This is a genomic window from Stutzerimonas stutzeri (assembly GCF_024448935.1).
GTDB classification, from domain to species: Bacteria; Pseudomonadota; Gammaproteobacteria; order Pseudomonadales; family Pseudomonadaceae; genus Stutzerimonas; species Stutzerimonas stutzeri_AO.
Map to the genome: position 1 here is coordinate 1 of NZ_JAMOIE010000038.1, position 42,249 is coordinate 42,249.

34 protein-coding genes and 4 pseudogenes are annotated in these 42,249 nt (G+C 64.1%); 16 read left to right on the plus strand and 22 right to left on the minus strand.

The annotated features are described in order from the left end of the window. Nucleotides 1-103 precede the first annotated feature (103 nt). Genes NA637_RS12395 through NA637_RS12415 form a run of 5 tightly spaced genes read right to left on the minus strand, consistent with a single transcriptional unit; the run spans nt 104 to nt 5,699 of the window. Nucleotides 104-319, minus strand: coding sequence for a KTSC domain-containing protein (locus NA637_RS12395; RefSeq protein ID WP_256072546.1), 216 nt, complete (start codon nt 317-319; stop codon nt 104-106). Beyond that, on the minus strand, nt 316-2,121 hold the full coding sequence (locus tag NA637_RS12400; protein WP_256072547.1) for an ABC transporter ATP-binding protein: 1,806 nt from the start codon (nt 2,119-2,121) through the stop codon (nt 316-318). The genes NA637_RS12395 and NA637_RS12400 overlap by 4 nt, the downstream gene beginning before the upstream one ends. Further along, nucleotides 2,118-3,272, minus strand: a complete 1,155-nt coding sequence (locus NA637_RS12405; protein ID WP_256072548.1) for a beta-glucosidase — start codon at nt 3,270-3,272, stop codon at nt 2,118-2,120. Before NA637_RS12405 ends, NA637_RS12400 begins: the two co-directional genes overlap by 4 nt. A gap of 13 nt (nt 3,273-3,285) precedes the next feature. Continuing rightward, a complete protein-coding gene (gene glf / locus NA637_RS12410) occupies nt 3,286-4,527 on the minus strand; it encodes a UDP-galactopyranose mutase (protein ID WP_256072549.1) in 1,242 nt (413 codons plus the stop codon). Then, entirely contained in the window at nt 4,515-5,699 is a 1,185-nt protein-coding gene (locus NA637_RS12415) for a glycosyltransferase family 1 protein (RefSeq protein WP_256072550.1), read from the minus strand. The genes glf and NA637_RS12415 overlap by 13 nt, the downstream gene beginning before the upstream one ends. A 415-nt stretch (nt 5,700-6,114) precedes the next feature. On the opposite strand from NA637_RS12415, the gene galE reads away from it, so the two are divergent. Next, nucleotides 6,115-7,182 carry a UDP-glucose 4-epimerase GalE gene (gene galE, locus NA637_RS12420; RefSeq protein ID WP_256072551.1) on the plus strand — a complete coding sequence of 356 codons (1,068 nt, stop codon included), beginning with the start codon at nt 6,115-6,117 and terminating at the stop codon, nt 7,180-7,182. Between the two features lie 72 nt (nt 7,183-7,254). On the opposite strand, the gene NA637_RS12425 is transcribed toward galE, so the two are convergent. From NA637_RS12425 to NA637_RS12485, 13 genes are all read right to left on the minus strand, one after another. Continuing rightward, nucleotides 7,255-8,838, minus strand: a complete 1,584-nt coding sequence (locus tag NA637_RS12425) for a gamma-glutamyltransferase family protein (protein WP_256072552.1) — start codon at nt 8,836-8,838, stop codon at nt 7,255-7,257. Nucleotides 8,839-8,847: 9 nt separating this feature from the next. Beyond that, nucleotides 8,848-9,684, minus strand: a complete 837-nt coding sequence (locus NA637_RS12430) for a sulfite exporter TauE/SafE family protein (protein ID WP_256072553.1) — start codon at nt 9,682-9,684, stop codon at nt 8,848-8,850. Nucleotides 9,685-9,700: 16 nt separating this feature from the next. Then, entirely contained in the window at nt 9,701-11,026 is a 1,326-nt protein-coding gene (locus NA637_RS12435; RefSeq protein WP_256072554.1) for a TRAP transporter large permease, read from the minus strand. Further along, entirely contained in the window at nt 11,023-11,544 is a 522-nt protein-coding gene (locus tag NA637_RS12440; RefSeq protein WP_256072555.1) for a TRAP transporter small permease subunit, read from the minus strand. Before NA637_RS12440 ends, NA637_RS12435 begins: the two co-directional genes overlap by 4 nt. Nucleotides 11,545-11,547: 3 nt before the next feature. After that, nucleotides 11,548-12,645 (minus strand): TRAP transporter substrate-binding protein, encoded by a 1,098-nt coding sequence (locus NA637_RS12445; protein ID WP_256072556.1) that lies wholly within the window; start codon nt 12,643-12,645, stop codon nt 11,548-11,550. 357 nt (nt 12,646-13,002) lie between these two features. Next, complete coding sequence (locus tag NA637_RS12450; RefSeq protein ID WP_256072557.1) at nt 13,003-13,239, minus strand: hypothetical protein; 237 nt, start codon at nt 13,237-13,239, stop codon at nt 13,003-13,005. Nucleotides 13,240-13,310: 71 nt separating this feature from the next. Continuing rightward, on the minus strand, nt 13,311-14,900 hold the full coding sequence (locus NA637_RS12455; RefSeq protein ID WP_256072558.1) for a gamma-glutamyltransferase family protein: 1,590 nt from the start codon (nt 14,898-14,900) through the stop codon (nt 13,311-13,313). A gap of 64 nt (nt 14,901-14,964) precedes the next feature. Beyond that, nucleotides 14,965-15,846: an ABC transporter permease gene (locus NA637_RS12460; protein WP_256072559.1), complete on the minus strand. Its 882-nt coding sequence runs from the start codon at nt 15,844-15,846 to the stop codon at nt 14,965-14,967. Continuing rightward, a complete protein-coding gene (locus NA637_RS12465; protein ID WP_256072560.1) occupies nt 15,843-16,790 on the minus strand; it encodes an ABC transporter permease in 948 nt (315 codons plus the stop codon). The genes NA637_RS12460 and NA637_RS12465 overlap by 4 nt, the downstream gene beginning before the upstream one ends. 67 nt (nt 16,791-16,857) lie before the next feature. Next, the gene (locus tag NA637_RS12470; protein ID WP_256072561.1) at nt 16,858-18,366 is read right to left on the minus strand and encodes an ABC transporter substrate-binding protein; all 1,509 of its coding nucleotides are present in this window, start codon (nt 18,364-18,366) and stop codon (nt 16,858-16,860) included. Then, nucleotides 18,363-19,454: an ABC transporter ATP-binding protein gene (locus NA637_RS12475; protein ID WP_256072562.1), complete on the minus strand. Its 1,092-nt coding sequence runs from the start codon at nt 19,452-19,454 to the stop codon at nt 18,363-18,365. Before NA637_RS12475 ends, NA637_RS12470 begins: the two co-directional genes overlap by 4 nt. Then, nucleotides 19,451-20,437 carry an ABC transporter ATP-binding protein gene (locus tag NA637_RS12480; protein ID WP_256072564.1) on the minus strand — a complete coding sequence of 329 codons (987 nt, stop codon included), beginning with the start codon at nt 20,435-20,437 and terminating at the stop codon, nt 19,451-19,453. The genes NA637_RS12475 and NA637_RS12480 overlap by 4 nt, the downstream gene beginning before the upstream one ends. After that, a complete protein-coding gene (locus NA637_RS12485) occupies nt 20,434-21,156 on the minus strand; it encodes a FadR/GntR family transcriptional regulator (RefSeq protein WP_256072565.1) in 723 nt (240 codons plus the stop codon). Before NA637_RS12485 ends, NA637_RS12480 begins: the two co-directional genes overlap by 4 nt. A 343-nt stretch (nt 21,157-21,499) precedes the next feature. Between NA637_RS12485 and NA637_RS12490 the strand changes: the two are divergent. Continuing rightward, nucleotides 21,500-21,691: pseudogene (locus NA637_RS12490) on the plus strand (transposase); the annotation flags it as partial. A gap of 249 nt (nt 21,692-21,940) precedes the next feature. Here the strand turns inward: NA637_RS12490 and NA637_RS12495 are convergent. Beyond that, complete coding sequence (locus NA637_RS12495) at nt 21,941-22,846, minus strand: LysR family transcriptional regulator (RefSeq protein WP_256072566.1); 906 nt, start codon at nt 22,844-22,846, stop codon at nt 21,941-21,943. Nucleotides 22,847-22,963: 117 nt separating this feature from the next. On the opposite strand from NA637_RS12495, the gene trpB reads away from it, so the two are divergent. From trpB to NA637_RS12550, 10 genes and pseudogenes are all read left to right on the plus strand, one after another. Beyond that, nucleotides 22,964-24,181 (plus strand): tryptophan synthase subunit beta, encoded by a 1,218-nt coding sequence (trpB, locus tag NA637_RS12500; protein ID WP_272889014.1) that lies wholly within the window; start codon nt 22,964-22,966, stop codon nt 24,179-24,181. Further along, entirely contained in the window at nt 24,178-24,987 is an 810-nt protein-coding gene (trpA, locus tag NA637_RS12505; RefSeq protein WP_256072568.1) for a tryptophan synthase subunit alpha, read from the plus strand. Before trpB ends, trpA begins: the two co-directional genes overlap by 4 nt. A 741-nt stretch (nt 24,988-25,728) precedes the next feature. Next, entirely contained in the window at nt 25,729-26,874 is a 1,146-nt protein-coding gene (locus tag NA637_RS12510; protein WP_256072569.1) for a sensor histidine kinase, read from the plus strand. A gap of 221 nt (nt 26,875-27,095) precedes the next feature. Beyond that, the gene (gene yghU / locus NA637_RS12515; protein WP_256072571.1) at nt 27,096-27,938 is read left to right on the plus strand and encodes a glutathione-dependent disulfide-bond oxidoreductase; all 843 of its coding nucleotides are present in this window, start codon (nt 27,096-27,098) and stop codon (nt 27,936-27,938) included. 391 nt (nt 27,939-28,329) lie between these two features. Then, the gene (locus tag NA637_RS12520; RefSeq protein ID WP_256072572.1) at nt 28,330-29,127 is read left to right on the plus strand and encodes a hypothetical protein; all 798 of its coding nucleotides are present in this window, start codon (nt 28,330-28,332) and stop codon (nt 29,125-29,127) included. Between the two features lie 275 nt (nt 29,128-29,402). Continuing rightward, nucleotides 29,403-29,965 (plus strand): annotated as a pseudogene (pnuC, locus tag NA637_RS12530) (nicotinamide riboside transporter PnuC). Between the two features lie 282 nt (nt 29,966-30,247). Continuing rightward, nucleotides 30,248-32,083, plus strand: coding sequence for an ABC transporter ATP-binding protein (locus NA637_RS12535; RefSeq protein WP_256072573.1), 1,836 nt, complete (start codon nt 30,248-30,250; stop codon nt 32,081-32,083). Between the two features lie 24 nt (nt 32,084-32,107). Continuing rightward, a pseudogene (locus NA637_RS12540) lies at nt 32,108-32,200 on the plus strand (AAA family ATPase); the annotation flags it as partial. A gap of 104 nt (nt 32,201-32,304) precedes the next feature. Next, nucleotides 32,305-32,601, plus strand: a complete 297-nt coding sequence (locus NA637_RS12545) for a hypothetical protein (RefSeq protein WP_256072574.1) — start codon at nt 32,305-32,307, stop codon at nt 32,599-32,601. A gap of 143 nt (nt 32,602-32,744) precedes the next feature. Next, on the plus strand, nt 32,745-33,371 hold the full coding sequence (locus tag NA637_RS12550; protein WP_256072575.1) for a Type 1 glutamine amidotransferase-like domain-containing protein: 627 nt from the start codon (nt 32,745-32,747) through the stop codon (nt 33,369-33,371). 190 nt (nt 33,372-33,561) lie between these two features. Here the strand turns inward: NA637_RS12550 and NA637_RS12555 are convergent. Next, a pseudogene (locus tag NA637_RS12555) lies at nt 33,562-34,086 on the minus strand (REP-associated tyrosine transposase). A gap of 486 nt (nt 34,087-34,572) precedes the next feature. On the opposite strand from NA637_RS12555, the gene NA637_RS12560 reads away from it, so the two are divergent. Continuing rightward, nucleotides 34,573-36,051 (plus strand): YdgA family protein, encoded by a 1,479-nt coding sequence (locus tag NA637_RS12560; protein ID WP_256072576.1) that lies wholly within the window; start codon nt 34,573-34,575, stop codon nt 36,049-36,051. Nucleotides 36,052-36,147: 96 nt separating this feature from the next. On the opposite strand, the gene NA637_RS12565 is transcribed toward NA637_RS12560, so the two are convergent. Together NA637_RS12565 and NA637_RS12570 are read right to left on the minus strand one after the other, a co-directional pair. After that, the gene (locus tag NA637_RS12565) at nt 36,148-37,299 is read right to left on the minus strand and encodes a sensor histidine kinase (RefSeq protein WP_256072577.1); all 1,152 of its coding nucleotides are present in this window, start codon (nt 37,297-37,299) and stop codon (nt 36,148-36,150) included. A gap of 253 nt (nt 37,300-37,552) precedes the next feature. Next, nucleotides 37,553-39,364, minus strand: coding sequence for a bifunctional metallophosphatase/5'-nucleotidase (locus NA637_RS12570; protein WP_256072578.1), 1,812 nt, complete (start codon nt 39,362-39,364; stop codon nt 37,553-37,555). Between the two features lie 305 nt (nt 39,365-39,669). Here NA637_RS12570 and NA637_RS12575 point away from each other — a divergent pair, with 305 nt between their 5' ends. The 3 genes from NA637_RS12575 to NA637_RS12585 all read left to right on the plus strand — a co-directional run bounded on the left by NA637_RS12575 (nt 39,670) and on the right by NA637_RS12585 (nt 42,042). Further along, nucleotides 39,670-41,010, plus strand: coding sequence for a TrkH family potassium uptake protein (locus NA637_RS12575; RefSeq protein ID WP_423836726.1), 1,341 nt, complete (start codon nt 39,670-39,672; stop codon nt 41,008-41,010). Then, nucleotides 41,000-41,683 carry a potassium channel family protein gene (locus NA637_RS12580; protein ID WP_256072580.1) on the plus strand — a complete coding sequence of 228 codons (684 nt, stop codon included), beginning with the start codon at nt 41,000-41,002 and terminating at the stop codon, nt 41,681-41,683. Before NA637_RS12575 ends, NA637_RS12580 begins: the two co-directional genes overlap by 11 nt. Nucleotides 41,684-41,778: 95 nt before the next feature. Next, entirely contained in the window at nt 41,779-42,042 is a 264-nt protein-coding gene (locus tag NA637_RS12585) for a hypothetical protein (RefSeq protein WP_256072581.1), read from the plus strand. Nucleotides 42,043-42,249: the final 207 nt, after the last annotated feature.

Consider the following 42,249-nt stretch of genomic DNA (forward strand, 5'->3'; position numbering starts at 1 on the left):
GGTGAGCAATGATCGCCCAGTTTGCTGCGCGACAGCGCCGGCGTCTGGACGACGGTGATCTCCTGCAAGAACTGCGTTGGATACTGGCGGCGGGCACAGATAGCTATTCGATGCGCCGGTAGCGGTAATGCTGCGGTTTGAATACCTGATTGAAATGCCGCCCCAGGGAATCGGCCTCCAGCAGCGCCTGCACCACTTCGGCCGGTACCTGCTCGTAGCGATACAGCGAACCGTTGTGAAACAGCACCTCCAGGACTTGCTCATCGGGGTCGTAACCCAGCTCCCGGAGGCTACGAGACTCCACCGCGACGCGCTTCATACCGCCGGGTTGGGTTGCTGTTTGAAGCCCTCGGCCTGCAGGCGCCACAGCGCCTCGAATTCACCGCCGCGGTTGCGCAGTTCCTTCGGCGATCCATCCTCGACGATGCGTCCATTACGCAGCACGATGATTCGATCGAAGCTGGCCAAAGTCGACAGGCGGTGCGCCACGGCTACCACGGTGCGGTGATGCACAAGATTGTTGAGTGCCGCCTGGATCTCGCCTTCGGACTGCGTATCCAGCGCCGAGGTGGCTTCGTCGAGGATCAGGATCGGTGCGTCCTTGAGAAAGGCGCGGGCGATGCCGAGCCGCTGGCGCTGGCCGCCGGACAGCATCACCCCGCGCTCGCCGACCAGGGTGTCGTAACCCTGCGGCAGCTCGCGAATGAAGCCGTCGCAGAAGGCACGGCGCGCCGCCTCGACCACCTCTTCATCGCTGGCGTCCGGGCGGCCGTAGCGGATGTTCTCGCGGATGCTGCGGTTGAACAGCGCGGTTTCCTGCGGTACCACGGCGATCTTCTCGCGCAGGCTGTCCTGGCTGACGCTGCGGATGTCCTGGCCGTCGATGAGAATGCGCCCGTCCTGTACGTCATCCAAACGTTGGATGAGGTTGATCAGCGTGGACTTGCCGGCGCCGGACGAGCCCACCACACCGACCTTCTGCCCGGCCGGAATGTGCAGGTCGAGGCCTGCGAACACGGCGCCGCGATCGGGGTAGCCAAAACTGACGTCCTTGAAGGTGATATCCCCCTCGGCCAGCAGCAGCTGCGCGCCGCTGTCCTCCAGGCCGTGGGGCTGGACGATGATGCGCAGGGTGTCGTCGATGGCGCCGATCTGCTGCGTGGCGTCCACCAGCGCCAGCGCCAGGTCCCGCGAGCCATGCAGGATGCGAAAGGTCAGCGCGCTGACCAGCACCACGTCGCCGGCCGTGACCTCGCCACCTACCCACAGCTGGATCGCCCAGATCAGCATGCCGCCGGCCATCACCGACAGGCAGATGTCGTGCATCACCCGGGCCTTTTCCAGGTACATCCAGCTGCGCCGCTGGGCGCGGGCCTCGAAGCCGATCTCGTGGGCCAGGCGCTCGGCCTCGCGGTCACGGGCGGAGAAGGCCTTGATGGTCCACACGTTGGACACCGCGTCCACCAGTTCGCCGCCGACCCGCGCCGACTGCGCGGCGAAGCGTTGATGCTTGGAGCGCCCGCGGATGCCGAAGCCGGTGATCAGCGCGGCGACGAGGGCGACGAATAGAATCAGCGCCAGGGCCATGCGCACGTCCACCGTGAGCAGCACCACCACCGCACCAATAAAATCGACGATGGGCGGTACGATCTTCCACGCCAGGCCACCGTAGATGGCGCCGGCCGCCTGCCCCACCGCGGAAATACGGTTGCCCAGCGAGCCGGCGAAATGCTCGTTGAAGTAGCGCATCGGGTGACCGGTCAGGTGTTTGAACAGGTCGACGCGCAGATCCACCACGCTGGCCACCACGGTGCGACAGCCGAGCCAGCCACCGAGGCGCCAGAACACGTTTTCGACAACGATCAGGCCGATGAACAGCCCCAGCGGCCACCAGACGTTGGCGGCACCGCGATCCGCAGCGCCCTGGGCCATGGCGTCCACCAGCAGCTTCATGCCGTACTGCACCGCTACCGCGCAGCTGGCCGCGCCGATGATCAGCGCCAGCAGGCCACCGAAATGCCAGGGCCGGGCGCAGATGTAGTGCCAGAGAAAGGCCACCGGCCGGCTCGGCAGCAGCAGCTCGTCCGGCTTGGCCTGAGGCACGGCGGCCGCCTGGTTCATGGCGTGGCTTCGGCGAATTGCGGGGCCGGGCTGGACTGGCTGAAACGCATCTGCTGCAGCCGCAGTTCATCGGCCAGGCCCTCGTGCACACAGCGCTTGCCGTTCTCGTCGGCAAAGCCGAGCAGCCCGACCGGGCAGTGCCGCTCATTGGTCCAGCCCGGATAGTCGAGCACCGGATACAGACAGATGCCCTCGACCGGAACCCCACGCTGCATGGCCAGCCCGGCCTGCTCGCTGACGTAACGCAGCCAGTCGCCGCGCAGGTCGCCCTCGGCGCCGGTTTCGGCAATCAGCAGCGGCCGTTTATAGCGCTGCCAGATTTCCGTGAGGATGCCCTTGAACGGCCGGTAGTCCGGGTTGTCGCGCTCGATGGTGCGGCCGTCGCCGTGGTACCACTGGTTGTTCGAGTAGTAGTTGACGCCGAGCACATCCAGGTATTCCGGCGCACCGCCGAGGCCGGGCCAGAATTCGCCGCAGAGCATGTCCCAGGCTTCGAACTGCGACTGGCGGAACCGCTCGGCGTCGCGCTGCGGACCGGGCCGGTCGTTTTCTGCCGTAACGTGGATGGCCGGGTCGACCTGGACGAAACGCGCCCGCGGTTCCACGTCACGGATCGCCTGCATCGCGGCGATGGTGGCACGCACCAGCTGATGCTTGAGCTCGAAACCGCGGCCGCGCGCCATCGGGTTGAAGTAAGCCTGATCGCCACCGGCCCAGGCCCAGAAGGAGATTTCGTTGAGCGGCGCATAGAAGGGCACCGCGCCGGTTTCGTCCCTGACTACCTGCGCAGCGGCAGCAGCGTAGCGGGCAAAGCGCTCGACGAATTGCGGTCGCCAGATGTCGATGTCGTCCGGCCAGCCGTAATGGCACAGATCCCAGATCACCTGGGTGCCCTGGTGCTGCGCCGCCTGCAGCATGGGCAGAAAGCTGGACCAGTCGTACTGCCCCGGCTGGCGCTCGATCAGGTGCCAGCGCAGACCGTCGCGCACGCTGTGCAGGCCGTAGCGGTGCAGCTCGGCGTAGTCGTGGGCCGCCCAGCGATCGTGTCCCGTGGCGGCGAGCAGATCGAGGCGGCGACCATCGCTGCGGCGATGGTTGGAACATTCGAACCCGCCCATGAAGAAACTTTTGAACAGCGTGGGCTGATGCATCTTGCGCCTCGTCTCAGGGTGCCTGTTCAGCCAGCGACTGGCTGTGTTTGGTGCTTTCGCCGGACTCAGGGCCGCGTTCGGCTTCCTCGATGCGTTTGTACAGCGCCAGCGCCTGCCCGACCACCTGATCCATGTTGTAATACTTGTAGCTGCCGAGCCGCCCGACGAAGGTGACGCCCGGCGTCTCGTCCGCCAGCTGCTGGTAGCGCTTGTACAGCTCGGCGTTCTCCGGCCGCGGGATGGGATAGTAGGGATCGCCCTCGGCCGAGGGATATTCGTAGGTGATGCTGGTCTTCGGATGGACCTGGCCGGTGAGGTGCTTGTACTCGCTGATGCGCGTATAGGGCACGTCTTCACTCGGGTAGTTGACCGTACCGACCGCCTGGAACTGCTCCTGCTCGAGCTGCTTGTGCTCGAACTTCAGCGAGCGGTAGGGCAGCGTGCCGAAGCGGTAGTCGAAATACTCATCGATCGGCCCGCAGAAGATCAGGTGGTCGTGCTGCACCTCGTCGCGGATCTCGCGGTAGTCGGTGTTGAGCATCACCTTGATGTTCGGGTGCGCGAGCATCTTCTCGAACATCCTGGTGTAGCCATGCTTGGGCATCTGCTGGAAGGTATCGGTGAAGTAGCGGTCGTCGGTGTTGGTGCGCGTCGGGATGCGCGAAGTGACCGACTTGTCCAGCTGCGACGGGTCCAGCCCCCACTGCTTGCGGGTGTAGCCGCGGAAGAACGTCTGGTACAGCTCGCGGCCGATGCCGTTGATCACCACGTCCTCGCTGGTCTGGATGTCTTCCACCGGCTCGGCGCGACTGGCGAGGAAATCCGCTGCCTCCTGCTCGGTGGTCATGTGCAGGCCGTAGAGCTTGTTCAGCGTGGTCATGTTGATCGGGATCGGCACTTCCTGCCCGTCCACCTGCGCCAGCACGCGGTGCTCGTAGGCCCGCCACTCGGTGAACCGCGAGAGGTAATCGACGATGCGCTGGGCGTTGGTGTGGAAAATGTGCGGGCCGTAGCGGTGGATCAATACGCCGGCTTCGTCGTAGTGATCATAGGCATTGCCGCCGATGTGCGGACGCCGGTCGACCACCAGTACGCGCTTGTTCAGCCCGGCCGCCAGGCGCTCGGCCAGGACGCTGCCGGCAAAACCGGCGCCGACGATCAGGTAGTCGAAACCTCGTCGACCGGTAGCTGAACGGACGCTGGCGCCGCCACCTGCGTGCTCGGGGTTACTGTCTTGCAAGCTCACATCGCGCATTGCATCTTCTCCTTCATCAGCGCCCAGGTGTGGTCCCAGGACATGTCGCCGAGAATCTCATCGGCGGTCTTCAGCAGACGGTCGCGGTCTTCGGCATCGGCCAGCGCTTTTTCCACCGCATCGATGAACGCATCGGGCGTGTCGGCGATATGGACGATGTCGGTGTCGCCGTAGGTGCGCACCACGTCCTTGATCGGCGTGGACACCACCGGGCAGCCGCCGGCCAGGTATTCGGGAGTCTTGGTGGGGCTGATGAAGCGGGTCGATTCGTTCATGGCGAAGGGCATGATCGCCACGTCCCAGCCGGACAGGTAACGCGGCAACGCGTCGTAGGCCTTGCCGCCGAGATAGTGAATGTTGTCGCGTTGCGGCAGGTCCGCCGGATCGACCTTGACCACCGGGCCGACCAGCACGAATTGCCAGTCCGGACGTTTTTCCGCGACCTCGGCCACCAGCCGGATATCGAAGCGCTCATCGATGACGCCGTAGAAGCCCAATCGCGGCTGCGCAATCTCGGCCTGGTCATCGGGATCGGCCTGAGGCCGGCGCGCCTTGGCGAAATGCGCCACGTCGACGCTGCTGGGAAAGGCAAAGGCGTTCTCGTGCAGCTCGCGCTTGGCTTCCCAGATGCTGTAGCCGCCGGTGAAGACCAGGTCGGCGCGGTCGAGCAGCTCGCGTTCGCGCTGCACCAGATCGGGCGGTGCGCCGCGGAATGCCGAGAGTTCGTCCATGCAATCGTAGACGGTGAGCTTGGGCTTCAGATGGCCGGCATAACCGAGCGCCATCGGCGTGTAGAACCAGAGCATCAGCTCATTGACGCCAAGCTTGTCCAGATAGCCGTCGAGCAAGTCACGCTGCACGCGCAGCGCCGTATCGCCCTCGCAGCCCTGAGGCAGACGCGGAATCAGTACCTGCACACCGTTTTCCTCGGGCCGCACCTCCAGCCAAGGCTTGGCATCTTCGGTCGGGATCGGCTCTTCGACAAACAGCACGTTGAAGTCCCGCGCAAAGCGCGACATCAGATGCTGTGGGCGCTGATAGACGAAGCTCCAGCGCAAATGGGAAAGACACAGCAGGGTCGGCACCCGCTCATCGAAAACGACTTCGGGCGGCATCTCCTGCTTGTCGGGGGATTTTCCAATCTCGTATTGGTAAGGGCCGGCCCAGCTCATGGCTACCTCGTGCAGATGGCGAAGTCCTCGAGCGTCCCTTCTGCCGCATCGCATAAACCCGCGCAGCCTGCGCGGTACAGGAAAAAAATCGAGGCGCGCTGCAGCCTGCCCAACCGTAGCGATCCAAGCGCAGCTCGCCGGCTATGGACGACGCAGCGTGAGGCAAGGTTCCCCTGAGGCCCTTTTGGCGGTCGGTCATCGGCTGACTGTCGCTTCGCTGGAACTTGCTCGCCCCTTCTCCCGTCCCTATCACAGGACGCCTGAATTACCTCGGCATCGGCGCTGAGTGCTCCAGCAGTGCGCACCGCCCGACGCGCCGACCCCAACCCTGGAGATGCATGCAGCGGCCGCGCTCATACGGCCAGCCGCGTATCCCCCGTGCGCGTCGAATAATTCCGCCATGCGAGGTAGACACATGATTCTGGTAACGGGAGGCGCTGGTTACATTGGGTCCCACGCGGTGCTGGAGCTGCTTCTGGCGGGCCACGAGGTGCTGGTACTGGATAACCTTTGCAACAGTTCGGAGACAGCGCTGGATCGGGTGGAAGCCCTGGCCGGCCGCAAGGTCCAGTTCGTCAAGGGCGACGTGCGCAACCGCTCGCTGCTCAAGGCGCTGTTTGCCTCTTACCCCATCACGGCGGTGCTGCACTTCGCCGGTCTCAAGGCCGTCGGTGAAAGCGTGCGCGAGCCACTGCGCTATTACGAAACCAATGTCAGCGGCAGCATCGCATTGTGTCAGGCCATGACCGAAGCGGGCGTCTTCAAGCTGGTGTTCAGCTCGTCAGCCACCGTCTACGGCGATTCGCCGACGATGCCGATCACCGAGAGCTGCCCCACCGGTATGCCGACCAACCCCTACGGCCAGTCCAAGTTGATGGCCGAGAACGTGCTCAAGGGGCTGGCTGAATCCGATCCGCGCTGGTCGATCGCCCTGCTGCGCTATTTCAACCCCATCGGCGCGCATGAGTCCGGGCTGATTGGCGAGGACCCCAACGGCATTCCCAACAACCTGCTGCCCTACATGCTACAGGTGGCGGTGGGCCGCCGTAAGCAACTGAACATCTTTGGCGCGGACTACCCGACACCGGACGGCACCGGCATTCGGGATTACATCCATGTGGTTGACCTGGCCAAGGGGCACCTGAAAGCATTGGAGCGATTAAGCCTGGTGCACGGTGTTTCCACGTGGAACCTCGGCACTGGCCGCGGTTATTCCGTGCGTCAGATGGTGACGGCGTTCGAGGAAGTCATAGGGCGGCAGCTGCCCCATGTGTTCAAGGCGCGCCGCCCCGGCGATATCGCCCAGTGCTGGTCGGATCCGAGCAAAGCTCGCGAAGAGCTTGGCTGGCAGGCAGAAAAAGACCTGCTGACCATGCTCACCGACGCCTGGCGCTGGCAAAGTCGCAACCCGCAGGGCTATGCGGTGGAGGTGAAGACCCCTGCGAAAGGCGAGGCCAAGGCCGAAACCGCGCTCGCCAGCTGACGGCTTGCGCGGTGGCGCCGACGCTGACCCGGTATCGTAGGTGGCCTAAGCCGGGTGCGGCAATCGGTGTGGCTAGAGGCCGCAGACGCTGCCGTCGCTACGCGGATCCGCAGCCCCTTCCAGCACGCCGTCGGGGTGCCGCAACAACGCACCGGCGTGCCCCATGGTGTCGCTGAAGGGCTCGTCGAGCGTCTCGACAACATGCCCGGCCGCTTGCAGCTGGGCCACCAGTTCCGGCGCAAAGCGGCTCTCCAATTTCAGACTGGTACTGACATCGCCCCAGGTGCGACCGAGCAGCCAGCGCGGTGCGCTGACCGCGGCCTGTAGATCACTGCCCAGCCGGTAACGGCTGAACACCGCCGCCTGGGTTTGCGGCTGCCCTTCGCCGCCCATGGTGCCGTAGCTCAGCACCCGCCCGTCATCGAATAGCGCCAGTGCCGGGTTCAGCGTGTGGAAGGGTTTGCGGCCAGGTTCCAAAGCCTGGAGCGCCTTGGCATCGAGGGAAAAGCTGATGCCGCGATTCTGCCAAGCTACACCGGTGGACGGCAGCACCACTCCGGAGCCGAACTCCCAGTACAGGCTCTGGATGAAGCTCACCGCTCGCCCTCCGCCGTCGATGCAACCCATCCAGATGGTATCGCCCGGCGCCGCGGGGCGCGGCCACGGCAGTGCGGTATTGGTATCGACGGCGCTGGCGAGCGCATCCAGCTGCTCGGCTGTCAGAAAGCTTTGCGGGTCGGCCGGCAACCGGCGCGGGTCGGTTACCACCCGGTCGCGAATCATGAACGCCTGCTTGGTCGACTCGACCAGGCCATGGATATGGGCGAAGCCTTCGGCCTCGCTTACCTTCAGCCGCTCGAATACGCCGAGAATCAGCAACGAGGCCAGTCCCTGGGTCGGCGGCGGCATGTTGTAAACGGTAGCATCGCCCAGGCGCACCTGCAGCGGGGTGACCTCCTGCGCGTGGTAGGCCTGTAGATCGCCCAGCCGCAGTGGGCTGCCCAGCCGCTCCAGCTCACTGGCCATGCTCGCGGCCAGTTCGCCGCGATAGAAGTCGTCCAGGCCAGCTTCGGCCAGGCGCTCCAGGGTATCGGCCAGGGCGCTCTGCTTCATCAGGCTGCCCTCGGTCGGCGCCTGGGCCCCGACCAGATAGACATCGGCGAAGCCGGGCACGTCTTTGAGTTCGTCGAACTTGGTCCGCGTCAACTGTGCCTGGCTGCGGCTGACGACGATGCCATTGCGGGCCTGGCCAATGGCTTCGCCGAGCAGGTCGCGCAATGGCATTGTTGCACCCCAGCCGGCAGCCATCTCCAATGCCTTGGCCCAGCCACCCACGGTGCCGGCAACGGTTAATGCGGCGCTTGGTCCGCGGCTGGGGATCTGCTCGAAGCCGGCGTAGAACTCGCGGCTGGCCAGCGCTGCGCTGCTGCCGCAGGCGTCGATGGCGACCGGAGCCTTGCCCGGCTCGTGGATCAGCCAGAAGCCATCACCGCCGATGGCGTTCATGTGTGGGTAGACAACGGCGATGCTGGCCGCTGCGGCGACCATGGCTTCGACGGCATTTCCCCCGGCCTTGAGTACGTCGCGTCCGGCCTGGGCAGCCAAGTGGTGGGGGGCGACGAAGATACCGCGGGTGGCGTGGGTGCTTTTCAGCATGGTCGATCCTCAGATGGCAAAGGCACCGAGCAGCATGCGAGCAGCTGTCAGGGCCAGAAAAAGCGCAAACAGACGCCGCAGCAGGCGTGCGTTGACGGCATGGGCGATGCGGGCGCCCCAGGGCGCGGTCAGCATCGTCACTGGAACGATCAAGGCCAGGCCGAGCAGGTTGACGTAGCCCAGCGTGGCCGGGGGCAGGCTGGCCGCGCCCAGGCCGTTGACCAGATAGGCCAGTGCGCCGGGCAGACTGATTACCACGCCCAGCGCCGCGCCCGTGCCCACGGCGATGTGCATGGGCGTGCGGCAGGCATTGAGGATCGGCACGCTCAAGGTGCCGCCGCCAATCCCCATCAACGTCGACAGGCTGCCGATGAACAGACCCAGGACTCCGGTCCCGAACGTTCCGGGCAATCCGTCGCGCAGGTTCAAGCTGTGATCGAACGCCATGTTCAGCGCCACCAGCAGTGCAATCAGCGCGAACAGCGCGGCCAGCATTTCACCGCTCAGGTAGCCGCTGAGCAGCGCGCCGATCAGCACGCCGATCAGCGTTCCCGGGATCAATGGCTTGAGCAGCTCCGGCTTGAGGCCGCCACGTCGGTAGTGGGCACGGGCCGAGATGATCGAGGTCGGCACGATGGCCGCCAGCGAGGTGCCGACCGCCACATGCATGCGCACCTCGGGATCGACGCCGAGCAGGGTGAACAGGTGATACAGCACCGGAACGATGACGATACCGCCACCGACGCCAAGCAGGCCGGCGAGGATGCCGGCCACCGCGCCGGTCAGCAGCAGGGCGCTGACCAGACCGGCCAGCCACAGGGGACTATAGGCAGCAAAGAACTCCATGATCACGCTCGTCGTGTTACCAGCCGATGGCCTTGGGCAGCCAGGTGGCGAGGGTTGGGAAGAAGAACACCAGGGCGACGGCGAGCATTTGCAGCCCGACGAAGGGCAAGGCGCCGACATAAATGTCCTTGGTGCTGATGCCCGGTGGCGCAACACCCTTCAGAAAGAACAGCGCCCAGCCAAAGGGGGGCGTCAGGAAAGACATCTGCAGGTTCATCGCGACCAGAATCGCCAGCCAGACCATGTCGGTGTCATAGCCCATGAACACCGGCAGGAACATCGGCAGGGCGATATAGGAGATCTCGATCCACTCCAGGAAGAAACCAAGCACGAACAGCAGGGCCATGAGAAACAGGACCGCGCCCAACTCCCCGCCTGGCAGCAGACTGAACAGGTCATGCACCAGCGCCTCGCCACCCAGGCCGCGAAAAGCCAGGGAAAAAGGCTGCGAGCAGAGCAGGATGAGGAAGATCATGGCGCTGATGCTCAGCGTCCCGTGCAGGGTCTGCTTGAGCGTGTCGCGGCTCAGGCGCCCGGCGCAACCGGCGATGATCAAAGCGCCCAGCGCACCAATGGAGGCCGCCTCGGTAGGCGCGGCCAGGCCGCCGATGATCGAACCCAGCACGCAGACCACCAGCAGCAGCGGCGGCAGCACCGACCGGGCAATGTTCTTCCACAACTGCCGACGGCTGAGCAGGGCACGCTCCTCGGCAGAAATCGCCGGCACCCAGTCTGGGCGCAGGCGACCAAGCAGCAGCATGTAGACGACGTACACGCCAGCCAGCATCAGGCTGGGCACGAAGGCGGCGGCGAAGATCGAGCCCACCGATTCGCCGAGAATATCGGCGAGCAGGATCAATACCAGGCTCGGCGGGATGATCTGGCCCAGGGTGCCGGACGCGCAGATGGTGCCGCAGGCCACGCTGGGCTTGTAGCCCCGGCGCAGCAGCACCGGCAGGGTCAGCAGGCCGATGGTCACCACGGTGGCGCCGACGATGCCGGTGGAAGCGCCCAGCAACACGCCAACCAGCACGATGGCCAGCCCCATGCCGCCGTTCAGGCCGCCCATGGCCTGCCCCACGGTTTCCAGCATGTCCTCTGCGACCCGCGATTTTTCCAGCATCACCCCCATGAAGGTGAACAGCGGAATCGCCAGCAGCGTGTAGTTGCTGACCACGCCGAACATTCGTGCCGGCAACAGGCTGAACAGCATCGGGCCAAAGCCGATCAGGCCGGCAGCGAAGCCCGATACCGCGAGGGAAATGGCCACCGGCACGCCGACCATCATCATCGAGAAGAAGGCGAAGACCATGATAATCGCCAGCCATTCGTTGAGACTCACGACTGCATCCCCGCAGCAGACGGCGGTGTGGCGAACAGACCGCTCAGCGCACGCAAGGTATCGGCAATGCCCTGCAGGCCGAAAAGCGCGAAACCCAGCGGCAGAAAAGCCTTGACCAGGTAACGATGCGGCAGCCCACCCGGGTCGGGCGAGCCTTCGTCGATCCGGTAGGCCTGCATCATGTAGTGCCAACAGGCCCAGGCCAGGAAGGCCCCGATAAGGCAGGTGGCCAACGCGCTGAACAGATCCACGGCGGCGCGGGTACGCGCCTGGAAGCGCTCGTAGATGAAATCCACGCGTACGTCGGCCCGGTGCTTGAGCACGTAGGATATGCCCAGCATGGCGATCGGCGAGATCAGAAACCATTCCAGCTCCTGCAGCGCCACCGGGCTGACATCGAAGCCGTAGCGGATCAGCACGTTGGCCGATACCAGCAGTACCAGCAGCAACAGGCATGCGCGCGCCACGCTGCCGAGGGTCTCGATCAGCTGCTCCAGGCGGTTGATCACGGCCCACATCGATCAGCTCTCCAGGTTCATGAAACCTTTCTCGCCAACCGCCGACCAGGATCGGTACTGCTCGCGGAAGGCCATGAAATGGTCATGCACCTTGCGTGTCGGCGCGTCGGTGGCGGCCATGCTCGACAGGGTGTCGGCGGTGACTTCGCGCAGCCGTGCAATGATGTCATCCGGCAACGGCTGTGCATTGACGCCTTCGTTCTTCACCAGGTCTTCCAGCGCCTCGGCATTGACCGCGTCCGACCAGGCCAGGCTCTCGGCGTTGCAGGCCTGGGCGCTGATCCGCACGATCGCCTGCAGGTCAGACGGCAGGCTGTCCCAGGCCTGCTTGTTGACGATCAGTTCGGTGACGTTGGTCGGCTCGTGCCAACCGGTGGTGTAGTAGTTCTTCGCCGCCTTGTGCAGGCCCATGCGCCGGTCCTGGTAGGGCCCGACGAATTCGGCGGCATCGATCACGCCGCGTTCCAGCGCCGGGAATATTTCGCCGCCGGGCAGCAGGCGTACGGCTACGCCCAGTTCGCTGTAGACCTTTCCCGCGAGGCCGGGGATACGCATCTTCAAGCCCTTGAGGCTGTCGATCCCCTCCAGCGGCTGGCGGAACCAGCCGGTCATCTGGGTGCCGGTGTTGCCCATCGGCATCGGCACCAGGCCATGAGGCTCGTAGAGTTCCTCCCACAGTTTCAGCGCGCCGCCGTTGTACAACCAGGCATTCATCCCTTGCGTGTTCATGCCGAAGGGCACGGTGGTGAAATATTGCGCGGCGGGGATCTTGCCGGCCCAGAAATAGGCATTCGCGGCATTCATCTCGACCAGCCCGCTGGACACGGCATCGAAGCCTTCCAGGGCGGGGATCAACTCGCCGGCGGCAAAATGCTGGATCTTCAGGCGGCCGCTGGACAAGGCCTCGACCCGCTTGCAGAAGTCCGTCGGGCTGCCCGGCCCCTGAACATAGAACGGCGAGCCCGGCGGATAAGCGTTGGTCATCTTCCAATTGAAAGTCTTGCCGCTGGCGGCGGTCGCGATGGCTGGGGCGCCCATCGCCAGGCCGGCACCTGCAGCAATGGCTCCAGCACCGAGGAATGTACGACGGTTAAGGCTCATGGCAGATCTCCTTTTGCACAGTCCGTGATCCTAATCGGCGGGTTGCCTATCGGATGTAAAGTCGTGCAAAAGCTCTGAGCAACAGCCGTGCCAGTGGATTGCAGAAACTAAGCTATTGATTTCTGGTTATTTATTCCGAAATTGGAGCAAGCAGGCAATCTGCTTGCTGCACAACAAACGGGCATACTGTGCGCCTGGGCGTCGACGAAACGGCAGCGCGAGGTACCAAATCGACACATTCGTAAGCTGCGCCGATCCATTTGGACTCGATCGGTAATCCCCGCGCCATCGGCGCTGACGAATGTCAGATGCGCCCCATGACGAAGCGGCGCGCGCCGTAACAAGGCGTTATCGAGCTCACAATCGTGCTCCACCCCGGCGATGCTTGACCCGCGTCAACAGTGCCTTGCAATCCACCGCGAGGATGTCCGGATGATTGAAGATGTGTTCGCGGACGAAGGCGTCGAAGGTCTCGTAGCTATCGGTCAAGGTATGGATATGCAGGCTCTTCAGATCGCTCATGATGTACAGGCTGACCACTTCCACGGTCGAAGCCAGGCGCTCGGCCACGGCCTCGATGGCCGCCGGCGCCACGGTCAGATCAATGAACCAGCGGCGAGCTGCGCTTCAGTACTTGCCTGCTCGCAGGACTGAGCAAAAGGGCTTTAGCAGGCCACCACCTGGCCATCCTTGCGCGACTCGGAGCCACCGACATAGCCGTGCTCGGTGCGCACGATGATCTGCGCGCCGCCAAAGGACGAGCGATTCTGCTCCACCTTCAGATCGTGTCCCAACCGGCGCAGTTCGGCGAGCGTCAGGGGGTCGAAGGCGTCTTCGACCGCGACCGTGCAGCCCTTCTCGATCCGCCAGCGTGGCGCATCGATCGCCGCCTGGGGATTCTGCCGGTAGCGCAGGATGCGCAGCATCAGCTGGGTATGCCCCTGCGCCTGCATCGGCCCCCCCATCAAGCCGAAGGACATCAGCGGCGTGCCGTCGGCGTTCATCACGAAGCCCGGAATGAGCGTGTGGAATGGTCGTTTCCCCGGCGCGACGCAGTTGACGTGCTCGGGGTCGAGGCTGAAACCGGCGCCACGATTCTGCAGGCTGATTCCGGTGCCCGGCACCACCACACCGGAGCCGAAGCCCATGTAGTTGGACTGGATGAACGAGACCATCATGCCGTTCTCGTCGGCGGCAGACAGGTACACGGTGCCGCCACGCTGAGGATCGCCGTGGCCGGGATCGGCTGCCTCGCTGGAGATCAGCGCCGCCCGCTGGCGCAGGTAGCCCGGCGCCAGCAACTGGTCGGGTGTCACGCGCATGTGGGTCAGGTCGGCCACGTGCGCGTGCACGTCGGCCAGCGCGAGCTTCATCGCCTCCAGCACCTGGTGCAGCGTCTCGGGGCTGTCCACCGGGTCGTTGCCGACACCTAGCTCCTCGAGCATACCCAGGGCGCTGAGGGTGGCGATGCCCTGGCCATTGGGCGGCAGTTCGTGCACCACCATACCGGCGTAATGCACGCTGATTGTGTCGATCCAGTCGACCGTATGCTCGGCCAGATCCTCCAGACTCATCAGCGCCCCGTTGGCCTTCGCATGGGTGACGATGGCGTCGGCCAGCGCGCCCCGGTAGAAGGCTTCGCCGCGCGTTTCGGCGATCGCCTCGAGGGTACGGGCATGATCGGCCATCACTACCCGCTCACCGGCCATGGGTGTCCGCCCGCCCGGCATGAAGCATTCGGCAAAACCGGGCTGATCCTTGAGCAGCTTGGCGCCCTGCTGCCAGAGCCGGGCGATCACCGGCGTCACCTGGAACCCGTCGCGTGCGTAGCCGATGGCCGGTTCGGCCAGGCGTGCGAAGGGCAGCTTGCCGTAGCGTTTGGACAGCGCGACCCAGGACGAGACGGCGCCCGGAACGGTGACCGCACCCCAGCCACGCTCCGGCATCTGCTGCTGGCCGGCGAAATACTCGGGACGCCAGCCGGCCGGCGAGCGCCCGGAAGCGTTCAGGCCCTGCAGACGTTGGCCGTCCCAGACCACGGCGAAGGCATCGCTGCCGATGCCGCACCCGGTGGGTTCGACCACCGTCAGCACCATCGCCGCAGCAATGGCGGCGTCCACGGCGTTGCCGCCCTGCTGCAGCATCGTCATGCCTGCCTGTGCGGCCAGCGGCTGGGAACAGGCGACCATGTTGCGGCCCATGACGCAGGAGCGCGCCGAACCATAGGCCTGGGTGTAATCGAGTTCGAGGGGCATAGCGGATTTCCTTGGAGTTGAAATACGGCGTCACGCCCGGCGACGCCGCCGAAGCGGGTGAGGCTCAGCCTTTGGGGTCTAGCGCATCGCGTAGCCCGTCACCGACGAGGTTGAAACTCAGCACCGTGAGGTAGATGGCAACGCCCGGCGCGATGGACATCCAAGGCGCCTGTTCCATGAAGTTCTTCGCGGTATTGAGCATCGATCCCCAGGACGGCGTCGGCGGTTGCTGGCCGAGCCCGAGGAACGACAGGCTGGCCTCGGCCAGAATCGCCGAGGCGATGGTCAAGGCCGCCTGCACCACGATCGGGGAAAGCACATTGGGCAGCACGTAGCGCAGGATGATCCAGCGATCCGGTAGCCCGATGGCCCGCGCGCCTTCGAGGTAATCCTCGTGACGGATGGCCATCACCTGACCGCGGGTCAGGCGCACGAAGATCGGCATCGCCGACAGCCCGATCGCGATCATCGCGTTCATCAGGCTCGGGCCGAGAAAGGCACCCAGCGCAATCGCCAGGACCAGGAACGGGCACGACAACAATGCCTCGACCACCCGCGAAATGAGCGCATCGAGCATGCCGCCGAAATAACCGGCGGCAAGCCCGAGCGGCACTCCGATGACCAGCGCGATGGCTACCGACACCGCCCCGGCGAGCAGCGAACTGCGTGCGCCCCAGAGCAGCCGCGAGAACAGGTCACGACCGAGTTCATCGGTACCCAGCCAGTACACCAGCGAGGGCGCCTGGCGTACAGCCATGAAGTTGGCCTTGAGCGGATCGTGGGGTGCGATCCAGGGCGCCAGCAACGCCGCGAGGATGAAGCAGAGCAGGATCAGCGCACCGACCACCGCGCCGCGGTTGGCCATGAACCGTCCCAGCGGCCGCACCGCCCGCCGGGGTAGGCGCAGGCCGAAAGCCGGTCGGGACATCACGCTAGCGGCAGTCATGCGGAGGTCCTCATGCGTGGGTTGATCAGCCGATAGAGCACATCGGCGAGCAGGTTGAGCAGGATGAAACCGATGCCGACGCAGAGCACCACGCCCTGCACCACCGCATAGTCGCGGTTGAACACCGCGTCGACGATCATCTTGCCGAAGCCCGGCAGGCTGAACACCTGCTCGGTCAGCACGGCGCCGCCGAGCAGCTCGCCGAACAGCAGCGTGCTCAGGGTCACGATGGGCATCAGCGCGTTGCGCAGCGCATGCTTGAGTATCACCACCCGCGGCATCAGCCCCTTGGCCCGGGCGGTACGCACGTAATCGGAGCGCAGCACCTCGAGCATGGCGCTGCGGGTGTGGCGCATGAGCGTCCCGGCAAGGCTCGCGCCGAGCACGAAGGCCGGCATCAGCATGGTCTGCAGATTACGCAGCGGATCCTCGCTGAAGGGAACGAAACCCGAAGCCGGCAACCATTGCAGCTTGACCGCGAAGAGCAGGATCAGCAGCAGCCCGAGCCAGAAGTTGGGAATCGAAATACCCGACAGAGCAAGCACGTTGACTCCGTAATCGACCCACGTGCCCTTGCGCACCGCCGCGATGATCCCAGCCGGAATGCCGATGAGCATGGCGAACATCACCGACCAGGCAGCCAGCTGCAACGTGACCGGAAGCTTGCTGAGCAGCAGTTGGGTGACCGGTTGCTCGGTGCGCATCGAGCGACCAAAGTCGCCCTTGAGCACGTCCCCGATCCACTGCAGGTATTGCATCGCAATCGGGTCGTTGAGCCGGTACTTGTCACGCAGGTATTCGAGCACCTGGGGGTCGCGCTCCTCGCCCGCCATCGCCAGTACCGGGTCTCCGGGTAGCAGCTTCTGCAGGGTGAAGACGAACAGCGATACCAGGATCAGGGTCGGTATCGCCGCGCGCAGGCGGCGGAAGATGAATCCGATCATGACGGACCTCTGAACAGCGAGGGAAGCGGGACCCCGGCCACCGCTCCGGTGGCGGCCGGGGTGTGGATCACGGGGCGAGCCTGACGTTTTCCAGGCGGATCAACCCATCGGGCTGCGGCTGGAAGTTCTGCAGATCGCCGCGAGCGACGAACAGGCGCGGATCGAAGAACAGATAGATGTAAGGCGCCTCGTCGATGAGGATCTCCTGGGCCTGGGCGTACAGCGCCTTGCGCTCCTCCAGGCCGTTACGCACCCGCGCCTCGTTGAGCAGCTCGTCCACCTTGGGGTTGCAGTAGCGCGCATCGTTGAGGGGCGCCTTGCAGGTGACGAACTGATGCAGGTTGCCGTCCGGATCGGGGCGTCCCGACCAGTTGTAGAGGGCCACCTGGTAATTGCCCGCCTGCTGCTCGGAGAGCTGGGTCGCGTATTCGCCGGCGATCAGGTTCACCTGGAAGCCGGACTCCTGTGCCATCGCCTGGATGATCTGGCCGATCTGCTGGGCGATGGGGTTGTTGGCTACCTTCAGATCAATAGGGAAAGGCATCTTGACGCCAGCCTCACCCAGTAGCGCACGGGCCTTTTCCGGGTCCCGGGCGGGGATGGTCTTGGTTTTATCGAAGAACGGACTGCTCGGCGACAGCGCCTGGTTGGCCGGGATATACAACCCTTCGAAAACCACCTGATTGATCGCATCGCGATCCAGGGACAGCTCCAGCGCCTGGCGTACGCGCTTGTCCTGACCCAGCGGATTCTGCGACTTCGGCCCGTTGTCGATGTTCACCACCATTTCCATGAAGCCCAGGCCTGGCGTGCTGTAGACCTTGAGCTTGGCGTCGGCCTTGGCCGACTTGACGTCGGTGGGCGCCACGCGCTCGATCATGTCCAGATCGCCGGAGCGCAGGTTGGCCAGACGCACCGAGGTGTCCGGAATCGGCATGAACACCACACGGTCGAAATGGAAGACGTCCTTGTTCCAGTAACCGTCGTATTTCCTCAACACGATACGGTCCTGCTGCACGCGCTCGACGAACTCGTACGGGCCCGAGCAGACCGGCTTGCTGGCATAGTCGGCACCCCCTGCCGCCTTGGGCGCGAGCATCATTCCGGAACGGTCGGACAGCTGCGCGATCAGCGTGGCATCGGGCTTTTTCAGGTGGATCGTGACGGTGGTCGGCGCGGTGGCTTCGACACTCTCCACCGATGACAACTCACTCTTGCGCTGCGAATCGGGAAGTGTGCGGGCACGGTCCAGGTTGAATTTCACCGCTTCGGCATCGAAGGGCTCGCCGTCATGGAACGTCACGCCTTCGCGCAGGTTCATGGTCAGCGTCTTGCCATCCTCGCTCCATTCCCAGGCCGTGGCCAGACGCGGAATGAACTGCAGGTCGGCATCGGTATCGACCAGCTTGTCGCACAGGGCGGTGTAGACCAATCGCCCTGCATAGGTGCGCGACCGGTGCGGATCGAGCATGTCGGGATCGTCCTGGATGCCGATGCGCAGGGTGGCCGGGGCGGCCAGGGCCTGGCTGCAGGCCAGCAACAGGGTGACGCCGGTAAACGCGAGCAAGTGCTTCATGGATGCGGCTCCGTAAGGGTTGACTGACGCGCCTTGAACAGCGCCAGGCGCTGGCTGAACGCGGTACTCGGGGTGACGACGATGGGGCTGCCACTGCCCGCCGAGGCGATCTCGCGCCAGAAGTGGCAGGCGACTTGACGGTCGTCCGGCAACATCTCAAGCGCCGGTCGGCTCTCTCTGCACAGGGTGCGTGCATGCGGGCAACGGGTGTGAAAACGGCAGCCGGAAGGCGGCGCGCTGGGGCTGGGCATGTCGCCACCGAGCACCTGACGCTCGCGCCGGTCCTTGGGATGGCTGACCGGCACCGAGTCGATCAGCGCCTGGCTATAGGGGTGCAGCGGCTGCTCGAACAGCGCATCGACCGGGGCCAGTTCTACGATTTCGCCCAGGTACATCACCGCCACCCGGTCGCTCATGTGGCGTATCACCGCCAGGCCATGGGCGACGATCACCAGGGTCAGCCCGAACTGCTGCTTGAGGTCCTCGAGCAGGTTGACCACCTGCGCCTGGACCGACACGTCCAAGGCCGAGACCGGTTCGTCGCCCAGCAGCAGTTTCGGGCGCGACGCCAGGGCGCGGGCGATACCAATGCGCTGGCGCTGCCCGCCGGAAAACTCGTGGGGATAACGCTCGGCGTGTTCCGGCGCGAGCCCGACCGTACGCAACAGCTCGGCGACCCGCTCCTCGCGCTCGCTACGAGCGGCGGCATCATGCAGCCAGATCGGCTCGCCGACGATGCTCTGCACATTCATGCGCGGGTTCAGCGAGGCGAAAGGATCCTGAAAGATGATCTGCAGCTCCTGACGCACCTTGCGCAGCTCCTGCGCCGACAGATTGCCGAGGTTGCGCCCCTCGTAGATGACATCGCCCGCGGTCGGCTCGAGCAGGTTCAGCAACAGGCGGCCCAGGGTCGACTTGCCCGAACCGGATTCGCCAACCAGCGCCAGCGTCTCGCCCCGGCGCACGCTGAGCGACACATCGTCGACCGCCCGCACCGGCGCGGCGGCGCGCTGCAGGAAGCCGCGGTTGGCAGTGAAATGCTTGGTCAGGCCGTGACCTTCGAGAATTGGTTTGTCGGGGGTTTTCATGCGCAGGCTCCGGCGTGAACTTCCAGCGGTACCCGCAGGCAGGCCGCGAAATGCCCGGGGCCGACTTCCACCAGAGGCGGGCGCTGCGCCCGGCAGGCGTCCACCGCGAACGGGCAGCGGCTGGCGAAGCGGCAGTATTCGGGCATTTCGGCAGGCGTCGGTACCCGACCCTCGATGGTCGCCAGACGTGCCTCGCGAGCCCCCATCGAGGGCATCGAGCCCATCAGGCCGACCGTGTAGGGATGCTGCGGGTCGTCGAAGATCGCCTGCACCGGGCCGCTCTCGACCACGCGCCCCGCATACATCACCACCACGTCGTCGGCCACTTCGGCGACCACGCCCAGGTCATGGGTGATGAGGATCATCGCCGTGCCGGTGTCCGCCTGCAGAGCGGCGATGAGCGAGAGAATCTGCGCCTGGATGGTCACGTCCAGCGCGGTGGTCGGCTCGTCGGCGATGATCAGACTCGGGTCGTTGGCCAAGGCGATGGCGATCATCACGCGCTGGCGCATTCCTCCCGACAGTTGGTGCGGGTAGGCATCCAGGCGTTTGGCGGCGTCCGGCACCCGGACTTTTTCCAGCATCGACAGCGCGCGCTCGCGGGCGAGCCTGGGCGACAGGCCCTGGTGGCGCATCACGCCTTCGGCGATCTGCTCACCGACGGTAAAGGCTGGGTTCAGCGAGGTCATCGGTTCCTGGAAGATCATCGCCAGGCGATTGCCCCTGAGATCGCGGCGCTCGGCTTCGTCCAGTTCCAGCAGCGGCCGGCCCTGGAAATCGGCGCGGGCCACGCTGACCTCGGTGCCGGCCGGCAGCAAACCCATCAGCGCCAGCGAGGTCACGCTCTTGCCGCAGCCCGACTCGCCGACGATGGCCAGGGTACGGCCGGCCGACACCTCGAAGGAGAGGCCGTCGACGACATTGGCGGGCGCACCGGGGAAGCGCACCCTCAGATCTTGCAGGCTCAACACGGGGGCAGTCATACGCAGGCATCCAGGGTCTGGTCGAGAACGACGTTCAGGGAATCACGCAGCGCCCGCAGGTGGCTGCGCATGCAGGCGGCCGCCTCGGTCGGCGCGCGGGCCGCGATCGCATCGACGATGGCCTCGTGGTCATGGTCGTAACCGCGCAATTTGTCGGCGTTGCGGGCACGGGCTCGCAGGTCGCGCCAGATCGGGTCGAGACGGATGGCATCGACCATCTCGAACAGGTCCAGCAGCAGGCGGTTGCCCGCAGCCTCGGCGATGCAGCGGTGCAGCGCGCTGTCCCATAGTTCGATCTGCTCGGCGTCCTGCTGGTGTTCGGTCATCTGAGCGACCAGTCGCCGCAGCATCGCGGTCTGCTCGCCGCTGGCGCGGATCGCGGCGAGCGACGCCAGCGCCGGCTCGAGGTAGAGGCGCGCTTCCATCACCTCGCTGAAATTGGTCCGGCTCGAAAGGCGCGCGAAGCTCAGCGCGCTGGGCGGCGTCGGCCCGATGAAGGTGCCCCGACCCTGTCGACGCCAAATCTGTCCTTCGGATTCCAACACCGCCAGCGCACGACGCACGGCCCGCCGACCCACTCCGAACTCCTCGGCCAGCTCGCGCTCGGTGGGCAACGCCTTTTCAGGCATCAGGGCGTGCATGGCAACAAGCTTGCGCAAGGCCTCCAGGGCCAGCCCAGCATTGCTGTCGGCCACCTGAGCGATTTCGGTTCGCGGCATACCCGGTCTCCGGTGGTTGCTGAGCAACAGGACGCGAAAGCGCACCTTCATTGCCAAGGAGCAAGAGCAAGATGGGTGCCAATGTAGATTGGTTCGCCTCGAGAGAGACGAACAACCGCAGCTCGAACGCGGCGAGTCAAAGTCTTCGAGCGATTAGAGGGTGAGCGACGGCGGGATAGCCCGTGGCGTTTGAAAAATTGGTTCGCAGCAATTCCCGAACCATGGATTGCTGGTTCACTTACCCATGGCGCAAAAAGGGCCGTGCGCACCATCGGAGCGCGAACCGCCTCATCATACGGTGCCACGTTCCGGGCGCCGGCCTGGTCGTGCAAGTACTGCATGGCGCAACAAACTACAAACCAAGGTGGGTCGAGAATGGCATGCACTGCGCAAGCCAACGGTGGAGCCGGTGTTCGGCATCCTCAAATCGGTGTTGGGATTTCGGTATTCTCGCTGCGTGGCGTGAAAGGTCAGCGGCGAATGGACCCTGGTGTGCCTGGCATCGCACCTGAAACGCATGGGCGTATGCCCATAAGCGGAAATGGCAAAACGGCCTATTTCGGAAAAATCCGATGCTCTTTCTGCCTGCGGGCTCAAGTCCGACAGCCTGATAGCAGAACGGCGACACGCCAGTCGTTAGGGTGTACCACAGGAGGCGGCGCGTCGTTTGTCGGCAATCGCCCAATCAGCCGAACGCGTCGAGCCCGCTGACGGGCCCGCCGCCACGGAACACCGGAAGGACTGAGCGGAGCATTATTCGACCGATGCCATAGCCGGTACGCCGTCAGCTCGCCGCAGTTTGCTTGCCGCTAAGTTCGCCGCGCAACCATTCGGCCAGGCGTTCGGCGCGCCGATCTAACCGCCGTGCCGGAACCCAGAGCGTCAACCGTGCCGAGGTTTCGACGAAGCCCCAAGGCGCCAGCAGGCGACCAGCGGCGAGGTCGTCGGCGACCAGCTGTTGCGGGGCGATGGCCACGCCGAGCCCCGCCAACGCCGCTTCCAGCAGAAAGTAGAGATGTTCGAAGCTCTGCCCCAACCGAAGCCGCGCCGGGTCGAGATGCTGCTGACGGGCCCAGGTCGGCCAGGCCTGCGGACGCGAGGCAGTGTGCAGCAGTGTTTCATCGAGCAGCACGGCGGGCGAGCCGTTACGCAGCTCGGCGCAGCGCCCGTGGTAGGGGCTGAGCACCGGGCCGATGCATTCGGCGGCCAGTTCGAAGACCTGCATGTCCGCCGGCCATGGCGGCTCGGCGTACCACAGCGTGGCGTCCAGCCCCGGCTTGCGTGGGTCCAGCTCGCCCTCGCTGGCCGAGAGCTGCAGATGCAGGTCCGGCAGCTCACGGTTGAGGCGATCCAGCCGCGGGATGAACCAGCGCGCCAGCAGGCTGCCTGGACAACCGAGGACGAACGGCGCATCGGTGGTCTGCTGGCGCAGCTCGGCGCAGGTAGTGCGCAAGCGCTCGAAGGCATCGCCCGTCGCATCACGCAGCCGCAGCCCGGCATCGGTGAGTTTTACGCCTCGACCTTCCTTGCTGAACAGGGCGATGCCCAGGTGTTCCTCCAGCAGGCGAATCTGCCGGCTTACGGCCCCATGGGTCACGCAGAGTTCCCCCGCCGCTTGGCTTACGCTTTGCAGCCGTGCCGCTGCCTCGAAGGCGCGCAGTGCGTTGAGCGGCGGAAGCTCTTGGCTCATCGGTGAATTTTCCTGACAGATTGCAGCGATCTTATCGCTTTTTATCGAACCGCAAGTCGGTTAATTTCACCCCATCGCGCATCCGCCGTTACGCGGAGCACCGCTTCCCTGCAGGAGATGACCATGACCTCATTGCGCAACGGCCCTGACGCCAAGGGCCTGTTCGGCCACTTCGGCGGTCAGTATGTCGCCGAAACCCTGATGCCGCTCATCCATGAGCTGGCCGCCGAATACGAGAAAGCCAAGACCGATCCCGAATTTGCCAAAGAACTGGCCTACTTCCAACGCGATTATGTCGGCCGCCCTTCCCCACTGTATTTCGCCGAGCGCCTGACCGAATTCTGCGGCGGCGCCAAGATCTACCTCAAGCGCGAAGAGCTCAATCACACCGGCGCGCACAAGATCAACAACTGCATCGGCCAGATCCTGCTGGCCAGGCGCATGGGCAAGCAGCGCATCATCGCCGAGACCGGCGCCGGCATGCACGGCGTGGCCACTGCCACCGTCGCCGCGCGCTTCGGCATGCAGTGCGTGATCTACATGGGCACCACCGACATCGAGCGTCAGCAGGCCAACGTCTTCCGTATGAAGCTGCTGGGCGCCACGGTGATCCCGGTCACCGCCGGCACCGGCACCCTGAAGGACGCGATGAATGAAGCCCTGCGCGACTGGGTGACCAACATCCACGACACCCTCTACCTGATCGGCACCGTCGCCGGCCCGCACCCCTATCCGGCCATGGTTCGCGACTTCCAGGCCGTGATCGGCAAGGAAACCCGCGACCAGATGATGGCGCAGGAAGGTCGCCTGCCCGATTCGCTGGTGGCCTGCATCGGCGGCGGCTCCAACGCCATGGGCCTGTTCCACCCCTTCCTCGACGACAAGGAGGTCAAGATCATCGGCGTCGAAGCGGCCGGCCACGGCATCGACTCCGGCAAGCATGCCGCCAGCCTCAACGGCGGCGTACCGGGCGTGCTGCATGGCAACCGCACCTTTCTCTTGCAGGACGACGACGGTCAGATCATCGATGCCCATTCGATCTCGGCGGGTCTCGACTACCCCGGCATCGGCCCCGAGCACGCCTGGCTGCATGACATCGGCCGCGTCGAGTACACCTCGATCACCGACAAGGAAGCGCTCGCCGCCTTCCACAAATGCTGCCGTCTGGAAGGCATCATCCCGGCCCTGGAAAGCGCCCACGCGCTGGCCGAAGTCTTCAAACGCGCGCCGACCCTGCCGAAGGATCATCTGATGGTGGTCAACCTCTCCGGCCGCGGCGACAAGGACATGCAGACCGTCATGCACCACTACGACGAACAGGAAGAACATATATGAGCCGCCTGCAGACGCGCTTCGCCCAGCTGAAACAGGAAAACCGCGCCGCGCTGGTGACCTTCATCACCGGCGGCGACCCGGACTACGCCACCTCGCTGGCCATCCTCAAGGGCCTGCCGGAGGCTGGCGCCGACGTAATCGAGCTGGGCATGCCCTTCACCGACCCGATGGCCGACGGCCCGGCGATCCAGCTGGCGAATATTCGCGCCCTGGCGGCCAAGCAGGACCTGGCGAAAACCCTGCAGATGGTTCGTGAGTTCCGCGAGGGCAACCAGACCACGCCGCTGGTGCTGATGGGCTACTTCAACCCGATCCACAAGATGGGCGTCGAGCGTTTCCTTGCCGAAGCCGTGGAAGCCGGCGTCGACGGCCTGATCGTGGTCGACCTGCCGCCGGAGCACAACGAAGACCTCTGCGACCCGGCCCAGGCCGCGGGCATCGACTTCATCCGCCTGACCACCCCGACCACCGATGACAAGCGCCTGCCCACCGTGCTCAACGGCAGCTCGGGCTTCGTCTACTACGTCTCGGTGGCCGGCGTGACCGGTGCCGGTTCGGCGACCCTGGAACACGTCGAAGAAGCCGTTGCGCGCCTCAAGCGCCACACCGATCTGCCGCTGTGCATCGGCTTCGGCATCCGCACGCCGGACCAGGCCGCCGCCATTGCCCGACTGGCCGACGGCGTGGTGGTCGGCTCGGCATTGATCGACCAGATCGCCAATGCCGAAACCTCCGAGCAAGCCGTCCAAGGCGTGCTCGGTCTGTGCCGTGCGTTGAGCGAAGGGGTGCGCGGCGCCCGCGGCTAAGCTCTCTCGCCAAACGAACCTAAAGCCGCTGCACCATGATCCGGGCAGCGGCTTCTTCGTTTCAGCTAAGCCATTCGCCCGTGTAAGAGCAAGGGGGACGCCCAGTCCTTGCTGGCGATCAATAACGCTGCCGTCCCGGATCGCCAGCAAGCTGGCTCCTACAAAAGCCGCTCGGCTATCCGATGCCGACGACCTATCGAATCTGCTTGATCGACCTTACGAGGTGCACCGCCTGGGCCTCGGTGTTCGCTGCTGACCTGCTGACCGCTCCCCCTAGACTTACCCAGGCCGCCGCCCGGTGACCGAGCAGCGGTTCGCGCCATGGCTGCGCCGGGGCTGGTGCATACTGGGTGCGCGTTACACGACCCTCTGATTTCGCGTCGGCCACATCCGCATCAGCCGTGGGCAATCAGCAGTAAGCCATCTCCCCTGTAGAGCCAGCTTGCTGGCGATCAATAACGCCCTGCAGCCCCGGATCGCCAGCAAGCTGGCTCCTACAAAAGCCGCTCGGCTATCCGATGCCGACGACCCCTATCGAATCTGCTTGATCGACCTTACGAGGTGCACCGCCTGGGCCTCGGTGTTCGCGGTTCGCGCCATGACTGCGACGGGGCTGGTGCATACTGGGTGCGCGTTACACGATCCTCTGATTTCGCGTCGGCCACATCCGCATCAGCCGTGGGCAAGACGCCACCGTTGTCCCGGTGAGCTTAGCGGCGTCCAACCTTGCGGAGCAGCCCGATGCGCCTTGCCAATTTCATCCTCGATAACCTCGAGTCCATTCTTCAGTCATGGGAAGACTTCGCCAGAACCATTCTGGGATCCCGCTCCATGGACACCGAAGCCCTGCGGGATCATGCCGAGCAGATGCTGCGAACGATTGCCGCGGACCTGAGCACCAGTCAGTCCAAAGCCCAGCAGTTCGACAAATCCGTCGGCAAGTCCCACAAGAGCGGCGGTGAAACGGCGGCGCAAACTCACGCCGTGTTGCGTCATGACGCCGGCTTCAGCATCGATGAAATGGTGTCCGAGTACCGCGCCCTGCGCTCCAGCGTGCTGAGCAAATGGTTGCAGGCAATCAAGTCCGGCACCGACTTCGAAGTCGAGGACATGACCCGCTTCAACGAGGCCATCGACCAAGCGCTCGCCGAGTCCGTGGCCAGCTACTCACAAACGGTCAACGGCACGCGGAACGTCTTTCTGGGCATCCTTGGACACGATTTGCGCACGCCTCTGGGCGCCATTCAGCTAGGTGCGGAAGTGCTGCTGCTCGACGGCAGCCTCGGGGCCAAGCCGACCATGTTGGCGTCGCGCATCTATACCAGCGTCAAACGGGCCAACAAGATCGTCAACGACCTGCTCGATTTCACCCGTTCGCAGAGCGGTGCAGGCATTCCGGTGCACCGGCTGGAAACCAATCTGGCCGCAGTGTGCGAAGGCATGGCCGAAGAAGTGCTGGCCTATCACCCGGACCGCAACATTCTCTGCGAGACCAGCGGAAACCTGACCGGGCCGTTCGACGCCGCGCGGATGGAGCAGGTGTTTTCCAATCTGATCGGCAACGCCGTGCAGCACGGCAGCGCCACGTCACAGATCAGGGTGTCCTTGCACCCCGAACAGGCGCATGCGGTGTTTTCCGTACACAACCAGGGCGAGCCGATTGCGGAGGAGGCAATTGCTGACATCTTCAACCCCATGAGCCGCCACTCCCAGTACGCCGCTGGCGAGCATGGACCTCACTCCGGGCTAGGCCTGGGGCTCTATATTGCCAGCGAGATCGTGGCCGCCCACCAAGGCACCATTCATGTCGAATCCAATGCCGAGCAAGGCACGACCTTCATCGTCCGGCTGCCGCTGACCAAACACGACCTGCCGCCGCTCGGCTAGCCCTGACTCGACACTGTCTCCCTGGCAGGATGGCCGTAGGAGCAGCTGCTGGCGATCAGCAACCTCCTTGCCGTCCCGGATCGCCAGCAAGCTGGCTCCTACGAAGGCCGTCCGCTACGCGCCGTCGATCAACGATATCAACCCGCTTGATTTCGATCGCGTGCGTTAAAGGCTTAGCATGCTGGTCACATCCCAAGTACGCCCACTCGAGGAGATTACCCATGCCTGATACCCCCTACGTACCGCCAAAAATCTGGACCCACGACGCGCCCTCGGGCGGCAAGTTCGCCAGCATCAATGCCCCGACCGCCGGCGCGCGGGAGGAAAAGACACTGCCGGTCGGCAAGCATCCGCTGCAGCTGTATTCGCTGGCCACACCCAACGGGGTGAAGGTCTCGATCATGCTCGAAGAGCTGCTGGCGCTCGGCCACAGCGGTGCCGAATACGACGCCTGGCTGATCAATATCGGCGATGGCGACCAGTTCGGCAGCGGCTTTGTCGAGATCAACCCGAACTCCAAGATACCTGCACTCGCCGACCACAGCGTCGAAGGCGAACCGCTGCGGGTGTTCGAGTCCGGCTCGATCCTGGTCTACCTTGCCGAGAAATTCGGCGCCTTCCTGCCGACCGAAACCCGCGCACGGACCGAAACCCTGAACTGGTTGTTCTGGCAGATGGGCTCGGCGCCCTTCCTCGGCGGCGGCTTCGGGCATTTCTATGCCTATGCGCCGGAGAAGTACGAGTACCCGATCAACCGCTACGCCATGGAGGTCAAGCGTCAGCTCGACGTGCTCGACCGCCAGCTGGCCGAGAACCGCTACATCGCTGGCGACGCCTACAGCATCGCCGACATGGCCATCTGGCCCTGGTACGGCGTGCTGGCCCGCGGTGAGCTGTACGAGGCCGGTGAATTCCTCTCGGTGCAGGACTACAAACACGTACAGCGCTGGGCCGCTGAAGTCGCCGAGCGGCCGGGGGTGATTCGCGGACGCAAGGTCAATCGCACCTGGGGCGACGAGTCCGAACAGGCACCGGAACGCCACGACGCGTCGGACCTGGACTAAGCCACGCGGCCGGTCAGGCAAACTGACCGGCCTTCGAACCCATCAGCGAAGCCCCACCCCCCACCCGCCTTCCTGCCGACGCAACACTGCAGGTGCCGTCCCCTGCGTTCGCCGTCGCGGGCAGCGCTGACAGCCGTCATCAGGCGCCTTCATCCTCAACCAAATGCCCATCTCGCCTTGAGCCGCCATCGCCTGCGCAGCCAGGCTGGCCGAGTTTCCGACCGCTGATCTGAACTATAGCGGTACGTCCGGACCCAATCTCAATGAGCGTAGCTCTTGTTGCAGCCGATCAAGCGGCAGGCTGCCGTGGTTACCCGCACCCATACGTGTCATGCGGTACTGACAGCGCAGCGCTCGACTACCCAGTTGTCAACACAACGCGAGGTGAACCATGAAACACACACTAGTAGCAGCGTTCGCAACGCTGACCGATGCCAACCGCACCCAGGGCGACCTGATGTCGCGGGGCATCGCCAGAGAACAGATTCATTCCGTAGGCGCCGACCGCGCGGAAATCCATGCCTACGACGCGCCCTATTCCACCACTGGCGAGACCGTCGACCGCGAACATCACGAGTCCAAGGTCGCGCACTTCTTCAAGTCGTTGTTCGGCCATGAGCCACATGAAGAACACCGTCGCCACGCCACGGCATATCCGGAAGCCGTGCGCCGCGGCTCGCTGGTGATCGCCGTCGACGTGTACGACGAGGATCAGCTGATCCGCGCACGTGATGCACTGGAGTACAACGGCGCGCTCAATATCGACGACAACGGCGCCGGTGCAAGTTCGACCCCTGGCTATGCCGGAGCCACCAGCCCCTATGCCGGCGCCACCGGCGGTGACAGTCACCTGGACAAGCATTTCGCGGGGTCCACCAGCCATGCAGCCGGGACAGCGGGCCATTCAACCGGAACCCGCGATACGGCTGCCCCGGTCACCGGCACGACGGGTACAGCGAGTACCGGCCACGGGGCCGACACCCAAACGGGCTCCGGCGATACCGGGCGCTACGACGTGGGCACTGCGGCCAAACGGGCCGGTACGGGCTACCCGGAAAACACCGGTACCGCCTCCCCGACTGGCGGCGGCCTGGCTGGCGAGACCGTCGGCACCCGCGACGCAACGGAAAGCCTGGACGCCACCCACGCCGGCACCTGCACAGACCGGGTGTGCGTGATCAAGCGGTAGAACGCCGACCGCTGAGCGATCACGGGCCGCGCCATGCGGCCCGTGTGAGCCACCCACTTCCCTTGGCGCTTGCCCAGCGCGCACCGCAGCCCGCCGCTACCGATTGCCAGCGCCACACAATCTTCCGTCAGCCCCAGCGCGGCGTTGACAGAGGGATTGGCCTGATAGGGTTTGCGCAAGGCGAGCCCGACCTTCGACGCGACAAGCCAGTTAGCGTTACATCAGCTCCAGGCGCACCTGCCGTGCCGGCCCGTTTCTCCATCTGATCAGGCCCCATGACCACCCTCGAACTCATCGCCTCCGCCCTCGGCGCCCTTTCCGTTTGGCTCAGGGTGCGACAGAACCCGCTGTGCTGGCCCATCGGGTTGGTGATGGTGTCGCTCTACGCCTGGTTCTTTTTCGAGGTGCGGTTGTATTCGCAGGTGCTGCTCAACGGGGTGTTTGCGGCCACGCAGGTTTATGGGTGGTGGCAGTGGGCGCGGGGTAGCGGCAGTGCAGGCGGTCGGCCGGTGGTGGGCGCGACGGCCCTGGAGGTCGGCGTTGGGCTTGTTGTCGCGGTACTGGGGGGTGTCGGGCTGGGGGTGCTGATGGCGACCGCTACCGAAGCGGCTTATCCCTGGCCGGATGCGACGCTCACGGCCTTCAGCCTACTGGCGCAGCTGTGGATGGCGCTTAAGCGCTGGCAGTGCTGGGTGCTGTGGATCGTGGTGGACACGCTCTACGTGGCGTTCTTTGTCTCTCAAAATACTGGCTCACCGCAGGGCTGTATGGGTTGTTCACGCTGCTGGCGGTGATGGGCCTGCGCGAGTGGCGGCAGGCAAGGGCGACGGTTCAGTAAAGACGCGGCGATAAACGCAGCCAAATCGACAGGCGGAAGCAGACTCGGCGTGCGAAGCGGAAACGCCGCCGGGTAGAAGACGTCCAACGAGGGTGCCGCAGCCGGTCCGTCATGCTCGACATAACGTCGTTCGGATACTGCTACGCTGCAGCAGTTAAACCATTGAGCCAGAGCGCTCCAGCCAGTCTCGAGCCATCGCCCCAAAGCCGTTTCTCCGACCGACGCCGCCTATGCGGGACCAAGCCGCCACCTTGCCCATTCGCCAACAGCAGACCGTTCCCCATGTTGTTCAGCCGTTTCGAAAACCTGATCGATGTCTTCAAGCCCAGCCCGGACGTCGCGCCGCCCGCCGGTATGCTGCGGTTCTATACCCATTACCTGAAGCAGGTCTGGCCGTTGATGGCCGCGGTGCTGGTGATCGGCTTCTTCGCGGCGTTGATCGAGGTGGCGCTGTTCAGCTTCCTTGGCCAGTTGATCGATATGGCCCAGACCACCGATGACGCGCGGACCTTCTTCACCGAGCACCGCAACGCGCTGCTGTGGATGGCGGTGGTGGCGCTGATTATCAGGCCTCTGGTATTCGGCCTGCATAACCTGCTGACCCATCAAGCGATCAACCCCGGGCTGACCAATCTGGTGCGCTGGCAGAACCACCGTTATCTGCTCAAACAAAGCCTGAATTTCTTCCAGAACGACTTTGCCGGGCGCATCGCCCAGCGCGTGATGCAGACCGGCCCGTCGCTGCGTGATTCGGCCATGCAGGTGATCGACGCGCTGTGGCATGTGGTGGTCTACGCCGGCAGTGCGCTGTACCTGTTCGCCGCCGCCGATCTGCGCCTGATCGTGCCGCTGGTGCTGTGGATCATCGGTTACAGCGCCGCGCTCTGGTACTTCGTGCCGCGCATCCGGGCCCGCTCGGCGGCCGCTTCCGCGGCGCGCTCGAAGGTCATGGGCCGCGTGGTGGACGGTTACAGCAACGTCGCCACGCTCAAGCTGTTCGCGCATTCCAAGGAAGAAGAAGGCTACGCCCGCGAGGCCATGCAGGAGCTGCTCGGCAAGTTCCGCCTGCAGTCGCGCATTATCACCAGCCTGGATTTCCTGATCACCTGCATGAACGGCCTGCTGATCGTCGGCACCGGCGGGCTGGCGCTGTGGCTGTGGAGCGAGGCGCTGATCAGCACCGGCGCCATCGCCCTGGCGCTGGGCCTGGTGATCCGCATCAACAATATGTCCGAGTGGATCATGTGGGTGGTCAACGGCATTTTCGAGAACGTCGGCACCGTGCAGGACGGCATGCAGACCATCGTCCAGCCGCGCCACGTGGTCGACCGCGAAGACGCCAAACCGCTGGAGGTGGAGCAGAGCGGCGTGCGCTTCGAGGACGTGCATTTCCATTACGGCAAAAAGAGTGGCGTGATCAGCGGGCTGAGCATCGATATCCGTCCGGGCGAGAAAATCGGCCTGGTCGGGCCCTCCGGCGCCGGCAAGTCCACCCTGGTCAGCCTGCTGCTGCGCCTCTATGACCTGGAAAGCGGGCGCATCCTCATCGACGGGCAGAACGTCGCGGAGGTCAATCAGGAAAGCCTGCGCGCCAACATCGGCATGGTCACGCAGGATACCTCGCTGCTGCACCGCTCGATCCGCGACAACCTGCGCTACGGCAGGCCCGATGCCACCGATGAACAGCTCTGGGAGGCGGCGCGAAAGGCGCGTGCGGATGGCTTCATTGCCACATTGGACGACAGCCTGGGCGGCGTAGGCTTCGAGGCCAAGGTCGGTGAACGGGGCGTCAAACTTTCCGGAGGCCAGCGCCAGCGCATCGCCATCGCCCGCGTGCTGCTCAAGGACGCGCCGATCCTGGTGTTGGACGAAGCCACCTCGGCGCTGGATTCGGAAGTCGAAGCGGCAATTCAGGAGAGCCTCGACACCTTGATGGACGGCAAGACGGTGATCGCCATCGCGCACCGGCTGTCGACCATCGCGCGGATGGATCGCCTGGTGGTGATCGACGAGGGCCGGGTGATCGAGACCGGCACCCATGCCGAGCTGATCGAGCGGGGCGGCCTTTATGCGCGCCTGTGGCAACACCAGACCGGTGGCTTCGTTGGGGTCGATTGAAGTGAGCACAAGGATGAGCATGCAATGAAAGTACTGGTACTGACGGGAGCCGAATCCACCGGCAAGAGCTGGCTGGCTGCACGGTTGCAGCAGCGCTTCAGTGGTGTGGTGGTGGGTCTTCGAGACTGCAAACAATGAGCGCGAACTACCAAGCCCAACTATTCACGCGGGTTCGGCTATATTCTGCATGCGATCACTATCAAAACCAGGATGAGATAAACATGGCGGACGCAATACAGATTAATACCGAACGCTTAAACAAGACGCTGAACGAACTCAGGCTTAATCGCAATGAGGTATTGACGACTGACATTATCGAGCAGTACATGGGCGGTTTTCATCAGAACAAAGGCGTGCCTGTATCTGATTCATGGAATGCCCAATTCGGTAAGTACCTTAAAGCGCACCAAGCTGAACTCGATATTCTTGAAATTGCATCTAAGCAAAAAGTCGAGGTGAACGGCGGGTTTACTTCGGCTTCAATGTGGGCGCTCAGCAACGATCAGCCGGATAGTTGACGGTGGCTTAACCAAGTTGCTTTTAAACGCATAGGAGACCGGGGGGCTCTGCCCGCCAGGTCAGTACTGGCGAACATATTTCACCGAATATTCCAAGCCCGGATGGATAGGTCCGCTTGATGAATCCCTTACCGGCGATCGGTATGAATATTTTCCTGACCTCTTCATTCGCAGAAGTCGCTGACTTGTTCGTCGCCTTCACCCGAGGCGAGTGCAGGGGAAAGAGGGTTACGTTGATTCCTACGGCAAGCCTTGCCGAGGAAGTGAATGCCTACCTGATCGCGGCCAAGGATGCGCTGGTTGAAGCGGGCCTGATAATCGATGAACTCGAAGTGTCGACCGCCAGCCGGGAAGACATCGTCGGAAAGCTCGAACGTAACGACTACATCTATGTGGCAGGCGGCAACACCTTCTTTCTGCTGCAGGAGCTGAAGCGCACCGGCGCGGACCAACTGATCGCCGAGCAGGTCAGGGCAGGCAAGTGCTACATCGGCGAGTCCGCCGGTTCCGCCGTGCTCGCGCCCAGCATTGAGTATCTGCAGCGGCTGGATGACCCCAGCGCCGCGCCCGATCTCGACTCGTTTGCGTCGCTCGCCTTGATCGATTGCTACCCGCTGCCGCATTACGGAAACCCGCCATTCAAAGAAGCGGTCGAGCAGGTATTGATCGAGTACGGCGATACCCTGGACCTTCGCCCGTTCAGCAATAATAAGGCGATCGCCATCGCGGGCAATGAGGTCGATATCCAGATGAGCGCGAAGCCCCTCTGAGTAACGGGGCTGCGCGATCCCTGTTGGCCGGGTTCGTATGCCCGGTTCGAACGGGCAGCGGTGCGGGTCGATTTATTTGTCGTGTGGGCCATGGTGCACTAGCTATTCGACACCGCAGCGATCTGATGGCCATGTAGCTGCCGTAAGTGGACGTGTGGCGTTCCAAGCATGCCCTAGGTTTGGCTGATACCTATTCACCGAACGAGCCGCTGAGCCCTGCGTTACCCGCCCAGTCCTGTGCTAACAGACCTTTCTCCACGTACCGGTTGAAACGTGAATAGGGCCAGGCGGCGACCTGTTCTACCAGCCCGTGCTTGACCGGGTTGTAGTGGATGTAATCAACGTGCCGCTGCAAATCCGTTTCGTTCCGAATCTGATGCTCCCAGTAGCGGCGCTGCCAGATGCCTTTCTCACGCTAGCGCATCTGGCTCGCGTTGCGAGGTACGGCCGGAAGTTGTCGAGAGAAGGTGCTCTTGAGCAGGCTCCAGCGAACGGCAAAATCGGCGTCGCCGTTCGGAAGTTTCCAGATAGCATGCAGGTGATCCGGCAGGATGCAGATAGCGAGGGTCTGGAAAGGTCGGGTGTGCTGGGTCAGGCGATAGGCCTGTCGGAGCAGTGTGACCTGTTCAACCAGCAAGCGAGATTGGCGATCGGCCAGGGTCACGGTGAAAAACCACGTGCCGCCAGGTACTAGACTGCGGCGGTAGTTGGACATGGAGGCCTCCTTGCCTTCACGAGATGTACGTCGGCGCCGTTGCGCTTCTGTCGATTGAGTAAAGATGCATGCCGGTCGACGGTGGGCTGAAGCCCACCCTACGGACGTGGGGTTCCGGCATCGGCTTTACGTAACGGAGTAGATCAAATTGTAGGGTGGGCTTTAGCCCACCAATTGGTAGCTGAACCGCGCCCTGAGTGCCAACCCTACGGCACAGCATGGCCACCGGGCAACGGTGGGCTGAAGCCCACCGATTTAGTGGCTGGGCGCGTCCTGACGACCAACCCTACAGCGCAGCATGATCACCGGGCAACGGTGGGCTGAAGCCCGCCCTACGGCGCTCAAGAAGTTTTGTTGCCCGCGTTCTCACCCTGTCATCCGACTGCATGGCGTGCTGGAGCCTGTACAGGCGCACTGCTAGAGTGCCGCCGCTTGCCAACCACCGGCTGACAGGACGTCTGCCCAGCCGCCGCACAGGATGTTTCCATGAAAAAACTCGTACTTGCCGTTGCCGTACCGCTGGCTCTCGTCGGCGCCGCTACCCTTTACACCAGCACCCAGGTTGAATCGACTGCCCGCGATGCCGTCGAGCAGGCCAATATCCAGCTGCGCGAGATGAGCGTGGGGGCCGGAGCCGAGGTTGCCGTCAAAATGCTCAGTTTCGAAAGCGGCCTGCTGTCCAGTAACGCCCGCTACCAGGTCGACATCGAGGCCCAGGACAGTGAGGGCGGGCCCCGGCAGTTCACCGTGCTGCTGCAAGACCGCATCGAGCACGGCCCCTTTCCGGTGTCGCGCCTGACCCGCGGACAGTGGATGCCGGTTGCCGCCCAGAGCCATTTCCGCCTCGAGCGGTCAGCGCAGACTGAAGCGCTGTTCGAGGCCGCCGCCGGTGAAAACCCGCTGGTCGGCGATGTCGCCTTCGGCTATGACGGCAGTCAACAAGGCGCGCTGCGCTCGCCCCCCCTCAATCTTGAGCACGAAGACGGCACGGTTCGCGTTGCGGCCGGCACCGTGAACTTCGAAGTGGCCGACGAAACCACGACCGTGCGCCTGGAAGGTCAGCTGCCGGAAATCGACATGAACCTGCAACACCGTGACGATGGCAAGCCGGTGCGGGTCAAGCTAAGCGGGATCGGCATGACCGTCGACAAGCACGACTACGTCAAGGGGTTCGGCCAAGGCCCCTCGGCCATCACGCTTGAACGCATGGAAATCCAGACCGACGACAATCCCGCCGTGGTCATCAAGAACGCCTCCATTGAAGAAGCGTCGAGTCGCAGCAGCGACGGCTTCGACCAGTCGATCGGCTACCGCGTCGGCGAGGTGGGGGCCAACGGTCAGTCCATCCGCAACCTGACGCTCGCCCTCAGCCTGCGCAAGCTGGATGAAGGCAGCCTCAAGGCGCTGGTGGAAAGTTACAAGCAGATCCTCGACAGCGCGGCCACCCCGCAGGAGGCACTCGACAACATCACCGACGTTCAGCAGCAGGAGCTGCAGGCGCTCGCCCTGCAATTGCTGGAGCACAAGCCCACCGTGGCGCTCGACGAGTTCGGCTTCGAGACCGCTAACGGTGCGGCCCGCCTGTCCGTGGTGGCCGACCTGCAGGGCCCGAGCGCGGAAGCCTTTACCCCCGATGCGATGATCATCAGCATGCTGGCGTCGCTCAAAGCCGAAGCCGGTATCGATAAAGCCCTGGTTCGCGACGTTGCCAGCCTGATCGCTCAGCGTGAGCCGCAGTACAGCGCCGACCCGGCTGCGTTGCAGCAGCAGGCAGACCTGACGACCGAGTTGTTCAGCGGTATGGCACTCGGTGCGGGCTGGTTCCAGCTGCAAGGCGATCGCCTGGTCAGCTCGCTGCATTACGCCGACAACAAGGTGACCTTGAACGGCCAAGATATGACCGTTCAGGAATTCATCGGCTTTGCCTTCGGCTCGGTACTGGGCGCCGGTCTGCTCGGCCAGTAAGCACCGGTCACGCATGGAAAACAGGCGACCCCTTGGGTCGCCTTTTTTCATGCGCTGATCGCGCACTACGATGTGAGTCCTCGCCGTGCTAGTCGCTCAATCAGTCGCGCGTCTTGATGCGTGCGCAGTCAGCGGCAGCCTCACGGTAAAAGTAGTGCCTAGCTCGGCGCTTGATTCGACGACGATAGCCCCCCTGTGTGCCGCTACGATCTCACTGGCGATATATAGCCCCAGGCCCAGCCCTGAGTGCGGGCCGTGTTCACCTGCAGCGTATTGGGAGTGACGGCTCATAGGATTGAAGATGTCTGCGATTGCATCCTTGGCAATGGGTTCTCCCTGGTTATGCACTGTGAATACCGCATGCGCCTGCTCGACATGCATACCTACCCTGATGGCTCCAGTCTTGCTGCCATGGTGGACCGCGTTGCTGATCATGTTGGAGAACACCTGTTCCATGCGCGGTGCGTCGAACAAGCCAGTCACGTTTCCACTGGTGTCATAGACAATCTGGCGTTCTGGGTTGTAGGCCCGCACTTCCTCCACCATGCCTTCGCACACCTCCGCCAGGTTGACCTCGATCTGGTGCACCGGGATGCCCGATCCGCTCTGTGAGCGAGTGAAATCGAGCAAGTCGGTGACGATCTTGTTGGCTCGTTTGGCGCTGGTGTAAATCCGCGAGGCGAGCATCGTGGGCTTAGCGCTCAGATTTTCGGCCAGAAGCAAGACTTCGGCACCGAGCTGTATTGCGCCCAAGGGGGTGCGTAGATCGTGTCCGAGAATGCCCAGAAAGACATTGCGCGTGCTGGTCACCGTCCGTGAGTAGCTGGCAACGGATTCGGCAAGCGCTTGGTCGATGGCCTCGTTGAAGCGCGTCATATCCTCGACCTCGAAGTCCGTGCCACTCTTTATTTCCTGCAACCACTTTCGAAGCACGCTGGAGCGCAGGGCACGGTACTCAGAGACCATTTCGTTGATGCTGAAGCCCGCGTCATGGCGCAGGATGGCGTGGGTTTCCGCCGCCGTTTTGCCGTCGCCCTTGTTTGCCTTACCGATGGATTTATCAATCTGCTCGGTCGCCGACTGACGGGTGCGAAGGTCCTCGGCGATGGTTCTTAGCATCTGCTCGGCATGGTCGCGCAGGGCATCAACGTCCATTTGTGGAGAGGTGCTAGGGATGGTTTTGGCGAAGTCTTCCCACGACTGGAGAATGGGCTCGAGGTTATCGAGGATGAAGTCGGCAAGACGCATGGGGCTGCTCCGCAACAAGGTGGACGCCGCACAACGTAAATCGACAACCGAGAGGCTTCTCGCATCCCAGCTTGTTACGCAGTGATCAAAGCGAATAAGTGACGCACGTGAAGGGTTCCCGTGTGCACTCGCCAGCCTGGGCGTGGTGCTCTTGGACCGCTTCGCTGCGGGTGACGGTGCCGCTACGAGCAAAATGGGGACAGAAAAAAGGGGGCAGTGGAATATCTGTCCCCTTTGGTCACCGCTAGTTCAATCAGTCCGCCCGCTCGATCCGTCCCTCGAGACTTCCGCTGAATGGCTGCGGGAGCGACGCGATGTAGTCGACCAGCGCATCCAGATCCACCGGGCCGACGATGCGGTCGGTGCCTTCGGTGAGCACGGTGAAGTTGTCGCCGCCACCGGCGAGGAAGGAGTTGACCGTGACGCGGTAGGTCGCCGCCGGGTTGATCAGCGCACCGGTGGCATCGCGCATCTCGATCACGCGGTTGCCCACGGGGCGGCTGGCGGACCAGCTGTAGCGGATGCCGGAAGGCTTGAGCAGGCGCGCATAGCTCTGGCCGAGCCACTGTTGTTCGAGCAGGGTCTTGATCTGCGCGCCGGTCAGGTCCATGGAAACCAGATCGTTGGCGAATGGCTGGATGGCGAACAGCTCGCCCCAGGTCACTTCACCGCTGTCCAGATCCGCGCGAATGCCGCCCGGGTTCATGAAGCTGATTTGCGCATCGGTGCCCACGCGTTGGGCATCGGCGATCAGGTTGCCCAAGGCCGATTCACCAGCCGGTGTTTCGCTGCGGGTGAGGGCATTCTGTGCAAGCCCCACCACGCGCGCGACCAGCGGTTCGACCCGAGCGTCGGCCTGCGCCACCAGCGCGGCGACTTGCGGGTCCGGCGAAAGACCGGCGCCCTGGTCGGCCCAGGTGGTCATTACTGCGGCGGACTTCTCGACGATGTCGCGGCTGCGGCGGCTGACCTGGAGCTGAATGTCGGCATAGGCGGTGCCGGCCGAGAAGGCTTGAGTCACCAGGATCGGGGTGCCGTTGGCATTGGCCACCAGCGCGTTGCTAAAGCCGTGCGCATGGCCGGAAATCACCACGTCCACTTCGTCATCCAGTCGCTCGATGATGTCGACTACCGAGCCGGTGACGGTGTCGGCTTCTGGGCTGGTCGGGCCGTCATAGCTGGTCTGCCGGCCACCCTGGTGCAGCGCGACGACAATGGCGCGTACACCGTGTCGGCGCAGTTCAACCACGGACTGGTTGATGGCGTCCGCCTCGTCGACGAAACGCAGCCCGGCGACGCCGGAAGGCGAGACGATGGTGGGCGTCTCCTTGAGCACGGCGCCGATCACGCCGATGCGCACGCCGCCGGCGTCATAGATGGAGTAGGACGGCAGCAGAGGTTCGCCGGTGGCCCGATCGATGACGTTGCTCGACACCGTGGGGTAGCGCGCACCCTTCCATTGGTCTTCGAGGAAGGGCCCGTTGGCGTGGTTGCCGCCGGTAAGCTGGCGCAGCAGCTCCGTCCTGCCGTTATCGAACTCGTGGTTGCCGAGGGTGCCGATCAGGTTGCAGCGTTGCTGGGCGAAAGGCTGCGCATTGCGCGGCATGTCCAGCTGACGGCTGAACGGCCGACAGTGCGGGTTGGCCAGCAGGTTGAAGAAGCTGATCGAGGGTTCGTCGCGCAACAGGGCGGAGTTGGGTGGTGAGGCGCCGACCTGGTCACCGTCATGCACGATCAGCGTGTATTCGCCGCTGGCCGATTTCAGGTAGGAAGCGAGCACCGCCGCGCCACCGGCAGGCCGGCCGGCGACGGTGCGCGGCGACAGTTGGCCGTGAAAGTCGTTGATGCTGAGCAGGTTGACCGACACCACCGGCTCGACCCGCCAGTCGGGCGCGCGCCAGCTGCGACGCTCACTGGCGCGCTGTCTGGCGTTAAGGCCTTCCAACTGTTGCTCGCGGTAATCCTGTTCGATGGAGCCGTGCTCGGGCAGTGCCTGAGCCAGCGCCGGGCCGGCAAGGCCGATCAGGCTTGCCGCTAACAGCCAATCCAGTGCGCGCGTATGCATTGTTGTGTCCTCGGTGCGGTGGAGTCCGACCGAAACTAGAAAGCGCGCGTGGCAGGCTGATGACTGCTTTTTGGCGTTTTGGCGAGAGGCGACGTGCGGTCTGTTCGGTGCCGGCAGGCTCAGGGAGACCGCGCCGGCGGGCATGCACGCTCTGGATACCTCGAGATTGCGAAGGTATCCGTGACCGCGCCGTATCGATGCGCTTTTGCTATCGTGGCGGCCAGTTCGCCGAGGCTGGCTGTTGCTCGGCAAACCCGGAACCCACACAGCTCGATGGCCGGACGTTCGGCCTCGCAACCGTTTAGGTGTCGCCTTTGCTACACAACGCTGCCCGCCGACCGGCTCGTCTCATTCCGCTCGCCTTTCTCATCGCGACCTTGCTGGGCACGGCGCTGCTGTCGCTTCCGGCGGCCACGGCCGGGCCTGGTCAGGCACCGCTGCTGACGGCGCTGTTCACCGCCGTGTCGGCGGTGTGTGTGACGGGGCTCATCGTGCAGGACACGGCCGTGTATTGGTCGTTTTTCGGGCAATGCGTGATTCTGCTGCTGTTGCAGATCGGCGGCCTGGGCATCATGAGTGGTGCGACGCTGCTCGGCCTGGTGGTCAAGCGACGGCTGCAGTTGAGCAGCCGTCTGGTCGCGCAGCAGGAGACACGCTCGCTCGGGCTCGGGGACGTCACCGGCGTGTTGCGGCTGATCCTGCTGGTTACCTTGAGCGTCGAGCTGGTCGTGACGGCGATCCTCACCCTGCATTTTCGCCTGAGCTATGACCTGGCCTGGTCCAAGGCGCTCTGGGACGGGCTTTTCCATGCGGTATCGGCGTTCAACAACGCCGGCTTTTCGACCTATTCCGACAGCCTGATGAGTTTCGCCACGGACCCGGTAGTGCTGGTGCCGGTCATGCTGGCGGTGATCATCGGCGGTCTGGGCTTTCCCGTGCTCTACGAGTTCCGCCGCGACCAGCGCGGCAAGCCCTGGACCATCCATACGCGCATCACCTTGTGGGGGTCGGCCGTGCTGCTGTTCGGCGGCATGCTGGCGATCCTGGTCTACGAGTGGGGCAACCCGGCCACGCTCGGCGGCATGAGCCTGGGCGACAAACTGCTGTCGGGGCTGTTCAGCTCGGCAGTGGCGCGCACGGCGGGCTTCAACAGCCTGGACGTCGGCCAGTTCGAGGCCCAGACGCTGGCCGTGCATTACTTCCTGATGTTCGTCGGCGGCGGCAGCGCCGGCACCGCGGGCGGAATCAAGGTAACGACCTTCTTCCTGCTGTTCTTCTTCATCTGGGCCGAGATTCGCGGCAACGCCGACACCGTGGCTTTCCGCCGCCGCATCTCCTATGCGACGCAGCGCCAGGCGCTGACCGTGCTGTTCCTCGGTTCGCTCACCGTGGCCATCGGCACCATGATCCTGCTCAGCGTGACGCGGCTGGAGCTGGGCGTCGTGCTGTTCGAAGTCATTTCCGCGTTCGCCACGGTCGGTCTGTCGACCGGCATCACGGCGGACCTGCCAGCGTCCGGTCAACTGGTGATCATCGCGCTGATGTTCATCGGCCGGGTCGGCACCATTACCCTGGCCACGGCCCTTGCGCTGCGCAGCGTGACCAAACACTACCGCTACCCGGAGGAGCGCCCCATTGTTGGATAACCTGTTCGGCAAGACATACGAGAACGACAGCGTCGCCGTCATCGGCCTGGGGCGATTCGGTTCGGCCGTCGCCGACTCGCTTACGTCCATGGGGCACGAAGTGCTGGGCATCGACAACAACAGCGCGAACGTCCAGCAGTGGGTGGATCGCCTGACCCATGTGGTCCAAGCCGACTCGACCGACGTCCGCGCATTGCGTCAGCTGGGCGTCGATCAGTTCCGCCATGTGGTGGTGAGCATCGGTACCGATCTCGAGGCCAGCGTATTGACGGTGCTCGCGCTGCAGGAGCTGGGCGTGCCGGACATCTGGGCCAAGGCCCTGAGCAAGCGCCACGGGTTGATCCTCGAGCGCACCGGCGCCCATCACGTCGTCTATCCGGAAACGTCAATGGGCGAGCGTGTGGCGCATCTGGTCACCGGCAAAATGTCCGAGTTCATCGAATTCGACGACGGCTTCGCCATCGCTTCGACCCACGCCCCGAAGCGTATCCACAACCAGACACTCGCTGACTCCGGGGTGCACACGCATTACGGCGTGACCATCGTCGGGGTGAAGCGGACCCATGAAGCCTTCATCTACGCCAAGCCAGAAACCCTGATCCATCCGGGTGACATTCTTATCGTAGCGGGCGAAACCAGGCGGGTGGAAAAGTTTGCCGCGGCAAAGGGCTAACCGCGCGGCCGTTGCGGCTAGCTAATCACCCAAACCTACCTCAACAACCTGGCCAGCATCGACCCCCGGCCGGTGGCGACGGCATTGCCGCGCAGGTGTTCGACAACCGCGACTTCGGCTACCACAAAGTCAGCATCGAACGGCCAGACCGATGCAAGGCGCAGTTCAGCGCCGAGCGCATCGAAACCCTGCGTTACGACAAGGCCCTGCGCGAACCCATGCAGTGGATCTACCAGCAGTGGGGCGACACGGTGTACCAGGATGAAACCCTGGCCACCCATGAGAAGGCCATTCACCACAGTCTGGCCGCCCACCGACCGCTCGGCTCGATCATGCGAGCGCGGCTAAGCACCTACTAGGCGCTGTCAGCCTTTCGACACCAGCACAACAACCTGGCCGAGCAGGAGCCTCGGTCGCTCAATGACGTCCCGGATTGAGCGCGCCAAGGCGACGGGACTTGCCATGAATTTTTTCAAACGCGTATGCCGATCAGCCAGAGCGTCGACAGATGTTTTGCGCCATGCCGGAACGTCAGCTCCAGGTCCGGTTTTTTCTCGGGGTTGAGC

Excerpts from the sequence above, each read along its gene's own strand:
- NA637_RS12510 (WP_256072569.1), top strand. The coding sequence starts at position 25,729 with ATGCGCCTTGCCAATTTCATCCTCGATAACCTCGAGTCCATTCTTCAG.
- galE (WP_256072551.1), top strand. The coding sequence starts at position 6,115 with ATGATTCTGGTAACGGGAGGCGCTGGTTACATTGGGTCCCACGCGGTG.
- NA637_RS12405 (WP_256072548.1), bottom strand. The coding sequence starts at position 3,272 with ATGCATCAGCCCACGCTGTTCAAAAGTTTCTTCATGGGCGGGTTCGAA.
- NA637_RS12570 (WP_256072578.1), bottom strand. The coding sequence starts at position 39,364 with ATGCATACGCGCGCACTGGATTGGCTGTTAGCGGCAAGCCTGATCGGC.
- yghU (WP_256072571.1), top strand. The coding sequence starts at position 27,096 with ATGCCTGATACCCCCTACGTACCGCCAAAAATCTGGACCCACGACGCG.
- NA637_RS12565 (WP_256072577.1), bottom strand. The coding sequence starts at position 37,299 with ATGCGTCTTGCCGACTTCATCCTCGATAACCTCGAGCCCATTCTCCAG.
- NA637_RS12545 (WP_256072574.1), top strand. The coding sequence starts at position 32,305 with ATGGCGGACGCAATACAGATTAATACCGAACGCTTAAACAAGACGCTG.
- NA637_RS12425 (WP_256072552.1), bottom strand. The coding sequence starts at position 8,838 with ATGCTGAAAAGCACCCACGCCACCCGCGGTATCTTCGTCGCCCCCCAC.
- NA637_RS12550 (WP_256072575.1), top strand. The coding sequence starts at position 32,745 with ATGAATATTTTCCTGACCTCTTCATTCGCAGAAGTCGCTGACTTGTTC.
- NA637_RS12445 (WP_256072556.1), bottom strand. The coding sequence starts at position 12,645 with ATGAGCCTTAACCGTCGTACATTCCTCGGTGCTGGAGCCATTGCTGCA.
- trpB (WP_272889014.1), top strand. The coding sequence starts at position 22,964 with ATGACCATGACCTCATTGCGCAACGGCCCTGACGCCAAGGGCCTGTTC.
- NA637_RS12495 (WP_256072566.1), bottom strand. The coding sequence starts at position 22,846 with ATGAGCCAAGAGCTTCCGCCGCTCAACGCACTGCGCGCCTTCGAGGCA.
- NA637_RS12395 (WP_256072546.1), bottom strand. The coding sequence starts at position 319 with ATGAAGCGCGTCGCGGTGGAGTCTCGTAGCCTCCGGGAGCTGGGTTAC.
- NA637_RS12430 (WP_256072553.1), bottom strand. The coding sequence starts at position 9,684 with ATGGAGTTCTTTGCTGCCTATAGTCCCCTGTGGCTGGCCGGTCTGGTC.
- NA637_RS12440 (WP_256072555.1), bottom strand. The coding sequence starts at position 11,544 with ATGTGGGCCGTGATCAACCGCCTGGAGCAGCTGATCGAGACCCTCGGC.
- NA637_RS12455 (WP_256072558.1), bottom strand. The coding sequence starts at position 14,900 with ATGCCCCTCGAACTCGATTACACCCAGGCCTATGGTTCGGCGCGCTCC.
- NA637_RS12520 (WP_256072572.1), top strand. The coding sequence starts at position 28,330 with ATGAAACACACACTAGTAGCAGCGTTCGCAACGCTGACCGATGCCAAC.
- NA637_RS12470 (WP_256072561.1), bottom strand. The coding sequence starts at position 18,366 with ATGAAGCACTTGCTCGCGTTTACCGGCGTCACCCTGTTGCTGGCCTGC.
- NA637_RS12465 (WP_256072560.1), bottom strand. The coding sequence starts at position 16,790 with ATGATCGGATTCATCTTCCGCCGCCTGCGCGCGGCGATACCGACCCTG.
- glf (WP_256072549.1), bottom strand. The coding sequence starts at position 4,527 with ATGCGCGATGTGAGCTTGCAAGACAGTAACCCCGAGCACGCAGGTGGC.
- NA637_RS12400 (WP_256072547.1), bottom strand. The coding sequence starts at position 2,121 with ATGAACCAGGCGGCCGCCGTGCCTCAGGCCAAGCCGGACGAGCTGCTG.
- NA637_RS12415 (WP_256072550.1), bottom strand. The coding sequence starts at position 5,699 with ATGAGCTGGGCCGGCCCTTACCAATACGAGATTGGAAAATCCCCCGAC.
- NA637_RS12560 (WP_256072576.1), top strand. The coding sequence starts at position 34,573 with ATGAAAAAACTCGTACTTGCCGTTGCCGTACCGCTGGCTCTCGTCGGC.
- trpA (WP_256072568.1), top strand. The coding sequence starts at position 24,178 with ATGAGCCGCCTGCAGACGCGCTTCGCCCAGCTGAAACAGGAAAACCGC.
- NA637_RS12535 (WP_256072573.1), top strand. The coding sequence starts at position 30,248 with ATGTTGTTCAGCCGTTTCGAAAACCTGATCGATGTCTTCAAGCCCAGC.
- NA637_RS12460 (WP_256072559.1), bottom strand. The coding sequence starts at position 15,846 with ATGACTGCCGCTAGCGTGATGTCCCGACCGGCTTTCGGCCTGCGCCTA.
- NA637_RS12485 (WP_256072565.1), bottom strand. The coding sequence starts at position 21,156 with ATGCCGCGAACCGAAATCGCTCAGGTGGCCGACAGCAATGCTGGGCTG.
- NA637_RS12480 (WP_256072564.1), bottom strand. The coding sequence starts at position 20,437 with ATGACTGCCCCCGTGTTGAGCCTGCAAGATCTGAGGGTGCGCTTCCCC.
- NA637_RS12475 (WP_256072562.1), bottom strand. The coding sequence starts at position 19,454 with ATGAAAACCCCCGACAAACCAATTCTCGAAGGTCACGGCCTGACCAAG.